Origin of the sequence: Streptomyces sp. 2P-4 (genome assembly GCF_030167965.1) — a bacterium.
Taxonomy (GTDB): domain Bacteria; phylum Actinomycetota; class Actinomycetes; order Streptomycetales; family Streptomycetaceae; genus Streptomyces; species Streptomyces globosus_A.
In genome coordinates this window covers 6,249,631-6,306,727 of record NZ_CP095011.1, presented here as the reverse complement: position 1 = coordinate 6,306,727, position 57,097 = coordinate 6,249,631, and the positions used below count along the sequence as shown (strand labels likewise).

Below are 57,097 nucleotides of genomic sequence, written 5' to 3'. Positions count from 1 at the left end.
CGTCCAGGCGGCCCGCCCAGAAGTCGCTGGACGGCCGGTTGGGCCAGCTGGTCAGGTTGTCTCCGCCCGCGTGCCAGTAGCCGGCGAAGTTCTCGTGGGTGGTGACGTTCAGGGTGCCCCGCTGGACGCCGTCGACGTAGAGGGCCATCCCGCCGGGCCCCTGGGTGGCGACGGCGTGGTGCCACTTGTCGTCGTTGTAGGAGCCGGCGGTGGTGACGGTGCGGGTGGCGCCGGTGTAGACGCCGAAGACGAGGCGCCCGTCGTTGGTCATGTACAGGTGCTTGTCGTACTGGCTGCTGCGGCGGTCCTGGTTGCTGCCGAAGCCGAAGAGCTTGCCGCCGCGGGTGGTGTTCGTACGGAACCAGGTCTCGATGCTGTAGGCGGCGCCGACCGTCTGCCGGCGGTCCCCGTACACCTTGGTCGCGGCGCCGTCGAAGCCGATGGCGGTGCTCGCGCCGGTCACGGCTGCCGGGGTCTGGCGCAGGGCCGGTCCGGCGAGGTGCACGCCGTTCTGGTTGCCGCCGGCGGACGAGTCGGCGGCGTACGGCAGGACCGCGTCGTCGTAGCGCCAGTACAGCTGCGCGCCGTCGGCGCGGACCCGTTCCGCGTAGGCGTCGGCCGAGTGCGGGACGGTCACGGACGCCGTCGCCGACAGGGCGCTGGTGTTGCCGGCCGCGTCGGTCGCCGTCACCCGGTAGGAGTACGTCTGGCCGGGCGTGACGGCGGTGTCGGTCCAGGACGCCTGGGGACGCCTGAAGAAGAGGGAGTCGGCGGCCACCGTGGCGACGGGGGTCGCCGAGCCGTTGCGGTACACCCGGTACGTCAGCCTGCTGTCGTCCAGGTCGAGGCTGGTGCGCCAGCGGACCTGCACCTCGCCGGGCCGGAAGCTCGCCGCGCTCGCGACGGGTGTCGTGGGGGCGCCGGTGTCGCCCGTCGACGCGAAGCGGGTCAGGCTCTGCTGGGCGGCCCCGTTGACGGTGGTGAACTCGCCGCCGACCCACAGGTAGCGCACTCCGGCCTTGGCGCCGACCGCCATCACGCGCGGCCCGATGCCCTCGCCGATGCCGTCGTTGGTGTCGGGCGACCAGCCCAGCTTCCCGGTTCCGGTGGTGGGCTGGGCGAGGAGGTGGTGGCGGGCCCCGTCGGGGAACTCGCCGACGCTGGAGCAGTCGTGGGCGTGCGAGGCGCTGTAGAGGACGCCCTGGTCCGGGAGGACGGCCTGGGTGGCGCCGAGGCAGGTGTCGCGCCAGCGCTGGCCGAAGCCGGCGAGGTCGAGGGCGATGCGGCCGTCGAAGACGCCGCCGCCGGTGCCCTCGTTGGCGGTGTAGAAGCCGCTCTCGTCGGTCGCGATGTCCTTGACGACGGAGTTGGTGTGGATGAAGTTCGGATAGGCCTTCGTGACGGCGCCGCTCGCGGCGTCCACGACGGCCAGGGCGTGTGAGGCGGTGCCGCCCACGGTGAAGAAGTCGCCGCCGAGAAGGACGCTCTTCCCGTCCGGGGTGAGTTCGACGGCCCGGCCGGGCTCGTCGGCGTCGGCCCGGAAGGGGCGCAGCGCCCCGTCGGCGGCGGCGACGGCGGCGAAGCGCTGGCGCGGCTGGCCGGAGACGGTGAGGAAGTCGCCGCCCGCGTAGACGGTGTCGCCGCTGACGGCGAGCGCGCGGACGGTCGCCGCGAAGGCGGGGCGGAAGGACTGCTTCACCGTGCAGGTCGCGACGTCGATCGCGGCGAGGCTGGAGACGGGGGTGCCGTTGACGGCGCCGAAGTAGCCGCCCGCGTACAGGGTGGCCTTGTCGGGTGAGAGGGCGAGGGCCCGCACGGTGGCGGTGCCGCTGCCGACGGTGAAGGACAGCTTGCAGGAGCTCGGGGCGCCGGTCGCGGCGTCGAGCGCGGTGAAGTTCACGGCGGGCTGCTCGGTGCCGGCGCCGCCCGAGGGCGGGCGTACGGCGGAGAAGGTGCCGCCGGCGAAGACGGTGCCGCCGGCCTCGGCGAGGGCCCAGACGATGCCGTTGGGCTGCCAGGTCGGAAGGGCGTCGGCGGTGAAGGCCACGGGCGGGGTGACGGCCCCCGCCTGTGGGAGGACGCCGAGGCCGACGCAGGCGCCGGTCCCGGCCACGGACAGGGCGAGCGCGGCGGCCGCCCCTCTGGTTCTGCGACGCATGAACCCCCCAGGTGGTTGGTGGAGTGGTGCGCTGGTGGCCGGAAACGGACGTGTGGGGCGCCCGCGGCCTGCGTACGGGCACCCTAGGGGGAATCCGGCGCCCGTTCATCGGACTTGGCATATCGGAGGGGAAATCGGTGCGGCCGTGCGGGGGCGGTCAGGCCGTCGGCAGCGGCCGGCACAGGAGCGCCGCGGGGCCGGAGCGGGCGGCGAAGCGGGTGGTGAAGGCGATGCCGGCAGCGTACTCGCCGGGCCCGCACTGGCCCTTGTGGTGGCCGTACGCCCACTCCCCGCCGCCGGCGCCCGCGGGCCGGGCGTCTCCCCGGTCGAACCACACCGTGCGGCCCGGCCCCGCGGCGGGGAGCGCCGTGCGGGCCGGAGCGCAGAGGGCGGCCGAAACCCGGCTGCCGCGCAGGCTGTATCCGATCAGGAAGCGGTCGGCGGGGCACTGGAGCTTGGTGTACCCGGTGGCCCAGTCGCCGCCCGGCGGGACGTGCGCCTCGTTCCGGACGACGGTGTGCGCGCCGGCTGCGGCACGCAGGTCGGAGGTGCTGCACAGGCCGCGCCCGCCGGTGTGCGAGAGGCCGGCCAGGCGGGATCCGTCGGGGCAGGCGGCCTTGCGGGCGCCGCTGTCCCAGTCGCCTCCGGCGCGGGTGAGCAGGGAGGCGCTGTGGTCGCGGTGGTCGGTGGTCAGCTGGTGCCAGGACGGGACGGGGGCGACGGGTCCGGTGCGCCCCGCGGTGGCGGCGAGACCGGCCCAGGGCTGCGTACGCCAGTCCCCGGCGTCCGGTACGCCCGAGCGGCGGCCCGCGGAGTCGTACCGGAGCAGCGCCCAGCTGTCGCCGCCCGGTGTGCCGTCGGCGGCGGTGCTCCAGCCGACGAGCGGCCAGTACGCGAAGTCGGCGTCGGCGGCGGACAGCAGGCCGGCGAGGTTGCGGAACCAGGCCTTCGGGCGGGCGGCGGCCTCGTCGGCGCCGATGCCGAACTCGCTGATCCAGACGGGCGCGGTGAAGTGCGCCCCGGACTCGGCGGCCACGAACAGGGCCTGGTCGTGGACGACCTGCGCGAGCTCGTCCCGGCCGAGGTCCTGGTAGCGGGGGTCGCTGGTCTCGCCGATGCCGGTCGCGCCGCTGTGCCGGGGGCCCGTGTAGCCGTAGAAGTGGGCGGAGTAGACGAGCTTGCCGGAGCGGACGAGGGTGTGGGAGAGAGTGCGGGCCGGGGTGAGGGCCGGGCGGCCGTGCGGGAACCCGTCGACGGGGATGCCGGTCCAGTTGATGCCCTCGACCACGATCAGCAGGTCGGGGTTGCCCTCGGTGAGGATCCGGTCGGCGGCCTCCTGTGCGGCGGCGTGCCAGTCGCGGTCGTCGCCGAGGCCCCAGTTCGGGTCGTGGAAGGTGTCGCGGCGGACCTCGTTGTAGAGGTCGGCGCCGACCACGCGCGGGTTGCCGCGGTAGCGGCGGGCCACGGCCACCCAGTCGTCGGCCCACCGGGCGGTGGTCTGGCCGCTGTTCCAGCGCTCGTTGCCGTCGAGCCCGCAGCACCAGCGGGTGGTGACGGTGTGGTTGTTGAGGATGACGGCGAACCCGGCGCCGGTGAGGGCGGCGACGACGGCGTCGAACACCTGGAGCGGTGTCCTGCCGCGCAGGGCCGGGTTGGCGGCGACCGCCGCGTCCGGAACGGGGGCGGAGGTGCGCAGCATCTCGTTGGAGAACGGCAGCCGGATGCTGTTGAGGCCCAGGGCGCGGAAGTCGGCCAGGAGGGCTGGCATCGGGACGCGGTCCAGGCCGAGGGGGATCCCGTGCGAGTTCTGGCCGGCGTGGTGGGCGGCGGGGTCGGTGCGGTCGCCGGAGCCGTTCCAGGAACCCTGCGCGCCGTCCCAGTTGCCGGAGCGGAGCCGGAAGCGGTCGCCGTCGGCGTCGACGATCCAGCGGCCGCGGGTGGACAGGGGCGGGGTCCACTCCTCGGCGGCCGCGGTCAGCGCGCCGGAGGCGGCTCCCGCCGCGGGCGGCGCGGCCTGCGCCGGGAGGGCCGACACCGGCAGCGCTGCCGCCGCCAGGAGGAGGGCGAGGAGGGGGCGGACGAGGCTCTGCACGGGCGGCTCCTGCCGGTCGGGCGCCCGTGTCCGGGCGGCTGCCGCGGCCAAGTTACCGGCCGGTCAGCACGGGTGGAAGCCGCGTGCGCGGGCCGACTTGCCGGGCCGACCGGGCGAAACGGCCTCCGGCGGCGGGCTCCTGCCTCTACCGTGCCCTCAGCGGAAGCCAGAGGGGACCGGAGGGTGGGGCGGATGGACGAGGAAGAGGACCTGCGGCTGGCGAGGATGACGCCGGAGATATCGCGCCGCACCCTCGTCATGCTGCGCGGCCTCGCGGGTCTGGAGCCGGCGGAGCGCGTGCCCGAGGACGCGATGGCGGTGGCCGACGAGATCCTCGCCGAGCACGGCACGGACGGGCTGCGCGTGCTGGTGATGACGCTGGCCGCCTGGGCGACGGCCCAGATCGAGAACGTGGCCGAGCTGAGCCGGCGCAGCCACGAGGCGGTGCTCGACGCGATGGAGCTGGCCTGCCTGGAGGCCGGCGCGGAGGACTGACGGCGGGCGCTGCGTCGCATCCCGGATTCGGGGGGTCGTCGGCGACACTGGGGTTAGCGGGGGACCCTGATCGGAGGCCGTCGTGAGCACACCATCCCCTGTCCGGATCGCCGCAGTCCTCTCCGCCGAGCACCGCGGCCGGCTGATGTCCCACGCTCTGGAGGTCAACTTCCCCGAAGGCGCCCGGATCTTCGAGGAGGGATCGCCGTCGGAGTCGTTCTGGATCGTGCGCTCCGGCACGGTCACCCTCCAGACCCCGGTGCCCGGGGGGCGGCGGCCGACGCCGATCGAGAACCTCGGGCCCGGGGAGCTCGTGGGCTGGTCCTGGCTGTTCCCGCCGTACGTGTGGCAGCTGAGCGCGGAGGCGATGACCCCGGTGCGCGCGTACGAGTTCGACGCGACCGCCGTACGGATGGCGATGGACGCCGACCCGGCCTTCGGGTCCGCGGTCGGGCACTGGGTGGGGCGGGTCCTCGCGCTGCGCCTGCAGCAGACCCGCACACGGCTGCTGGACATGTACGCGCCGCGCGCCGCGTCGGCCGTCCAGTAGCCTCCGCGGCCCTGCGCCGGCCGCCGGGAGCGGCCGGGCACCGCGTGCGGGAAGCGTTTCAGCGCGTGTGTTCGGCCGAATCCCCGGCGCGCTCCCCCACAGGTCAGTGTGCCCGAGGCCGCTGCGGAGTGCATACACTCGCTCACGAACGGTGACGAAAAATCACGGTGCGAACGGGCGTTCACGGCTTGTGTCGGCAAGACTCCTGTCCGCTATCCGAAGCAACCCACCCAAGGGAGTTCGCAATGCGGTCCATCGCACGGAGTCTCGGCCTCGGTTCCGCCGCCATGGCGCTCACCGCGTTCACCGCGCTGGCCTGGCCCGGAGCGGCCGACGCCGCGCCGACCGGTACACAGAGCATGTACGCGCCGTCCGCCCTGGTCCTGTCCGTGATCGCCGGGGAGGACCCCGCGTACGGGACGGTCCAGCGCGCGGTGACCCTGAGCTGCGCCCCCAGGGCGCACGGCACGCACCCCTCCCCCGCACGGGCCTGCGCCGACATGCGCCGGCACGCCGCGGACCTCGACAGGATCGCCGAGCCCGGCCCGGGAGTCGACTGCACCCGCGAGTGGAACCCGCTGACGGTCACCGCGGAGGGCGTGTGGCAGGGCCGCAAGTTCAGCTACACCCACACCTACGCCAACCCCTGCGGCCTCTACCACACCAGCAGCACGCTGTTCGCGTTCTGACGGCGGCCCTGCACCGGCGGGGGCCGGGCGGCGCCGTGCGACCGCCGTCCGGCCCGCGCCTGCCGGTCAACCGAGTTCGAGGCTCGTCACCCCGTACAGGCCGGCCATGTCGATCCGCGGGGCCGGCCCCGTGTACATGCGGGCGGCCTCGAAGACGGGCTCCATGCCCAGTCCGGCGAGCAGGGCGGTGGCCGCGGCGTTGGCGTCCGGCACGTCCACGGCGACGACTCCGTCCGGGGTCTGCTCGGCCAGGCCGTGCAGCAGGGCGGCCGCGATGTCCGGGCCCGCCGCGTAGAGCGGGCCGATCCGGGCCGCGCCGCTGCACGGCCGGACCACTCCGAGCCCTTCGACGCGGCCGCCGCGGACCGCGGCGAGGGCGGTGCGGCCGGGCAGTCCGGTCCAGGCGGCGAGGAAGCCGTCGCGGGCCTCGGGGAAGAACCGCCGGTCGTAGCCGGCGAGCTGCTCGAACGGCAGCGAGGCGGCGTCCACCAGCTCGAAGCCGGCAGTGGCGCCGCCGGCTGCGGGGCCGCCGCCGTCCGGCCGCGGACGGCCTTCGTGGCGGACGTTGTTCCAGGCAGGCAGGAAGCCGGACCTGCGGTAGTTGCCCTGCTGCTCGACGACGCCGTCGAGGCCCACGAGCCGCCCGTCGAGCCGCTTCATCCCGGCCTGCCACAGCTGGAGGCCGTAGCCGCGGCCGCGGAACTCCGGGCGGACGATGTAGAAGCCGATGAACCCGAAACCGGTGCCGTAGCGCACGGCCGAGATGCAGGCCACCGGCTCGCCGTCGAGCCGGCCCACGAGGAAGCCCGCCGGATCGGCGACCGCGAACGCGTACCGGTCGGTGTCGCCCGGGTTCCAGCCCTCGGCGTCGGCCCAGGTGCGGATGAGCTCCATGTCGGCGCCGCTCGCGCCGGTGATCTCGAATCCCGTCATGTGCCGTGTTGTAGCAGAAGGCGCGGAACGCCCGCAGGCGTCCCGGAGATCCCCAGACGCCCGGCGGCCGGCAGGGGCCGTCAGCCCGCGCAGACGACGTCGTCCAGCTTGATCGGCCGCGAGTCCAGCCGCACGTACGCCGTGAACGTGTCCGTCCCGCCCTCGGCCCAGTACGTGGTGACGGTGGCCCAGCCGATGCCGGCGCCCGGGGCCACGGTGACCGGGCCGATGCCGACGCCCCGGGGCGCGGTGCGGGCGCACAGCAGGACGTCCAGGTCCGCGCTGTGCGCCTGTCTGTCCTTCAGGTGCTGGGACACGCGCAGCTCCCGGTCCCGGTCGGAGGGGCCGCGCTCACCGTAGAAGTCGATGAGGAAGGCGCCGATGGCCGTGGGGCTGTGGCCCGCGGCGGCCGCCGGGCCGGGATCCGCGGGGGCGGACGCGGAGGCCGGGGCGGCCGCGGGGAGCACGAGCAGGGCGGAGAGCGCGGCGCCGAGGCCGTACGGCTTGAGCTTCATGCGGGATGTGTAACCGGCGGCCCGGGCCCCGGGCGGGGGCCGGCCCCCGATCTCACTCCGGTGGGGGGCGGGATTCACCGCAGAACCGATACTGCCGGCGAAATCCGGTCGCGGGCGGCCCTGCGCCGTCCGTAGGGTCGCCCGCATGGGAAAGCCGCTCGTCGCAGTGTTCACCGGGGCCGGAGTCTCCACGGACTCCGGGATCCCCGACTACCGGGGGCCGCAGGGGCTGTGGCGCCGCGATCCCGGGGCCGAGAAGCTCGTCACGTACGAGCACTACATGGCCGATCCGGAGGTCCGCCGCCGGTCCTGGCGGATGCGCGCCGAGGTCGGGGCGCTGAACGCCCGGCCGAACGCCGCCCACCTGGCCGTGGCCGGGCTGGAGCGCAGCGGCATCCCGGTCCGGGTGATCACGCAGAACGTGGACGGGCTGCACCAGCTGGCCGGCATGCCGCCGCGGAAGGTCCTGGAGCTGCACGGCACCGCCCGGGCCGTGGTGTGCACGGCCTGCGCCGCCCGGACCCCGATGGACGAGGCGCTGGCCCGGCTCGCCGCGGGCGAGGCGGACCCCGCCTGCACGGCCTGCGGCGGAATCCTGAAGCCGGCGACGGTGATGTTCGGCGAGCGGCTGGATCCGGAGGTGCTGGCGCAGGCCGTGGCCGTCGCGAAGAACTGCACGGTGTTCTTCGCGGTCGGCTCGACGCTCCAGGTGCAGCCGGCCGCCTCGCTGGCCGGGATGGCCGCCGAGGCGGGCGCGCGGCTGGTGATCGTGAACGCGGAGGAGACCCCGTACGACGCGCTCGCGGACGAGGTGGTCCGGGAGCCGATCGGGACGGCCCTGCCGGCGCTCCTCGGGGCGCTCGCCGCCTGACCGGCGCCCCCGCCGGGCAGGCGGCGGACCTCCCCCGCCGGGCGGTCAGGCGGCGTCCGCGGCCCTGCGCAGCTCCGCCGCGTCCAGCCGCTTCATCGTGAGCATGGCGGCGGTGGCGCGGGCCGCCCGGCCCGGGTCCGCGTCGGTGACCAGGTCGATCACTCCGGGCGGGATGACCTGCCAGGACACCCCGAACCGGTCCTTGACCCAGCCGCAGGCGGACTCCTCGCCGCCGTCGCCCACGAGGGTGTCGTAGTAGCGGTCCGCCTCCGCCTGGTCGTCGCAGTGGATCTGGAAGGAGATCGCCTCGGAGAAGCGGAACTCCGGGCCGCCGTTGAGGCCGACGAACTTCTGCCCGTTGACCTCGAACTCGACGGTCAGCACCTCGCCGGCCCGGTCGGGCACGGCGTCGGTGTAGTGGGCCGTCCTGCCGATCCGCCCGTCCTTGAAGACGGACACGTAGTACGCGGCGGCGGCCTCGGCCTCCCCGTCGAACCACAGGCACGTGGTGAAGCCCTTGCTCATGACTGCCTCCAGGAGGGTGCGCGGGGGCGCCTGGCCGGGCGCCGCCCCGTGTCCCTTGTAGACCGGCCCCGGGCCCCGGATTCATCGGTGGCCCGGGGCCGGGTGCGCCGGGTGCCCGGAGTGCACCCGTTCGGACTACGCCTCGCCCGCGGCGCCCTTCGCCAGCATCCGGTCGACGACGCGCTCGGCGGCGCGGCCGTCGTCCAGGTCGCAGAACTCGGCGCGGAACGCGGCGCGCGCGTCCTTGTACTGCTCGCCGAGGGCGTCGGCGTTGCGGATGGCCTCGACGAGGGCGGCCGAGTCGTCCAGGAGCGGGCCGGGGGCCTTCTCCGCCAGGTCGAAGTTGAAGCCGCGCAGTGTGGACCGGTAGTGCTCCAGGTCGTAGGTGAAGAGCAGGATCGGCCGGTCGGTCAGCGCGAAGTCGAACAGGGCCGAGGAGTAGTCCGAGACCAGCACGTCGGCGACGAGCAGCAGGTCCGTCGGGTCGGGCCAGCGGGAGACGTCGACGACGAAGCCGTCGCGGGCCCGGTCGCGGACCTGCTCGGTGACGTGGTGGTGGCCGCGGACGAGCAGGACGTGGTCCTCGCCAAGCTCGCGGCGCGCCGCGTCGAGGTCGATCTGCAGGTCGAGCTTGTAGCCGCCGGACCAGTCCTCGCGGTTCTCCCGCCAGGTCGGCATGTACAGGACGACCTTCTTGCCCTCGGGCAGGCCGAGCCGGCGCCGGACCTCGGCGATCCGCTCGGCGTCGGGGCGGACGAGCGCGTCGGTGCGGGGGGCGCCGGACTCGATGACCTCGCCCTCGTAGCCGAGCGCCCGCTTGAGGATCGGGGTGGCGTACGAGCTCGGGGAGGCGAGCAGGGTCCACTGGGCGCTGTCGTGCTCCAGGCCCTCCAGGATGTCGGGGCTCGTGTAGTAGTCGTGGATGAAGTCGTGGCCGATCTCCTTGATCGGCGTGCCGTGCCAGGTCTGGACGACGACCTGGCCCGGGCGGCGCCGGAAGCGGCGCGGCACGCTGTCGTTCACGACGTAGTAGCGGGCGCGGGCGAGGGCGTCCCAGGCCTCGACGCTGTCGTGCTGGACGGCGCGGGCGGTCGGCGGGACCTCGGTGCGGCCGTCCCGGACCAGCCAGACGTGGTCGAGCTTCTCGCCGCGCCGCAGGAGCTCCTCGTGGATGGCGCGGGGCGAGTCGCCGCCGCCGTGGCCCTGGAAGGCGTCGTAGACGACGACGTCCTTCAGCGGCAGGGCGCGGCGCGCCGGGTAGGTCTCGAAGCGCAGGACGCGCTGGGCGTACCGGGAGCGGTCGTGCGGGCTCAGCATCGGGTCGGCGACGAGCACCATGCGGTCGTGGAAGCGGGCCTCGACGCGCATCCGGCGGCCCTCGGCGGAGAGGGCGACGGGGCCGGCGTGCAGCGCGGTCGGCGCGAACTGGACCGGGGCGCCGCGGTCGACGCCGAGCAGGCCGGCGGTGGTGCCGCCCTGGGAGACGGGGCGCAGGGTGGGCCACCAGCGGCCGCTGGGCAGGGGGGTGCGGCCCGCGTACGGCTCGGGGAGGAGGGGCGCGAAGGCCGTCTCGAAGCGGTCGCCGTCCCGGGTGACGGGGTAGCTGAACTCGACGCCGCGGGCGTCGTGGAAGACGAGCTCGTACGGCTCGTCGGTCGGGGCGGTGAAGCGGCCGGCCAGGGTGATGGTGCCGTCCTGGGCGGAGACGGAGTCGACGAGCGGCGGCGAGGGCTGCACCGAGAGGGTGAGGTGGCCGGTGTTGCCGCGCTTGGCGTAGACGGACCGGCCGGTGTCCCCGCCGGGCAGCGGCAGGACGAGTCCGGCGAAGCCGGCGCGCTCGTCGTGCGCGAGGCGGTGTTCGCGGCCGTCTGCTCCGGTGACGGAGAGGCTCCACGGCTCGGGGGCCCACTCGCCGGGGCCGGTCTCGGCGTCCGGTACGGCGGCCAGGTCGGCGAGCGGCACGCGGGCGGTGAACGGGGTGCGGCCGCCGCGCGGGGTGCCGGTCTCGACGGGGAAGGTGGCGGTGGTGCCGGTGGAGACGTGCACCGCGCGCAGGGCGGCGCCGCTGATGCCCGCGGCGAGCTCGCCGGCCACTTCGAGGGCGTCGTCGCCGCTGGGGCGGACGTCGAGGGCGCGGGCGCGGACGACCTCGACCTGGATGGTCAGGGCGCCCTGGGCGTTGGGGAGGATCCGGACGTCGGGGGCCACCCAGTGGGAGGGCGGGTTCTGGCCGGTGTCGGACTCGCCGCCCTTGAGGCGGGCGCGGTGGAGGCCGCCGGGGCCGGTGACGGCGATGGAGGTCGTCCATATGCCGTCGCGCCACTTGCCGCCGGACTGGAAGACGCTCGGGTCGACGACGGCGGCGAAGCCGGCCCAGTCGGCGTGGCGCAGCGCGAGGTGCGGGGCGTTGACGGTGGCCATCGGGGAGGCGACGGTGCGGGCGCCCACGACGGTGCGGCGGCGCTTGCCGCCCTCGCGGAAGACGAGCGCCTTGCGGGAGGCGAGGCGGTTCTCGGCGCCGAGGTGGCCGGGGATCGCGTAGCCGCGCAGGAGCAGCTTGCCGTCCTTCCAGACGGCCTGCTCCAGGCGGCTGACGACGCGGCGCTCGCGGGTGCCGAGCGTGAGGAGCCTGGCGGGGACCGGCGGGCGGCCCTGCAGGAAGGGGTAGTCGGCCTGCGGGCGGGCGAGGCCCTTGACGGGCACGCTGTAGTCGTAGTCGCGCTGGTGGTGGCAGAGGGCGATGAAGTCCTCCACGCGGCCCTCGGCGGCCAGGTACGCCTTGAGGCGGTCGGCGACGGTGAGGTTCGGCCACGGTTCGGGGCCGATCTCCTTGATGAGGCCGCCGACGTGCTCGACGAACGCGGCGCGGAACTCGGGGCCGCCCTCGCCGACGTACTTGTAGATGAGCGGGAGTTCCTCGCTCAGCACGTTGTGGTCGTAGTCGCGCAGGTAGCGGGTGTACTTCGCGCCCTGCTTGGCCTTGAGGGCCTCGCGGACCAGGCGGACGGAGGTGACACGGTCGATGACGGAGACCGGGTCGGTGGAGCGCTGGGTGATGGAGCGCTCGCCGGTCTCGCGGACCCGCCAGTGGTAGACGCAGTCGCTCAGGATGTCGACGCTGGCGGCGAAGTAGTGCGCGGGGATGCTGACCGGCGCGTCCTCGTACAGGATGCCCTCGGGGTACTGGAAGCCGTGCTCGTCCCAGAAGCTGCGGCGGTAGACCTTGTTCCAGGCGGTGCGGTCGGTGACGAGCGCGGGGAACTTGGAGATGTGGGTCTTCAGCTGCGTCCTGGCGAAGGCCGCCCGGTGGCCCCAGGACTGCTGCATGCCGACGGAGCGGAAGCGCTTGACGTTGCCGCCGGCGAAGTCGGAGCCGGTCTCGTCGAGGGCGGCGATGAGCCGCTCGTACGCGTAGTCCGGCATGGTGTCGTCGCTGTCGACGAAGGCCAGGTACTCGGTTCCCTCGGTGAGGTGCCGGGCGCCGACGTTGCGGGCGGCGCCGAGGCCGGCGTTCTCCTGCATGACCACCCGGAACCGCTTGTCCCGCGCGGCGAAGGCCTTGGCGATGGCGGCGCTGTTGTCCGTGGAACCGTCGTCGACCAGGATGCACTCGAAGTCGGCGAACGTCTGGGCGGCGATGGACTCCAGGCACTCGTCGAGGTAGAGCTCGACGTTGTAGACGGGGACGACGATGCTCAGGCGCGGGGGCATGGGGTGCGGGTTCTCCAGCGTGGGGAAAGCTCTTGGGATGATCAGTAGGTGAGAGCATCCTACTCGGTTACAGGATGATAAAGTCCCCCCATCCTGGACATATCCCATGGTCCGCCGGGACGGACGGCAAAGAATTCCGCCGCCCGTCACCTCGGCGTCGGTGTCCGGCCGAACCCCCGCTCAGATTTCGAGCTCGGCCTCGATCTTCTTCAGCTGGTGCCGGGCCATGGCCAGGTTGGCGCGGCCGCGGTCCAGCGCGAGGTACAGGAAGAAGCCCGAGGAGCCGCGGCCCTTCATCAGCCGGATCAGGTGGTACTGGCCGCCGAGGGTGATGAGGATGTCCTCGATCTCGTCCTTGAGGCCGAGCATCTCCATCGTGCGGACCTTCGCCCGGACCACGTCGGTGTTGCCGGCCGCGGCGACGCCCAGGTCGAGTTCCTTGCCGCCGCCGACGGTGCCGAGCGCCATGCCGCTGCCGTAGTCGACGAGTGCGGCGCCGATCGCGCCGTCGATCACGGTGGTCGCTTCCTTGAGCGCGGTTTCGACGTTCACGGTGTGTTCCTCTTTCTTCGGGTGGTGGGGTGCTGCATGCGGGTCAGCCGGCCGGCCCCGGCCGCGCCGGCGGGAGCGCGGGCGGCAGCGGGGGCCGGGGCGGGGCGGTTGCCGCGACCCGGCGGGCCAGGGTGTGGTCGAGCAGCTCCGCTATGCGGAGGCTGGATCGGCGGGCTTCGAGGTGCAGCCGGCCCACGTTGACGCGGGGTTCCGCGATCAGGGTGAGGACGGCGGCGTCGCCGGCCGCGTAGGTGGCCACGTAGCCGTGCTCGCCGCGGACGAGCAGTTCGCGGAAGCCGCCCTGCCCGGTGCTGTCGCTGAGCCGCTGGGCCACCCCGAGGGCGGCCGCGGTCAGGGCCGCGACGGCCTCGACCTCGGTGGCGGCGCTGTCCTGCGCGAGGACCAGCCCGTCGGAGCTGCCGGCCAGGGCACCGCTGAGCTGCGGGACCCGGGCTCGGAGCCGGCGGAGCTCGGCGAGTATCTCGGCTTCGGCCTCGGCGGGCACCATCGCCGTGCTCATGTCGGCTCTTCTCCTTTCGGGCTGCCCCCGCTCGGAGCGGTCGGCGCGCTCGGGGCGGTCGGCGCGCTCGGAGCGCAGAGCCGGTCGCAGCGGGAGCCTCACAGGCTTGCCTCCAGTGCGTCGCGTAACCGGCGGAGCAGCGCCACGTCCGGGGATTGGGTGTCGGTCATCCATTCGGGCAGGGTGGTCGCGGCGCGCACAGCCCGAACCGGCGCGAGCGGGGTCTCCACCAGGCCGGCCGCGGCCAGCCGCCGCACGTCGAGGAGGGTGTGGAAGGCCGGCCGGCCCAGCACCCAGGCGAGGTCCGCCGGGGTCCGCAGGCCGTCCGCATGCGCGAGCAGGGCGCGCTGGCGGGCCGTGACGGTCTGGCCGGGGGCGGCGGAGCGGGGCACCACGGGGGAGGTGTCGAGCTGCGGGTAGGGCCACACCGCGTCGAGCAGCTCCCGCCGGCGCCGGGTCTCGCGCTCGACGGCCGCGGCCGGGACGGAGCGGACGGAGCCGATCCAGTGGGTGGCGCCGCGGCGGAACCGCGAGGGGCCGCTCCCCGGGGAGAGGGCGAAGAAGGCGGCGTCGAAGATGGCGGCGAGGTGGCATATCTCCAGTTCGCCGCCGGCGAGGCCGCCGCTGTCCACGAGGAAGCGGGCGACCTGGCGGCGGGCGCCGGCCCGGTCGACGGCCTCGCGCCAGCGTTCGGGGGCGAGGCTCCCGCCGGTGGTGAGGAGGACGTCGAGGCCGGGGGTGGCGGGGCTCTCCGCGTGGACGATGCGGCCGTCCTCCAGGAAGAGGGTGCCGCGGTCGCGGAGCAGGGCGCCGGTGGCACGCTCGGCGGCGAGGCGGGTGAGCAGCGGGGACACGGCGGCGGTGGCGAGGCCGGTCATCTGAGCACCAGCCCCTCCGCGAGGGCCCTGAGTCTGTGCCGGGCGAGGGCCAGGTTGCCCTCGGTGCGGTCCAGCCACAGGTGGAGGAAGACGCTGCTGTCGAAGCTGGTCTCGACGAAGCGGAGCACGTGGTAGCCGCTGCGGGTGGTCACGATCACGTCCTCCACGGGCTGGGCCCGGTCGGCCGCGGCACCCGGCGCCGCATCGGGGCCCGCCTGCGCGAACGACTCGTACTCGGCGGCCGCCCGGGCCAGCTCCGCCGTCTCGGCCGCGGTGGTCTCGTGGTCCCCGACCGGCGAGTCCCCGGCGGTCCCCAGGGCCAGCCCGCTGCTCCAGTCCACCAGCGCGGCGCCGCGTGCACCGGGCAGCGCCATGGCTTCGAGCAGGCATTCGTCGATCCCGGGCAACGCGGGCTCCCCTCCCGGCCAGATGTGCGAAGTGCACGGTCCTTCGGCGCGACAGGAGGGAACCTACTCAAGTTCCGCAGCGTGCAACGGCCTTCCGGCATTTTCCGCGGGAACATGCGCGGAACCGCGCGACACCTTGGCTGGAACCCGACAACTTTTGACCGTGATTGCTGATCACGGCGCGGCGGGTGTCCGACGGCCGCCCCTTGCGGACCCGCCGGCACAGGGGCCGCCCCGGCCCTGTCCACCGGTCCGGCTTCCGTGCCACCCTGCCCCTCATGGAGCCGATCATCATCGACGAGATACGGGAGGACCTCTCCCGCCGCATCGCCGTGGCGGCGGACCGGCTCGCCGAGCGGACGCTGACCGACGACCCCGCGTACGCCGCCCTCCTCGGCCGCACCGAGCTGCGCGACCGGATCCACCACAGCCTCGCGCAGTCCGTCGACGGGCTGGTGCGCAGCTCGCGCGGACTGCCGGTCGAGCTCGCCGACGCCCGGGCGACGGGGACGCTGCGCGCCGAACAGGGCCTGCCGCTCGCCTCCCTGCTGCGCACGTACCGACGCGGCGGCCGGCTGCTCTGGCACACCCTCACCGAGGCGGTCACGGCGCACGACCCGGGCGCGCTGCCGCGGCTGCTGCCGCTCGCGTCCGTCCTGTGGGACGTCCTGGACCAGATGACGGACGCGGTGGCGGAGGCGTACCGGCGTACGGAGGCGGCGCGCTGCGACCGCGACCGGGAGCGCCGCGCGGCCCTGCTGGAGACGCTGCTGGACGGCGGGGGCGCCGCCGACGGCCCGGCCGTCTCCGAGGCGGCGGCGCAGCTCGGGCTCCCCGAGCGGGGCCGGTTCGCGGTCGTCGCCGTCGGCCCCGGGGCCGCCGGCGGCGTACCGGCCGAGGCGCCGGCCGCGGCCGGGCCGCGGGTGCTGTGGCGGGTCCGCTCCGACGGCGGGACCGGTCTGGTGGACCTCGGCCGGCACCCGCTGGAGGCGGTCCGGGAGCTGCTGGCCCCGCTGGGGGTGCGGGCGGGCGTCAGCCCGGTGGTGGAGGTGCCCGGCGACCTGCCGCGGGCGCGCTGGCTGGCCGCGCTCGCCCTGCGCACCGTCCCCGCCCCGGCGGGCACCGGCGCGGCGCTGCTCGACGAGCGGCTGCCGATGGCGCTGGTGGCCGCGCAGGCCGAACTGGCGGACCGGCTGCGGCAGGTGGTGCTCGGCCCGGTGCTGGCGCTGCCCGCGGAGGACTGCCGGGTGCTGCTGGGCACGCTGGGCACCTGGCTGACCTGCCAGGGCTCGACGACGCTGGCCGCGCAGCGCCTGTACTGCCACCGCAACACCGTCTCCAACCGGCTGCGCCGCCTGGAGCAGCTGACGGGCCGCTCGCTGTCCGACCCGGCGCACGTGGTCGAACTGTCCCTGGCCCACACGGCGTACCTCCAGCACCCCGCCTCGGCCGCGCTCCGGCGCCCCCGCCCGCGCAGGGCGCCGTAGCAGCCGGCCGGGGCCTCGGACGGGGCGCGTTCACGGCTCGCTGCCGGGCTGGGCCAGCTCCGCGGCGCGGTGGGCCAGCCAGAGGTCGTGGCGGGCGCTCGGCGAGCGCAGCAGGGAGCGCTGGAGGACGGTCTCGGTGCGGGCGAGCCGTTTGCGCGTGCCCGGGACGGAGATGCCGAGCGCGGCCGCGGTCGGGGCCAGGCGGGCGTCGTGGCGCAGCCAGGCCAGGACCGTCCCGTACGCGCCGGGCGGGGCGTCGGGGCCGGTCAGCGGGGCGAGGTGGGCGCGGGCCCAGGCGGCCACGTCGGGGTGGCGCAGCACGGCGTCGAGGCCCGCGCCGAGGTCCGCGGGCGGCGTCCCGGGGCCGGCGGGCGCGGCGAGGGGGCTGTCGGGGGTGAGCCGCAGTGCCAGCGAGAGGGCGGCCTGGTCGGCGAGACGGGAGAGGTCGGCGCCGGTCAGCGACTCGATCAGGCGCAGCCGCGTCGCCAGGGTGTTGCGGTGGACCTTCAGCAGCCGCGTGGCGTGCGGTCCGAAGTCCAGCCAGGCCCGGGCCGTGGCCCGCAGCTCCTGCGCTCCGGGGTCCTGCGGGCGGCGCGGCCGGTGCGTGTGCAGCGGCGTGAGCAGGGCCGCCGCCCAGCCGGATCCGGCCGCGTGGGCGGCCAGTTCGGGTTCCGGGCCGGGGCCGAAGCGGGCGTGCCGCCCGGGGCGGGAGCGGGCGACGGCCAGGGCGTGGAACGCCTGTGTGTACGCGGCGGGGGCCTCGCGCAGCGGCAGTTCCCCGCTCGCGCCGACGGCGCACCCGGGGACGGCGGCGGCAACGGCCGCGGCGAGGGCGGCGTGCCCGTCCGGTCCGTGCCCGCCCTCGGCGGGCACCAGCACGATCAGGTGGCCCTCGTAGACCGGGCAGCGCACCACCCACGCGCTGCCGCCGGTCAGCTCCCCGCAGAGCCGGGCGACGGCGGTCCGCTCGCCGGGCCGGCAGGCGACGACGTGCATCCGCATCGGCTCGGGAAGCGAGGGGGACAGCGCCTCGGCGACCTGGTGGGCCGTGGAGAGCCGGCCGTTCATCAGCAGGTGGAGGACCGCCTCGCGGGCCCGGGACTCGGCGAGTTCGGCCCGCTGGTCGCGCCGCTCCGCGTCTTCGGCGCGCAGGACGAGGGCCAGCGGCACGGCGGCGTCCGCCAGGAGCGCCGGCGCGGCCGGGTCGTGCGGCGGGCGGATTACGGCGGCGAGCGCGCGGCCCTGCCCCAGCGCGAACAGCAGCGCGGTGGATCCGCCGCCGTCGAGGACGGCCGACCGCAGGCCGCGGTCGGCGAGTTCGGCGGCTCCCCGAAGGGCGGGTTCGGGGGTGGCGGGGTCCGCGGCGCCGTGCGGGCCGGGGCCCGCGGCGGTGGCGACCACGCCGACCCAGCCGCCCAGCCGGGCGGCGAGCCAGCGCAGGACGGCGGCCGAACCGCCGGAGTGCGCGAGGCGGTGCATCTTCAGCACGTCGTCGGAGCGGCTCTGCGGGGGTGCCGGGGTGCCGGACGGGCGCACCGGCGGGGTCGGTGCGGGCGGGTTCGGGATGGCAGGCTCCGTTCGGTGCGGGGGGCGCCGCCGCATTCAACCACCGCTGTCCCGCTGTGCGCTGTGACACCGCTCTCGCCTGCTCGCTGTGCGGTGTTGAACCGGCAGCGCGGCCGCCGCGCGGCTACGCTGGGCGCGGGCGTCGGTCCCGGGTACCACGGGGGGTTCCCGGGGCCTTCCCGCTCACCTGCGCGCCGCGGCGCTGCGGATGGCCTCCCGGATGCGCGGATGGGTGCCGCAGCGGCAGATGTCGGCGATCGCGTCGATGTCCTCGTCGGTGGGCTCGGCGGTGCGCCGCAGCAGCGCGGCGGCCGCCATGATCCGGCCGGGCCGGCAGAACCCGCACTGCGACACGTCCTGTTCGAGCCAGGCCTCCTGCACGGGGTGCAGCCGGTCGCCGTCGGCGAGCCCCCCGATGGTGGTCACCGTCCTGCCCGCGCACTGCGAGACGGGCACGACGCAGGGCCGGATGTCCCGGCCGTCGGAGTGGCTCGTACAGGCCTTGCAGACGTCGACGCCGCAGCCGTACTCGGGGCCGGTGACGCCGAGCATGTCGCGCAGCACCCACAGCAGGGGCAGGTCGTCGGGCGCGTCGGCGGTGGGGCTCTCGCTCGGCGGAAGCCCCCTGTCGATGTGCAGGCCGGCCCGCAGGGTGGTGGAGATCGCGTCGGTGAGGCCTCCGGCCATCTGGGCCTCCAGGCCGCGCGGGTTGACGGGCAGGCCGACGTCCACGGCGATGACGGCCCGGGTGACGCGGACGCGCTCGGGGTCGCGGTGTCGATCTCGACGAGGCAGGCGGTGCGTGAGCGGTACTCCTCGTGGAAGGCGATGCCCTGCGCGCAGCCCGCGGGGCGGTCAGCGCGAGCAGGGCCGCGGTGGGCGCGCCGGGCAGGATGAACAGGTCGACGAGGTCGGCCGGGGCGGGCGGGGACGGGACGGCGGCGTGCGCGGTGTGCGGGGCGAGGGCCTCCGCGGCGGCGTGCGTGGCGAGGGCGAGCGTCGGCGCGGCGACGAGGCGGGTCAGGAAGGAGCGGCGGCTGCGCCCGGCTGCCGGGTGGGCCTCGGTCATGTCGCTGTGCCCCGCTTTCCGGGGCCCGGCGCCGGTCCCGCTCCGCCGCTGCCGGACCCTACCGACGGGTAGCGCAGCGGAGGCCGGGCGGGCGCGGATGCGGAACGCCGGCAAGGGCCCCGGGGCCGCCGGTCGTACGCGCCCGGGCGGGGGTCCTTCGTTCGGGGGTCCCCCGTGGCGGCGCACTCCGGCGCCTTGTGCGAAGCGAACGCCCCTGCGGGGTGAGCCGCGTCGGCCGTGCCTTCGAGCGGGAGTGACCGTGGCGCTTTTTTCCCGCCATGGGCGGACGATGGAAGCAGGAGACCCGTCCCTGCCGAGCGTATGGAGGAGGTGTGCAGCGGTGACGAAGTTCATGGACGTCCACCACGGCATGAAGGGCATCACGGCGGAGCAGCTGTCCGCCGCCCACCGGGCCGACCTGGCGATCGAGGCCGAGGAGAAGGTGCACTTCGAGCGGGCCTGGGCCGACCCCGAGTCCGGGACCGTGTACTGCCTGTCGGAGGCGCCGTCCGCGGAGGCGGTCCAGCGGATCCACGAGCGCACGGGCCACCCCGCCAACGAGATCCATCCCGTGCCGATCACGGTGTGACGGACGGGCCCGGCGGCCGGGTCGGCCGGAGTGGTGACCGGAATCGTTCGCACACCCCGGCCGGCCGCCGGGAAGCCTCAGGCATATGCCAGAAGCAAGCCCGGGACGGATGTTGCCAATCGCCTTACAGCCCCTTCACGCCTGTGCCAGAGTCGTAGAGGCCCTTCTGTTTCAGACCTGGCCGCGCCGCGCCTGTATCGGAGTGCACATGCCGTCCCATCTGTTCGCGGACCGTCCCGCGCAGCCGCCCGAGCCGGCATCGGTGGACGCCCTGATCTCGCAGGCGAGGCGGCTGCGCGGCAGCCTCGACGCGGTGCGCCGCGACACCGCCGCCGGGGACGGCGCACAGGGCCGCTGGCAGCGGGCACTGTGCGACCTTGCCGTGCACCAGCTCGACGACCTGCACGACCAGCTGGGCCAGCTCAAGAAGGGCCTGCCCCCGCCCGCGGCCTCCGACGGCCGGGCGCAGACGCAGCCCGGCCCGGACGGCGGCGACGTCCGCGACAGCGCCGACAGCGCCGACGGCGCCGACGGCCGGCACACCCGCATCGGCAGCGCCGAGTGGAACCTCCTCACCGACGAGGCCAGCTGGTCGGAGGGGCTCTTCCGGATCTTCGGGCGCTCCCCCGCGGCCGGCCCCCTTCCCCTCGACGAGCTCGGCTCCACCCTGTTCTCCGAGGACCAGCCCCTGCTCACCGCGATGCTCACCGCCTGCCTCGTCGACGGCACGCCGCTCGACGGGGAGTTCCGCATCGTCCGGCCCGACGGCCGGGTCCGCACGCTGCACATGCGGGGGGAGCCCGTCCTCGACGGCGACGGCTGCACCGCCTCCATGTGGGCCGTCTTCCGGGACGTCAGCGAGCTGCGCCGGAGCCGGCGCGCGGTGCACGAGTCCCGCGAGTCCCTGCGGCACCGCCGGGAGATCGCCCGGACCGAGCACCGGCTCGCCGTGGAACTCCAGGAGGCCGTCCTGCCCCCGTGGCGCACCTCCCTGCGACTGCCGCACGACAGCGCCGGCGCCCTCGACGTGGCCTCCCACCACCTCCCGTCCGCGGCGGGCGCACCGATCGGCGGCGACTGGTACGACGCCCTGCACCTGCCCGACGGGCACACCCTGTTGACGGTCGGCGACCTCACCGGGCACGGCGTCACCGCCACTTCGGGCATGGCGATGATGCTCGGCGCCCTCCGCGGCATGGGCATGGCCGGCATCGAGCCGGGCCCCCTGATGGGCTGGCTCAACCGGTTGCTCGAAGCCTCCGTGCAGCCCGCGCTCGGCTCGGCCGTCTGCTGCCGGTACGACCCGGGGAGCCGCGTCCTGTCCTGGGCGCAGGCCGGCCACCCCGCCCCGCTGCTGGTCCGCGCCGGCACCGGCCGCACCCTCGCCCCGCCCGAGGGCGTACTGCTGGGCGCCACGACCGGAGCCGCGTACGGGCAGGCCGAGGAGCGGCTCGAAGCCGGCGACGTGCTCGTCCTGCACACGGACGGGCTGCTGCCGTACGACGCCGGGCTCGGCCGGGCGGACGGCACCGAGCGGCTCCTGGCTCTCGCACCGCGGCTCTCCGCGGCCTCATCCGCGCAGGACTGCCTGCGTACGGTCGTCGAGGAGTTCGGCGGGGACGGGCGCGAAGGCGGCGCCTGCGTCCTGGTCGCCCGGATCGGTACCTGACGGCCGCCGGAGCCGAGCCCTCTGCCGCGCCGGACCGGTCGGAGGCCGCGCCCCTGGCGCGGCCTTTCCGTCGTGGCGCCGCCGGAAGGTCCGGCGCGCGCACCGGCACCCCTAGACCGTCTGCTGCACCGGGCTGTTGGGCAGGGCCAGCTTGATCTCGTCCCGCAGGTCCTCGATGCGCGAGTACCCCGCGTACTGGCCGGTGAGCCGGTACATCTCCCGCAGCCGGTCCCACGTCCGGTGCGAGGAGGTCTCGTTCATGGAGACGAGGGCGAGGCGGGCGTACCGGTCCGCCTGCTCGGGGTCGTCCGCGATGAAGCAGGCCGAGGCCATGGAGATGTAGTCGAAGATCTGCGAGCGCTGGTGGCCGCCGGCCCGCAGCCGCAGCGCCTCGCGGGCGTGCCGCTGGGCGATCGGCGCGGCGGACGGCTCGTGGTCGGCGAGCGTCCGGTAGGCCAGGGCCTGCATGCCGTGCAGGTCCGCCTCGTCGAAGTGCTGCATCCAGGAGGGCGGCGGCACGTCGGCCTTGTCGGACACGAACAGGTCCTCGGCCTCGCCGAGGGTCCGCCGCATGGCCTGCCCCTTGCCCATCGCGGCCTGCGCCCACGCCTCGATGGTGTGCAGCATCGCCCGGGTGCGCGGCAGCGTCTCCTCGCCGGAACCGGACTTGGCCAGCTTCATCAGGTCCAGCGCCTCGCCGGGCCGGCCCAGGTGCACCATCTGGCGGGCCGCCCGCGACAGCGCCTCGCCCGCCCGCGGCCGGTCGCCCCCCTCGCGGGCGGCGTGCGCAGCGATCACGAAGTACTTCTGGGCGGTGGGTTCGAGGCCCACGTCGTGCGACATCCAGCCTGCCAGCACCGCCAGGTTGGCCGCCACCCCCCACAGGCGCCGCTGGAGGTGGTCGGGGTGGCGGTACGCCAGCATGCCGCCGACCTCGTTCAACTGGCCGACGACGGCCTTGCGTTGCAGGCCGCCGCCTCTGGCGGCGTCCCAGGCGCGGAAGACCTCCACGGAGCGCTCCAGCGCCTCGATCTCCTCCGCTCCGATGGGCGCGGCCTCGTACCGGTCGAAGCCGGCCGGGTCGGCCTGGAATGATTCGCCGAAGCGCTGGGCCTGGCCGCCCGCACCCGGGTCGGTGTGCAGCCAGTCGTACATGGCGTTGGTGAGGACGGAGCCGGCGGTGAGCGCCACTCCTGCACCCATCAGACCGCGACGGTTGAGCATGAGGTCCATTCCCGTGAATTCGGTGAGGACCGCGGCTGTGCGTTCGGGCGCCCAGGGCATGCCTTCGGGGTTGTCCTGCACCCCGTCCGGCTGCCGCCCGGAGGTGCGCCGCTGCCGTACGAACCCGAGGTCCTCGATGGTCACGACACGACCGAGCCGCTCGGTGAACAGGGCTGCCAGGACGGTGGGCACCGGTTCGCGGGGGGTCTCCCCCATGTCGATCCACCGCCGTACCCGCGAGGTGTCGGTGGCCAGCTGGTGGTGGCCCATCGCGGCCGCCTGCCGGTTGACCATCCTCGCCAGCTCACCCTTCGACCAGCCGGCCAGGCCGAACAGGTCGCTCAGTCGGGTGTTTGGTCCTTTGCTCACGTCAAGCCCCCAGGTTCTCGGCTGGTTTGACAGTAGCCCGCCGACAGATGCCCAGCGACTATTCGCCAGGCTTCGCCAGGGGCAGCCAGATGGTCCGCCACCCGCGCCAGGGTGTCAGGTAGGAATGCGCCTCCCCGACCCGGTCGCCGGGCGGAACTCCCCAGGGCGAAACCCGGGGCCGGCGGGGCGGCGTACAGATCTCGTCGGCGCACGAAGGGAACCGCAACGCCATGTATGCAGCAACGTCCTCCGTGTCCGCCCCGGTCCGGCCCCACCGCACGCTCCAGGCGGGCGGGGGCTCCTATCTCGATGCCGCCCGCCCCGCGGTGCCGCTTCCCGGCGCCGTCCGGGCCCGGCGGATGCCGGGGGCCGTCACGCAGCCGCTCAGCGGGAGAATCGACCTGTCGGGGCCGCAGGGGGCGCAGTTGCGCACCGCACTGGCCTCGGTGCAGCGGATCTGCCCGGAGTTTGCTCCGGTGCAGGTGCTGCGGCGCAGCGGCCGGTCGGTGCTGCTGGTGGGGACGACCGGCCGGATGACCGCCGTGGCGAAGGTTTTACTGGACCACTCGCCGGAATGGCACGAGCGGTACCGGCACGAAATCGCGGCGTACCGGACGTTCGTCCGACACCGCCCGCCGGTCCGGGTGCCGCGGCTGATCGCCGCGGACCCCGAGAACGGGACGCTGGTGGTGGAGCGGATGGCGGGCCGGGTCGCGGCACTCCAGCGGCATCCGGTGGAGGCCCCTCCGCGACCCGACCTGCGGGCGGCGCTGGGAGCGGTCTGCCGGGTCAACCAGTGGCGGCCGCCGGCGGATCTCTTCGGGGACCCGCTGAACTACGGGCAGCGGATCGCGCGGTACCACGAGTTGGGGCTGCTGACGGACCGGGACCTGGGAGACCTGCAGAAGCTGCTGTGCGGGCTGAAGCTGGCCGGTGTGCAGCGGCAGTTCAACCACGGAGACGCCCTGCTGTCGAACCTGCTGCTGTCGCCGGCGGGGCCGGTGCTGCTGGACTGGGAGCATGCGGGCTGGTATCTGCCGGGCTACGACCTGGCGACGCTGTGGACGGTGCTGGGTGACGCGCCGGCCGCGCGCAGCCAGATCAGCCGGCTCGCCCAGGCGGCCGGACCGGCGGCGCGGGACGCGTTCCTGGTCAACCTGATGCTGGTGCTGACCCGGGAGATCCGGATGTGCGAGACGGCGGTGCAGCGGTCGATGGCCGCTTCCGCCCCGAACCAGCCCCTGCCGGCGGGCGCCCTGTCCTCGGGCGAGGAGCAGCGGCTGCTGCTGCGCCGCCTGCACGACGACTGCGGCATGGCCCGCAGGGCGGTCCGCGCGGCCGTCGGGACCCGCTGAGAGGCGGCGAACGACACCGTCACGAAAATCCCGTGGCGCACACAACCGGTGTGCGCTCCACGGGATTTCGTGCGTCCGGGCCGGCATGCGGACGGATGACTTGACATCGCGGGGTCCCGGGCACAGGTTTCTGACACTGCATCAGACACCTGCCGCCTCTTCCCGCCGGAGCCTGCCATGACCGCGAGCACCGCCCCCGATCCGCGCCCCGCACCCCCTCCCTCGCGCCGCGCGCTCCTCGCCGGGGCGGGAGCGGGCGCGCTCGCCGCCGGCCTTCCGGCATCCGTGGCACGCGCCGACGCCGGACCCGGGTTCGGCGAGTACGACGTCGTCGTGGTCGGGTCCGGGGCCGCCGGGATGACGGCCGCGCTGACCGCGGCCAAGCGCGGGCTCAGCGTACTGCTGGTCGAGAAGGCGCCGGCCTTCGGCGGGTCGACGGCGCGCTCCGGGGCGGGGATCTGGCTGCCGAACAACTCGGTGATCCTGCGCGCCGGCGTACCCGACACCCCGCAGAAGGCGGCCGCGTACCTGGCGGCGGTCGTGGGTCCGTCCGTGCCGGCGGACCGCCAGGCGGCATTCCTGGCGAACGGGCCGCGGATGCTGGACTTCGTCATGGCGAACAGCCCCCTCCGCTTCCGCTACATGGACGGGTACAGCGACTACTACCCGGACCTGCCCGGCGGGCTGGCGAACGGCCGCTCCATCGAGCCCGACCAGCTCGACGGCCGCGTCCTCGGCGCCGAACTGGCCCGGCTGAACCCGCCGTACATGCCCGTCCCCGCGGGGATGGTCGTCTTCGGCCAGGACTACCGGTGGCTGACCCTGGCCGCCGTCAACGCGCGGGGGGCCGCCGTCGCCGCCGCGTGCCTGGCGCGCGGCACGCGGGCCGCGCTGCGCGGGGAGAAGCCGCTCACGATGGGCCAGGCACTGGCGGCCGGGCTGCGGGCGGGGCTGGCGCAGGCCGGGGTACCGGTGTGGCTGGAGTGCCCGTTGACGGACCTGGTGACGGAGGGCGGGGCGGTCACCGGCGTCGTCGTGGAGAAGGGCGGCGTCCGCGGCACCGTGCGGGCCCGCCGGGGCGTCGTCCTCGGCTCGGGAGGGTTCGAGCACGATGCGGCGATGCGCGCGCAGTACCAGCAGCAGCCGACCGGCACGCAGTGGTCGGTGGGCGCCCGGGAGAACACCGGGGACGGGATCCGCGCCGGGCAGCGGGCCGGGGCGGCGCTGGACCTGATGGACGACGCCTGGTGGGGGCCGACGGTGCCGCTGCCCGGGGAGCCGTACTTCTGCCTGGCGGAGCGCACCCTGCCGGGCGGGCTGCTCGTGAACGCGGCGGGGGCGCGGTTCGTCAACGAGGCGGCCCCCTACAGCGACGTGGTGCACGTGATGTACGAGAAGGACCGGGGTGCGCCGGGCTCCCACATCCCGGCCTGGCTGGTGGTGGACCAGCACTACCGCAACAAGTACCTGTTCAAGGACGTGCTGCCCGCGCTGCCCCTTCCGGACGCGTGGTACGCGGCGGGGGCGGTGCACACGGCGTGGACGTGGGACGGCCTCGCGGAGCGGATCGGCGTGCCGGCTGCGGCGCTGCGGGCGACGCTGAGCCGGTTCAACGCCCAGGCGTGGAGCGGGACCGACGCCGACTTCGGCCGCGGGCGGACGGCGTACGACCACTACTACACGGACCCCGGGGTGTACCCGAACTCCTGCCTTGCCCCGGTCCTGCTGCCGCCCTTCCACGCGTTCCGGATCGTGCCGGGCGACCTGGGGACGAAGGGCGGCATCGTGACGGACGCGCGGGCGCGGGCGCTGCGGCCGGACGGCTCGGTCATCCGGGGCCTGTGGGCCGCGGGCAATGCGAGCGCGGCGGTGATGGGCCGCAGCTACGCGGGGGCCGGGTCGACGATCGGCCCCGCGATGGCGTTCGGCTACGCCGCGGCGAACGACATCGCGGACGGGTGACCGGGCCGGGCGGTCAGCCCTGCTGGAAGAGCTCGGCGGGCAGCGGCTTGAGCAGGGTGTACAGGTCGTCGCTGATGGGCCGGTCCCAGCTGGCGATCGTCACGAGGACGTTGTCGCTGCGGTCGAACTGCACGCAGCTGATCCGGGACTCCGAGAGCTTGATCTTGCGGACGATGAGGAGGTTGTCGCCCTGCATGACGGGGCAGTCCTCGATGCCGGTGACCTCGACCTCCTCGTCGTTCTCCAGGGCGTCGAGGAGCTGTGCCACCTCGAAGGGGATCTGGCCGTCGGCGAGGTCGCGGGCCGGGGAGCCCTCGGGGAGGTTCCCGATGATCATTGCGGGGCCGCGTCCGCCGAACAGGTCGTAGCGGAGAAAGACGCCCTGGCAGCTGCCGTCGGGCGCGGGGAGCAGCCCGGCCCCGAGATTGCCCGGCCAGTCCCCCGGGTCCATGGCCAGGACGTCGAAGTCCGGGCCGGCGGGTGTGGCGGCGCGGTTGCGGCGGAGGAAGGACATGCGGCCATGGTACGTGGCCGGGGGCGCTTTCCGGATCCGGGGGCGCCGCGCCCGTTCGCCGTTCGCGGGCGCCGTGCGCCGTGCGGTGCCGGCCCTCCGGCGCGGGGACCGGCGGGGGGCTGCCGGGGCGTTCGCCGCCGCGTGCCGGGCCGCGCCGGGCCTGGAGGCGACGCGGCGTGTCGCGCGGGCCACGTCGCGTCACGCGCGCCCCGCGATGTCCCGTACCGGGCCCGCCTGTGCTCAGGAGGCCGGGAGCCCGGAGCCGACCAGCCACATGGAGAAGAACTGCGCGCCGCCCCCGTAGGCGTGGCCGAGCGCCCGGCGGGCTCCCGGGACCTGGTGCGCGCCGGCCTGGCCGCGGACCTGGAGGGCCGCCTCCGCGAAGCGGATCATGCCCGAGGCGCCGATCGGATTGGAGGAGAGGACGCCGCCGGAGGGGTTCACGGGCAGGTCCCCGTCGAGCCCGGTCGCGCCGGACTCGGTGAGCTTCCAGCCTTCGCCCGCGGCGGCGAAGCCGAGGTTCTCCAGCCACATCGGCTCGTACCAGGAGAACGGCACGTACAGCTCGGCGACGTCGATCTCGCGGCGCGGGTCGGTGATGCCGGCCTGCCGGTAGACGTCGGCCGCGCAGTCCTTCCCGGCCTGCGGCGAGACGAAGTCCTTGCCGGCGAAGAGCGTCGGCTCGCTGCGCATGGCCCCGCCGTGCACCCAGGCGGGCGGGCGGGGGGCGCGGGCGGCGCCGGCCCGGTCGGTGAGGAGCATCGCGCAGGCCCCGTCGGAGGAGGGGCAGGTCTCGGAGTAGCGGACGGGGTCCCACAGCATCGGCGAGGCCTGGACCTGCTCCAGGGTGATGCCGTGCTCGTGGAGGTGCGCGTACGGGTTCTTCAGGGCGTTGCGGCGGTCCTTGTACGCGACGAGCGAGCCGACGGCGGCGGGTGCTCCGGTGCGCCGCATGTACGCGCGCACGTGCGGGGCGAAGAACCCGCCGGCTCCGGCGAGCAGCGGCTGCTGGAAGGGGACGGGGAGCGACAGCCCCCACATGGCGTTGGACTCGGACTGCTTCTCGAAGGCGAGCGCGAGCACGGTGCGGTGCACGCGGGCCGCGACGAGGTCGGCGGCGACGAGCGCGGTCGAGCCGCCGACGGAGCCCGCGGTGTGGACGCGCAGCATCGGCTTGCCGACGGCGCCGAGGGCGTCGGCGAGGTAGAGCTCGGGCATCATGACGCCCTCGAAGAAGTCGGGGGCCTTGCCGATGACGACGGCGTCGACGTCCTGCCAGGCCAGCTCGGCGTCGGCGAGGGCGCGGGCGGCGGCCTCCCGGACGAGGCCGGCGAGGGAGACGTCCTGGCGGGCGGCCGCGTGCTTGGTCTGGCCGATGCCGATGACGGCCACGGGCTCCTTGCTCATGCTCGGTCCCCTTCCAGGACGGCGACCAGGTTCTGCTGGAGGCAGGGGCCGGAGGTGGCGTGGGCGACGGCCCGGTCGGAGGCGCCGCGGTGGATGCGGGCGGCGGCCTCTCCGATGCGGATCAGGCCGGCGGCCATCACGGGGTTCGCGGCGAGCGCCCCGCCGGAGGGGTTGACGGCGGTGGACCGGCCGAGGCGCAGCGCCTTGCGCAGGACGACCTCCTGGGAGGTGAACGGGGCGTGCAGCTCGGCGGTGTCGACGGGCGCGGTGAAGAGGCCGGCGCGCTGGGCGGCGAGGCGGGTGGACGGGGAGTCGGTGAGGTCGCGCACGCCCAGGCTGTGGGCCTCGATGCGGTGGTCGATGCCGGTGATCCAGGCGGGCCGCCCGCACAGGCGGCGTGCGGTGTCGCCGGCGGCGAGGACCACCGCGGCGGCGCCGTCGCCGACGGGCGGGCAGTCGCCGGTGCGCAGCGGCCGGACCTGATGGCCGCCGTGCGGGACGGCGCCGGCGAGCTGGGCGTGCGGGTTGGCCGCGGCGTCGGCGCGGCTGCGGGCGGCGATCGCGGCGAGCGCCTCCTCGTCGGTGTCCCCGGCGTCGATGAGGGCCCGGGCCTGGAGGGCGGCGAGGGCGACCGAGTCGGGCCACAGGGGGGCGAGGTAGTAGGGGTCGAGCTGCCGGGTGAGGACGTCGCGCAGGGAGCCGGGCGAGGACTTGCCGTACGCGTAGACGAGCGCGGTGTCGGCCTGCCCGGTGCGCAGCTTGACCCAGGCCTCGTACAGGGCCCAGGCGCCGTCCGTCTCGACGTGGGATTCGGAGATCGGGGGCCAGGCGCCGACGCCGTCGAGGGTCATGGTGAAGGAGAAGGGGCGGCCTGCGAGGTAGTCGCTCGACCCGGAGCAGGTGAAGCCGATGTCGCGGGCGCGCAGGCCGGTCCGCTCGCGGACCTCGTCGAGGACGGGCAGGAGCATTTCGAGCTCGCTGAGGTCGTCGGTGCGGCGCCGGTGGTCGCTCTGGGCGAACGCCACGACGGCGATGTCGCGCTCGTGGCGGGGCATCAGACGAGCTCCTTGTAGCTGTCGTAGGCGGCGTCGGGTTCGCCGGTGGGGCGGTAGTGGTCGGGGTGGCGGCCGTCGGCGGTCCACACGGGTTCGACGCGCAGGCCCATGCGGACCTGGTCGTAGGGGATGCCGCCGATCCGGCCGTGGAGGGGGAGGTCGGCGCCGTCGAGGGCGATGTGGGCGTAGACGTAGGGCACTTCGATGTCGAGGTTGCGGGCCTTGATGTTGACGATGCAGAAGGTGGTGACGGTGCCGGCCGGGCCGACCACGACGCGGTCGGTGGTGGCGACGCCGCAGGTGGGGCAGGCGCCGCGCGGGGGGACGTACACCTTCCGGCAGGAGGGGCAGCGCTCGCCGACGGTGCGCCGCCCGCGGAGGGCGGCGAGGTGGGCGCCCTGGGCGCGGCCGGGGGTGTGGGTGTAGTCGAGGCGTGCCTCGGTGACGATGCGGGTGACCGGGTCGGGGAAGCGGCCGTCGTGCGGGGCCGCGGCGGGCGGGTGGAGGGGCGGGGCTTCGGGTCCCTCGGGGCCCACGGGTTCGAAGCAGGCGATGTCGGTGATGGCGCCGGTGCGTTCCGCAGCCCAGCGGATGCGGACGCGCATGCCGGTGCGGACGGCGTCGGGGCCGGGGGCGTCGAGGGCGTGCAGGAGGGCGGTGTCGGCGCCGTCGAGGCGGACGAGGACCCAGGCGAAGGGCGTGGCGAGGGGCTGGCGGGGGCGGGGGCGGTCGTTCCAGGCCCAGGTGGTGACGGTGCCGGCGGGGGCGACCTCCACGAGGTCGCGGAGTTCCTCGGCCGTGGCGGGGTCGTATTCGGCGGGCGGGACGAGGACGGTGCCGCCGGAGGTCCTGGCGCCGAGGACGACGCGTTCGCGGAGCCCGGTCAGGAAGGCGCTCTGGACGGGGCCGAGGGAGCGGGTGAAGGGGAACTCGACGACGAGGGGCGCGCGGAGCGCCTCGGGCGGGGGCGCGGCTGTCATGGGTCTCTCCGGATTCTCCGGGGGCGTGCGGGCCCGGCGGGAGGGAGGAGGAGCGCGGGAGGGCGGGGGCGGAGGGGGATCACGCGCGGCGGTAGACCGGGGGGCGCTTCTCGGCGAAGGCGCGGGCGCCCTCCTTGGCGTCGGCGGTGTCGAAGACCGGCTGTCCGCGGTCGAGTTCGGCGGCGAGGCCCTCGGCCTCGGTGAGGCCGGCGGTCTCGTACACGGACGCCTTGACGGCCTCGACGGCGAGGGGGCCGCAGGCGTTGATCAGCTCGGCGGTCTCCAGGGCGGCCTCCAGCGCGGTCCCGTCCGGGACGACGCGGCCGACGAGGCCGATCCGTGCGGCCTCCTCGGCGGAGTAGGGGCGGCCGGTCAGCAGCATCTCCAGGGCGTGGGTGCGCGGGATCTGGCGGGGCAGGCGGACGGTCGAGCCGCCGATCGGGAAGAGGCCGCGCCTGACCTCGAACAGTCCGAAGACGGCTCCTTCGGCGGCCACGCGGATGTCGGTGCCCTGGAGGATCTCGGTGCCGCCTGCGACGCAGTACCCCTCGACGGCGGCGATGACCGGCTTGCGGGGCCGGTGGTGGCGGAGCATCGCCTTCCAGTGCAGGTCGGGGTCGGCTTTGAGGCGGTCGCGGTAGGCCTCGCCGCCCATGCCGCGCCCGGCAAGCGCCTTGAGGTCCATGCCGGCGCAGAAGTCGCCGCCCGCGCCGGTCAGGACGACGGAGCGGACGGCGTCGTCGGCGTCCGCTTCGAGCCAGCCGTCGTAGAGGCCGACCAGCAGGGGCAGCGAGAGCGCGTTCTTCGCCTCGGGCCTGTTCATGGTGAGTACCAGCGTGGCTCCGTGGCGCTGCACGGTCAGGTGTTCCGTCCCACCCATGGCCGTTCTCCCGTCTCCGGTGACCTGGAACAGGTTGCAGGAGGGCCCGGAGCAGTTCAAGAGTTTCCTGACACTCAGTCAGTTTTCTTGGGCGGCTCCCTTCCCAGTTGGGTTGCGCGGCGCTGTAATGGCCGCCCGGCGGCCCCGCGGGCCGCTCGTCGCGCGGGCCGATCCCGGGGTGAGGGAGGAACGGTGGAGTACAACCTTGCCGACCTGTTCGAATCGGTTGTCGACGCGGTTCCGGACCGCGAGGCCCTGCTGTACGTGGACCACCCGGGGACCGGCGCCGAACGCCGCCTGACGTACGCGGAGCTGGACGCGGCGGCGAACCGCGTCGCCCACCACCTGCTGGACAGCGGCCTGAGGCCCGGCGAGCACGTCGGCCTGCACCTGTACAACGGGGTCGAGTACCTCCAGACCGTGCTGGCCTGCCTCAAGGCGCGCCTGGTGCCGGTGAACGTCAACTACCGGTACGTCGAGGAGGAGCTGGTCCACCTCTACGGCGATGCCGACCTGGCCGCGCTCGTCTTCGACGGCGAGTTCACCGGGCGGGTCGCGGCGGCGCTGCCGCACACGCCCCGGCTCCGGCACCTGCTGCGCGTCGGCGCCGCCCCCGAGGGGGCGCCCGAGCCGGCGCTCGCGCCGGTGGCGTACGGGGACGCCGAGGCGGCGGGGTCGCCGGCGCGCGGGTTCGCGCCGCGCTCCCCCGACGACCTGTTCATCATCTACACGGGCGGCACGACGGGGCTGCCCAAGGGCGTGATGTGGCGGGCGGAGGACCTGTTCTTCGCGGGGCTGTTCGGCGGCGAGCCGTCGGGCGAGCCGGTGAAGCGGCCCGAGGAGCTGGCCGAGCGGGCGGCGGCGCGCGGCGCCGGGCTCACCTTCTTCCCGGCGCCGCCGCTGATGCACGGCACGTCCACGCTGACCTCGTTCATCGCGTTCAACTACGGGCAGCGGGTGGTCCTGCACCGCAAGTACATGCCCGAGGAGGTGCTGCGGACGATCGCGAAGGAGCGGGTGTCGAGCGTGTCGCTGGTCGGCGACGCGATGCTGCGGCCGCTCGTGGACGCACTGGAGGGGCCGCTGCGGGGGACGGACCTGTCCGGCCTGTTCAGCGTCTCCTCGTCCGGGGCGGTCATGTCGGACTCGGTGGCCGCGGCCTTCCGGAGGCTCGCCCCGCACGTACTGCTGCTGAACAACTTCGGATCGTCCGAGTCCGGTTCCAACGGGCGTGCGGCGGACGACGCCGGGCCCGGACGCGGCTTCCGGCTGGTGGTCAACGCGCGCACGCAGGTGGTGGACCCGGTGACCCGCGAGCCGGTGCCGGCCGGGGTGCCGGGACGGCTCGCGCAGCGCGGGCACGTCCCGCTCGGCTACTACAACGACCCGGCGAAGACGGCAGAGACGTTCTTCCTGAAGGACGGCGAGCGGTGGGTGCTGCTCGGCGACGTGGCGACGGTGGAAGCGGACGGCGTGGTGACGGTGCTCGGGCGGGGCTCGCAGTGCATCAACACCGGCGGCGAGAAGGTGTATCCGGAGGAGGTCGAGCAGGCGCTGAAGGCCCACCCGGCGGTGTACGACGCACTGGTCGCCGGGGTGCCCGACCCCCGGTGGGGCAGCCGGGTCGCAGCGGTGGTGCAGCTGCGCGAGGGCGCGCCGGAGCCGACGCTGGAGGAGATCCAGGCGCACTGCCGGACCAGGCTGGCGGGGTACAAGATCCCGCGGCGGCTGGTCGTCGCGCCGCAGGTGCAGCGGTCGCCGAGCGGCAAGGCGGACTACCGGTGGGCGAAGGCCGTGGCGGCCGGGGCGGAGGGCGGGGGCGAGGGCGGGGGGTGACGGCCTTCCGCTGCGCCGCCGCAGGGGGCTGAGGCCCGCCCGTGGGGTGCGATCACTCGTTCGAGTCATTGCCTTCGACCGCCGGAGTCGGGCAATCTACCGAATGATCGGTCGGTTCCACGGCTCACGACGGGGTGAGGGCAGATGACGATGCACGAGGACCTGCGGGACGCGGGCGAGCGGCTCGGCGCGGCGGAGCTGGCCGCGCTCCAGCTGGACCGGCTGCGCGCCACGCTGCGCCGGGCGTACGAGCGGGTGCCGTTCTACCGGCAGGCCTTCGACAAGGCGGGCGTGCACCCGGATGACTGCCGCTCCCTGGCGGACCTGGCGCGCTTTCCGTTCACGGCCAAGGCGGACCTGCGCGACCAGTACCCGTTCGGGATGTTCGCGGTGCCGCGCACCGAGGTGCGCCGCATCCACGCCTCCAGCGGCACGACGGGCCGCCCGACGGTGGTCGGGTACACCGAGCGTGACCTCTCCACCTGGGCGGATGTCGTGGCCCGTTCGATACGCGCGGCCGGCGGCCGCCCGGGACAGGTCGTGCACGTGGCGTACGGGTACGGCCTGTTCACCGGCGGGCTCGGTGCGCACTACGGCGCGGAGCGGCTGGGCTGCACCGTCGTGCCGGCGTCCGGCGGGATGACGGACCGCCAGGTGCGCCTGATCCAGGACTTCCGGCCGGAGGTCATCATGGTGACCCCCTCCTACATGCTGACGCTGCTCGACGAGATGGAGCGGCAGGGCATCGACCCGCGGTCGACTTCGCTGCGGACGGGCATCTTCGGGGCGGAGCCGTGGACGGAGGCGATGCGGCGGGAGATCGAGGACCGGCTGGGCATCGATGCCGTGGACATCTACGGCCTGTCCGAGGTGATCGGCCCGGGCGTGGCGCAGGAGTTCGCGGAATCCAAGGACGGCCTGCACGTGTGGGAGGACCACTTCTACCCGGAGGTGGTGGACCCGCTGACGGGTGAGCCGCTGCCGGAGGGGGAGCCGGGCGAGCTGGTGTTCACGTCGCTGACGAAGGAGGCCATGCCGGTCATCCGCTACCGCACGCGCGACCTGACCCGGCTGCTGCCGGGCACGGCACGGCCTGCCTTCCGGCGTATGGAACGGGTGACCGGCCGCAGCGACGACATGCTCATCCTGCGCGGGGTGAACCTGTACCCGACACAGATCGAGGAGATCCTGCTGCGGATACCGGGCCTGGCCCCGCACTTCCAGCTGCGGCTGACGCGGGAAGGCCGGCTGGACGTCCTGACGGTGCGGGTGGAGGCGCGGCGGGAGGCGGATGCCCGCCTCCGGGAGGAATCGGCGGCCGCCGTCGTCCGGGCGGTCAAGGAGGGCATCGGGGTGACAGTGGAGGTGGAGGTCGTCGACCCGGAGACGCTGGAGCGGTCGGTGGGGAAGATCAGACGGGTGTCGGACCTGCGCGGCGACCGGTGACGGCCCGGTCCGGCGGGGCCCGGGCAGGAGCACCCGTTCGGCCCTACTTCGGCCGGGCGTCCGGGAGCCCCCGGGCCCGTCCGGGTAGTCCATGAGGCGTGACCCACGCGCTCCGACGGCTCCACGACCGGCTCATGGCCTCCCACGTCGGGCTGGCCTGGAGCCGGGGCCGGGAGATGGAGCTGATGCACCGGGCCATGGGCTTCGCCGCCCTGGGGTTCCTGACCCTGGTGCCGCTGCTGGTCGTCGTGGCGGCGGCAGCCCCGGGCTCCGGCTCCGGATTCGGGCGCTGGCTCGGGCAGGCCCTCGGGGTGAGCGTGTCCTCGCGGACCCGTGTGGAGATGCTGTTCGGTGCGGCCGACCTGGCGCTGGAGCGGACGACCGCGTTCGGTCTCGCGGCCCTCGCGGTGTTCGGGCTCACCTTCGGCTGGGCCGTGCAGCGGGGCTACGAGAAGGTGTGGGACCTGCCGACGGCCCGCTGGCACACCATGTGGCGGCACGTCGTGTGGCTGGCCCTGCTGGTCTGCTACCTCGCCCTGCTCGTCGGAATGCCCACCGCACAGGGCGCCGCCGCCGCCCTCACCGCGGCGGGTGACCTGGCCGGAACCTGCCTGTTCTTCTGGGGTTCCCAGCGGCTGCTGCTGGGCGGTCGGGTCCGCTGGCGGGCCCTGCTGCCCGGAGCGGTGGCAACCAGCCTCGGGCTGCTCGGGCTGCGGATCTTCTCCCAGCTGGTGTTCTCCCCGCTGATCGCCTCCAACGCCGTCACCTACGGGCCGTTCGGCACTCTGCTGGTCGTCCAGTCATGGCTCGTCGGCGTCGGGTTCGTCGTCTTCGGGGGCGGCCTGGTGGGCCGGCTGGCCCACGAGCACCTGACCCGCCGCCGCCTCGGCCACACGGACTGGCCGATCGACTGACCGCCGACCGCACGCCCCTCGCCGCGGCCGCGCCCCCGGCGGAGGCGGGCGCGGGAGGAGGTCAGCGGTTGCCGGAGGGCGCGTACCGGTCGCGGAGTTCGCGCTTGAGGACCTTGCCGCCGGCGTTGCGGGGCAGGGCCTGCGCGAACAGGATCCGCCGGGGCGCCTTGAAGTGGGCCAGCCGCTCGCGCGCCCACGCCAGCAGCTCCGCCTCCGTCACGTCTCCGCGCGGCACGACGACGGCGGTGACCGCCTCGATCCACCGCGGGTCCGGCAGCCCCACGACCGCCGCCTCCGCCACAGCGGGGTGGGCGTAGAGGACGTCCTCGACCTGCCGGGAGGCGACGAGCACACCTCCCGAGTTGATGACGTCCTTGACCCGGTCGACGACGGTGAAGTACCCCTCCGCGTCACGGACGGCCAGGTCACCGGAGCGGAACCAGCCGTCCCGGAAGGCCTGCCGGGTGGCCTCGGGGTCGTTCCAGTACCCCCGGCAGAGCTGCGGGGAGCGGTAGACGACCTCGCCGGCCGTGCCGTCGGGGACGTCGGCGCCGTGCTCGTCGACGACCTTGGCCCGGACGTGCTTGACCGGCCTGCCGCAGGATGCCATGCGCCCGTCGTGCTCGTCCGGTGCGAGGACCGTGGCCAGCGGCCCGATCTCGCTCTGCCCGAAGCAGTTGTAGAAGCCGAGGCCGGGCAGGCGGGCCCGCAGCCGCTCCAGGACGGGCACCGGCATGATCGAGGCGCCGTAATAGGCCTTGCGCAGGGCGCTCAGGTCGCGCCGCTCGAACTCCGGGTGGTTCGCGAAGCCGATCCACACCGTCGGCGGCGCGAAGAAACTGTCCGCGCGCCCGGCCTCGACCAGTGCGAAGACCTCCTCGGGCTCGGGGGCGTCCAGGATCGTGTTGCGGGCGCCCACCGCCAGGGAGGGCAGCAGGAAGACGTGCATCTGCGCCGAGTGGTACAGCGGCAGCGAGTGCACCGGCAGGTCCGCCGGGTCCAGGTCCAGCGCCTCGATCGCGCTCTCGTACGCGTGGGCGAGCGCCCGGTGCGTCATCACCGCGCCCTTGGGCAGGGCGGTGGTGCCGGAGGTGTACAGCAGTTGCACGACGGCGTCCGGGGCGGCTGCCGCCTCGAAGGGCTGCGGGTGGGACAGCGCGTCGAGGAAGGAGCCGGGGGCGTCCCTCAGCGGTCGTACGGCGCATCCGCCGGGGATCCGGCCGGCCAGGTCCGGGTCGGCGATGACGAGGGAGGCGGTGCAGTTGTCGAGGATGTGCGCCAGGTCCGCGCCGGTGAGGTTGTGGTTGACCGGGACGTGCACGAGGCCGGCCCGGGCGCAGGAGAGGAAGGCGATCAGGTAGGCGTCGCAGTTGTGGGCGAAGGCCGCGACCCGGTCGCCGGGCGCGAGCCCGTAGTGGCCGCGCAGGACGGCGGCGCCGGTGGTGGCGGCCGCGTCGAGCCCGGCGTAGGTCCAGGTCCGGTCGCGGTAGCGGACCGCCTCGCGGTCGGGGAATCGGCGGGCGGCAGCGCGTACCAGCCCGTCGACCGTGTGGTCGCGCACCGGCGGCGTCGCGCTGTGCGGGTCCGCGCCGTGTTCCTCCTGTGCAGCGGTCATGGCAGCGATCGTGACACATCGTCAGCGGTCGTGCACGGGTGCGGTGCGCGGTCAGGGGCTGACGGCGAGGAAGAGGTAGGCGGCGAGGAGGACCAGGTGGACGCCGCCCTGGAGGAGTGTCGCCCGGCCGGGCACGATGGTGAGGGCGCCGACGACGACCGTCAGGGCGAGCAGGACCATGTGGACCGCGCCGAGGCCAAGGAGCAGCGGCCCCGACAGCCACAGCGAGGCCAGCGCGATCGCCGGGATGGTCAGGCCGATGCTGGCGAGGGCGGAACCGTACGCGAGGTTGAGGCTGGTCTGGACGCGGTCGCGGCGGGCCGCCCGCACGGCGGCGAGCGTCTCGGGAAGCAGGACCAGCAGGGCGATGACGACGCCGACGACGGCCTGCGGCATCCCGGCCTTGGCGACGCCGGCCTCGATGGCGGGCGAGACGGCCTTGGCGTCGCCGACGACCGCCACCAGCGCGACGACGAGCAGGGCGAGGCTGAACAGGGCGGCGGGTGCGGTGGGCGGTGCGGCATGGCCCCCGTCGCCCCCGGTGCCGCCGCCGTCGTGCTCGGCGGTGACGGGGAGGAAGTAGTCGCGGTGGCGGACGGTCTGGACGGCGATGAACAGCCCGTACAGGGCGAGGGAGGCGACGGCGGCGAAGGTGAGCTGCGCGGCCGAGAACTCCGGGCCGGGCTTGCTGGTGGTGAAGGTGGGCAGGACGAGGCTGAGGGTGGCGAGGGTCGCGACCGTGGCGAGGGCGGCGCCCGATCCCTCCGCGTTGAAGACGGCGACGCGGTTGCGGAGCGCGCCGACGAGCAGGGACAGGCCGACGATGCCGTTGCAGGTGATCATGACGGCTGCGAAGACGGTGTCCCGGGCGAGGGAGGCGGACTTCTCGCCGCCGTCGGCCATCAGGGTGACGACGAGGGCCACTTCGATGACCGTGACGGCGACGGCGAGGACGAGGGACCCGAACGGTTCGCCCACCCGGTGGGCGACGACCTCCGCGTGGTGCACGGCCGCGAGCACCGCCCCCGCCAGGCACAGCGCGACGAGGACGACCGCGACGCCGGGCAGGTCCCGCCCCCAGCTGAACGCCAGGGCGATGATCGCGGCGACGGGCACCAGAACGGTCCAGTCGAGGACGGGAAACTTGCGGGCTGCCGAACTCATGCCACAAAACTGCCATGTCCGGATGTCCTGCAACGAAAGGCGCGAACATGTCGAAGGAAGGGAAACATCCTGATTCCCGGGACCGCGAGGCGCGGCCTGCGAGCGCCCGCCTCGGTCGGACCGCACACGCCGAGGCGTGCGCCCTCCCGGCGTTCGGCGGGCTGGTCACAGCGGGCGGTCGCGGTCCTGCCAGTACGGGGCGCGGAGGCGGCGTTTGTACAGTTTGCCGTTGGGGTCGCGGGGCATCTCCGCGGTGAAGTCGACGGTCCTGGGGCGTTTGAAGGCCGCCAGCCGGCCGGCGCAGTGGGCGAGGATGTCGGCGGCGAGCGCCTCCCCCGGCTCGTGTCCGTCGGCGGGCTCGACGACCGCCTTGACCTCTTCGCCCCAGTCGGCGTGCGGGATGCCGAAGGCGGCGGCGTCGGCGACGGCCGGGTGGGACAGCAGGACGGACTCGATCTCCGCGGGGTAGATGTTGACCCCGCCCGAGATGATCATGTCGATCTTGCGGTCGCGGAGGAACAGGAAGCCGTCCTCGTCGAGGACGCCGAGGTCCCCGACGGTGAAGAAGTCGCCGATGCGGCTCCCCCGGGTCTTCGCCTCGTCCCCGTGGTAGCTGAACCCGCCGGTGCTCATCTTCATGTAGACGGTGCCGACCCGCCCCGGCGGCAGCCGGTTGCCGTCGTCGTCGAAGACGGCGAGCTCGCTGATGGGCCAGGCCCTGCCGACCGTGCCCGGCTTCTTCAGCCAGTCCTCGGCCGTGGCGAACGCGCCGCCGCCCTCGCTGGCCGCGTAGTACTCCTCCACGCAGGGGCCCCACCAGTCGATCATGGCCCGTTTGACGTGGTCGGGGCAGGGCGCGGCGCCGTGGACGGCATGCCGCATGGAGCTCACGTCGTACGCCGAGCGGACCTCCTCCGGAAGGGCGAGGAGGCGGTGGAACTGGGTGGGGACCATGTGGGTGTGGGTGCAGCGGCGGGCCTGGATCAGGCGGAGCATCTCCTGCGGCGTCCACTTGTCCATCAGCACCAGCGGGTGCCCGAGGTGCAGGGAGGCGCCGGCGAACTGGAGGACGGCCGTGTGGTAGAGCGGCGAGCAGACGAGGTGGACGTTGCCGTCGAAGGGGCGGATCCCGAAGATGCCGAGGAAGCCTCCGAGGTACGTCTCCTCCGGGGCCCGGCCGGGCAGGGGGCGGCGGATGCCGCGGGGGCGGCCGGTGGTGCCGGAGGTGTAGTTCATGACCCAGCCGAGGGTGCGGTCGGCGGGGGGTGCCGAGGGGTGGCCGTCGAGGAGTTCGGCGTACGGGCGGAAGCCGGGCACCGCCCCGACGGCGTAGCGGTGGCTCGCGGGGAGGCCGGCCTCGTCGGCGGCGGCCGCGGCGGCGGCCGCGAAGCGCTCGTGGGCGAGGAGGACCTTGGCGCCGGAGTCGGCGGTGATCCAGGCGATCTCGGGCCCGACGAGGTGGTGGTTGACGGGGACGAGGTAGAAGCCGGCCTGGGAGGCGGCGAGGTAGGCGGTGAGGAACTCGGGGCCGTTCGGCAGGACGGCGGCGAAGGCGTCGCCGCGGGCGAGGCCGGCGGCGCGCAGGCCGTGGACGAGCCGGTTGGCGTCCGCGTGGAGCCGGCCGGCGGTCCACTCCTCGCCGCCGGGGGCGACCAGGACGGTCCGCGCGGGGTCGGCCGCGGCCTGCGCCCAGAAGCCGTTCGGGAGCGGGGGCCGGGCCTCGGGCTGGGCCTGGGACTGGGCCTGGGGCTGGGGCTGGAGTCGGGGCCGGGGCCCGGACCGGGGCCGGGTCCGCGGCCGCTCGCCGCCGGTGTCGCTCGGGCTGCTCACGCTGCACACACCTCTTTCGACGGTTGTCAGGCTCGGCCGGCGATCCGGTTGATGCGGTCGACGGCCTTCTCGAAGCCGCGGGTGAGGTCGTCGACGACGGCCTGGACGCTGCGCTCGCTGGTCATCCGGCCGACGATCTGCCCGACGGGGGTGCCGAGCAGCGGCTGGACCTCGTACTTCTGGATGCGGGAGAGGGCCTCGGCGACGAGCAGGCCCTGCAGGGGCATGGGCAGGGCGCCGGGACCGTCCGGGTCGTCCCAGGCGTCGGTCCAGGCGGTGCGCAGCTGGCGGGCCGGCTTGCCGGTGAGGGCGCGGGAGCGGACGGTGTCGCCGGAGCCGGCGGCGAGGAGCCTGCGGGTGAGGGCGCGGGAGTGCAGGTCGGCTTCGGTGGTGGTCAGCCAGAGGGAGCCGAGCCAGACGCCCTGGGCGCCGAGGGCGAGGCCGGCGGCGATCTGCTCGCCGCTGCCGATGCCGCCGGCGGCGAGGACGGGCAGCGGGGCCACGGCTTCGGCGATCTCGGGGACGAGGACCATGGTGGCGATCTCGCCGGTGTGGCCGCCGGCCTCGTACCCCTGGGCGACGACGATGTCGATGCCGGCGTCGGCATGCCGGCGGGCGTGCTTGGCGCTGCCGGCGAGCGCTGCGGTGAGGACGCCGCGGGCGCGGGCGCGGGCGATGACGTCGGCCGGCGGGGAACCGAGGGCGTTCGCCAGGAGTTTGACGGGGTAGTCGAAGGCGACGTCGAGCTGGCTGCGGGCGACCTGCTCCATCCAGCCGGTGATCCGCCAGCCGGAGGCCTCGCCCTCGGGCAGTTCGGGGACGTGGTGCCTGGCGAGGGTGTCGCGGACGAAGGCGCGGTGCCGGGCCGGGATCATCGCCTCGATCTCGGCCTCGCCGATGCCGTCGACGGCCTTGGCGGCGGGCATGACGACGTCGAGGCCGTAGGGCCGGCCGCCCGTGTGGGCGTCCAGCCAGTCGAGGTCGCGCCGCAGGTCGTCGGGGGAGGTGTAGCGCACCGCGCCGAGCACGCCGAATCCGCCGGCGCGGGTGAGGGCCGCCGCGACGGCGGGGAAGGGCGTGAAGCCGAAGAGGGCGTACGAGACTCCCAGCTGTTTGCTCAGCTCCGTCTGCATGGTCGGCAGCATGCCGCAGCGCGGCGGCCTGCGGAAGACATTTTCTGATGCTGCGTCAGATTCTTTGCGGGGGTGCGCGTGCGGCCCCCGCGCCCCGTGCGGGCAGATACTTCGAGAGGCCGAGGGGCCGGACGGGAGGCCAGGCGATGGAGGCACACACGGGGGCCGGGAGCGGCACGGCACCGCACGGCTCGGGAGGGGAGCGCGGGGGCACAGCGCCGCCGGGACCGGGCGCCGGGGGCGGGCCCGCCCTGAGCCGGCGGCGGCTCGGCGGCCGGCTGCTCGCCCTCGGCGGCGTCCTGCTCCTGCACGGCGCGCTGCCCGGGGCCGCGGGGGCCGCGGGCAGCCCGGCGGAGCGGCGCGCCCTCCAGGGGCTGCGGCTGCGCTACGGCCCGGCCCGCCGGGCCGGCCTCGTCGAGCGGCACCTGGAAGACGCGGCGCAGGAGGCGGCTCGGTTCCTCGGCCCCTCCCCCGAGCACCCGTACTACGCCGGCGCCGTCGTCCTCGCGGGCCGGGGCCGGACCGTCGCCCTGCACCGGGCGATGGGCCACGCCGTCCGGTACGCCGACTACGACGGCCGGACCGACACCGCCCGCGAGCTGCCGCCGCAGGAGCGGATCCCGATGGCGGAGGACACCGTCTTCGACCTGGCCTCCCTCACCAAGCTGTTCACCTCGCTGCTCGCCGCGCAGCAGATGGAGCGCGGCCGGCTGGAGCTGGAGGCGCCCGTCCACCGCTACCTGCCCGAGTTCACCGGCGGCGGCAAGGAGCTGATCACCGTCCGGCAGCTGCTCACGCACACCTCGGGGCTGCGCTCCTGGGCGCCGCTCTACCAGGAGCCCACCCGGGAGGGGCAGTTGAGGCTGCTGTGGTCCGTTCGTCCGCAGGAGCCGCCGGGCAGCGTGTACCGCTACTCCGACCTGAACCTCCTCACCCTCCAGCTGCTCATCGAGCGGGTCACCGGCCGCCCCCTCGACGTCCTCCTCCACGAGGAGATCACCGGCCCGCTCGGCATGCACCGCACCCGCTTCAACCCGCCGCGCTCCTGGCGCCGCTCCACGGCCGCGACCGAGGTGCAGCGGCCCCCGTGGTCCGGCCTGGACCGCGGCCTGGTCTGGGGCGAGGTGCACGACGAGAACGCCCACGCCCTCGGCGGCACCGCCGGCCACGCCGGAGTCTTCGGCACCGCCTGGGACCTGGCCGTCCTCGCCCGCACCCTCCTGGACGGCGGTGCGTACGCCGGCCGGCGCATCCTGCGCCCGGCCTCCGTCGAACTGCTCTTCACCGACTTCAACACCGCCTTCCCGGGCGACGACCACGGCCTCGGCTTCGAGCTGTACCAGCACTGGTACATGGGTGCGATGGCCACGCCGCACTCCGCCGGGCACACCGGTTTCACCGGCACCTCCCTGGTCCTGGACCCGTCCACGGACTCGTTCCTGGTCCTGCTCGGCAATTCGGTGCACCCGGTCCGGACGTGGCGGGCGGGCAGCGCACCGCGCGTCGCGGTCGGCAACCGCTTCGCCCGCGCCGTCCCCGTCCGCACCCGGCACGGCGGCCCCGCCTGGTACTCGGGGATGGAACCCGGCGCCTCCGGCACGCTGGCCCTGCCCCCGCTGACGCCGGCGACGGGCTCGGCTCGGCTGCGCTGCGCCGTGTGGTGGGACACCGTGCCGGGGGAGGGCTTCCTGCACGTGGAGGCGTCCGCGGACGGCCGGGCGTGGGAGCCGCTGCCGTTCAGCACGGTCCGCGCGACGGGCGGGACCGCCGAGGAGTGGCCGCAGGGCCGCGTCGACGGCTGGTCGGGCCGCATCTGGCACCGCCTCGAGGCCCCGCTCGGCGCCGCGTGGGCGGGGCGGCCGGTCCGGCTCCGCTTCCGCCACGAGGCGACCGGCCGCTACGTCGGCCGCGGGGTGTACGTGGACGTCGTACGGGTGTCGGAGCCGGCCCGGCTGCTGTTCGCGGAGGACCGCCCGGCCGACGCGGCCGGCATCGAGGCAGCCGGCTGGAGCCGCTCCGCCGACTGACCCGGCCCGCCCGCCGCCGCCCGCCCGCCGGCCGGGCCCTCAGGCGGGCGGCCCGTCAGGCGGGCGGGCCGTCAGGCGGGCGGGCCCGGCGGGAACGGGATGTCGGCGAGGAGCGGGAGGACCTGCTCCTCCTCGTAGTCGAGGTGGGCCGTCAGCTCCCGGCTCAGCCGCGCCAGTTCGGTACGGAAGCGGTCGGGGTCGGCCGTCGCGGCGTCCGCGAGCAGCAGGCCGAGCTCCTGCTGGATCCGGGCGACGGTGCGGTGTTCGGCGGCGAGCCGTGCGAAGGCGTCCTCCAGGTGGGGGTGGGCGGCGGCGAGCGCGGGGAAGACGTGCGCGTCCTCGCCCTGGTGGTGGAATTCGAGGGCCTGGCAGAAGGCCAGGCAGTGCTGGCGGATCTGCAGGCCCAGGCCGGGCGCGGCAGGCGGTGCCGCGGCTTCGCGGGCGGCCTGCGCGCGGGCGGCGAAGAGCGCCTCCGTCTCGGCGCGGACGTGCCGCAGCTGTCCCCGCAGCCACACGTGCACCTCCAGGAGCTTGTCGGCGAGGGTGCGGACCTCCGCCGGCCCCTCCCCCGGTGCCGGATCGGAGCGCTGGAGCACCACGACCGGCAGGGTGCGCGAGGTGCGGTCCTGGTAGTCGGCGTAGCCGGGCTCGGCGGCCGCGGCGTACGCGAACAGCCGGTCGCGGTGTGCGCCTTCGGCGGGGACGGCGACGGCCTCGTACTCCTCGGTGGCGGTCTCCACGCGGACGAGGGGGTGGGCGAGCAGGTTGTGGTACCAGGCGGGGTGGCGGTCACTGCCGAGGTGGGAGCCGACGACGAGCAGGCCCTCCTCGTGCGGGATGCGGCCCAGCGGGGTGGTGTGCTGCCTGCCGGTCCTGGCGCCGGTCGTGGTGAGCAGCAGCAGGTCGCTGCCCTCGAAGGGGCCGCCGACCTTTCCGCCGTTGGCCCGGAACTCTTCGATGACCCACTGGTTGAAGTCGGTTGCGGACATGGGGAGTCGGTTCTCCTGGATCGTGGGCGCGCGCGGGGGCGCGGTACGGAGGCGGCGGGACCCCTCGCAGGGCCCGGCCGCGGCCCGTCGGCCCCCGCACACCGGAAGGCGGGTGTGCGGGGGCGGACGGGGCGGGGATGGCGGGGGCGCGGGCAGGGTGCCGGGCCGGGCGGCCGGGCGCGGGATGCGGGCGCCGGGTGCTCAGAGGCCGGCTGCCGGCGCCGCGGAGGGCGCGGGGGTACGGTCGCGCGCCGGGGTGCCTGCCGTGTGCACGGCGCGGCGGGGCCGGTACGGGCGGCCTGCGGTGGGAGGACTCATGCGGTGTCCTGGGGAAACGGGTGGTCGCCCGATCGCCGGCCGGCCCACTGCTCTATGGCCGGCGCCACGCGCCACGGACGACATTAGAACGATCATCCGCCCGGGTTGTCAACGTCCGGAGCCGCCGGGAGCGCCCGCGGGAGCAGGGCCTCAGGCCAGCGCCGCGTCGAGCATCCGGCGCGACGCGTCGGCCAGTTCGGCCGGGTCGGGCTCCGGCCGGGAGCGGGCGAGGGCGCCCGCGAGCCGGTCGTAGAGGAGTCCGTCCATCCAGGCGACCAGGAGTTCCGCGGCCTCCCGGGGCCGGGGCGCGCCGAGCGCCGCGAGGACCTCTGCGGCCTTCGCGCGCGGCACCTCGCCGGCGCGGTGGAAGTCGGTCTCCAGCTCGGGGTTGCGGGCCGCCTCCAGGCTCAGTTCGAAGCGGGCGAGCTGCCGCGCGCGCCCCTCGGTCAGCCATCGGTGGAGGGCGGCGGCCATGGCTGCGGCGACCGCCTCCCGGTCAGGGACCCCGCCGCGGCCGTCCGCCCCGCCTGCGGTCAGGGAGGTCCGGTCGATGTCCTCGACGTCGAGTTCGGCGAGGCGCTGGTAGCAGGCGCCGATCAGGGCGGTCCGGGTGCGGAGGTAGTACGAGGTGCTGCCCGCGGGGAGGCCTGCGGCGGCGTCGACGGCACGGTGGGTCAGTCCGCGCAGGCCGGCTGCGGCGACGAGGCCGATCGCGGTGTCCGCGATGAGGGTGCGGCGGTCGGGCCGGGCGGTGCTGCGGTCTGCGGGGCTGGACATGCCGCCACTCTACAGCTGTAGAGTGAAGACTGTGCCTCTACGGATGTAGAGGGCATGCCCAGTGGATCGCACCGTCGAGGAATCGGGAGGGACGCCATGTCCCAGCGTCATGCGGTCGTGGTGGGTGCGGGCATCGGCGGCCTCACGGCAGCCGTGGCCCTGCACCGCCGCGGCTGGCGGGTCACCGTCTGCGAGCGGGCCCCGGAGCCCCAGGCGGCCGGCGCCGGGATCGTCCTCGCGCCGAACGCCCTGCACGCCTTCGAGGCGATCGGCTTCGACGCCCGCACCGCCGCGGGACGCGCGGTACCGGCCGCGCTGGGGCTGCGCCGCCGCGACGGCCGCTGGCTCAGCCGCGCCGGCACCGCCGCCATCGCGGCCCGCTACGGGTTCCCGCCGCTCGCCGTCTTCCGCCCGTCCCTGGCCGCCGGCCTGACCGCCGCCCTCCCCGCGGGCACCGTCCGCCACGGGGCAGCCGTCGACTCCGTCGAGGACCCGGACGGCTCGCCCGTCGTCCACACCTCCGAGGGCGAGCTCTCCGCCGACGTCGTCCTCGCCGCCGACGGCATCCACAGCCCCACCCGCCGCCGCTTCTTCCCCGACCACCCCGGCCTGCGGTACAGCGGGGAGACCGCCTGGCGCACCGTGCTCCCCGCCTCCGGCGCGGACCTGCCGGAGGCTGCCGAGACCTGGGGCCGCGGCGAGCGCTTCGGCATCGTCCCGCTCGCCGACGGCCGCGTCTACGCCTACGCCACCGCCGTCGTCCCGGAGGGGTACCGTCCGGCCGACGTCCGCGCCGAGCTGCCGCGCCGCTACGGCACCTGGCACGACCCGATACCGGCCCTCCTGGAGCGGATCGACCCCGCGGCCGTGCTCCGGCACGACCTGTACGACCTGGCCGCCCCCCTGCCCCGCCACCACCGCGGCCGCCTGGCCTGGCTCGGCGACGCCGCCCACGCCATGACGCCCAACCTCGGGCAGGGCGGCTGCCAGGCCGTCGAGGACGCCGTGGTCGTCGCGCACCTGCTGGACGGCGCCCGCACCCCGGCGGACGTGTCCGCCGCGCTGGCCGCCTACAGCACCGCCCGGTGCGCCCGCACGGACGCCATCCGGGTGCGCGCCCGCCGGGCGGGCCGCATGGCCGCCCTCCGGAACCCGCTGGCCGCGGCAGTCCGCGACCTCGCCGTACGGGCCGCCCCGGCCGGACCGGCGCTGCGGGCGATGGACGGCCTGCTCGGCGGGTTCGTGCTGCCGCCCCGCCCCCGCCCGGTCCCCGCCGAGGCATAACCGGAAGGCCCCCGCCGTTGACACCCCCGGGCAGCCACCGCCCGGCAGCGAGGAACCGACCGCGAAGGCAGGCAGCGACATGACGACCACCGGCATCGACTGGGACCACCCGAAGGACCCGCGCCCCGGCTGGCAGCTCGACCACGTCCGGCAGTACGTCGAGTCGGGCGGCACCGAGGGGCACCACTGGCGGGGGACGCAGACGCTGCTGCTGACCACGGTCGGCCGGATCTCGGGCAGCGCGGTGCGGACCCCGCTCATCTACGGCGAGGCCGATGGCAGCTACCTCGTCGTCGCCTCCCGCGGCGGATCCGCCGAACACCCCCTGTGGTACCGGAACCTGACGGCCCACCCGGAGGTCCGCATCCAGGTCGGGCCGGAGGTGATGCAGGGGACCGCCCGCACGGCGACATCCGAGGAGCGGGCCGCGTACTGGCCCGTCATGGTCGGGCACTGGCCGGCGTACGAGGACTACCAGGCCCGGACGGAGCGCGAGATCCCGGTCGTCGTGATCGAACCCGCGGGGCGGAAGCCCGCCGCCGGCGCCTGACCGGAGGCGGGCCGCCGGCGCGCGGCCAGGCCCTAGCGGCCCAGGACCGCCATGGCCGCGTTGTGGCCAGGCACCCCGCTGACGCCGCCGCCGCGCACGGCACCCGCCCCGCACAGCAGCACGTTGGCGTACGGGGTCTCCACGCCCCACCGGCCCGCCGCGCCGACGTCCCCCTCCCCGCCGGGTTCCCGGTACGGCCAGGACAGGTCCCGGTGGAAGATGTGCCCGCCGGGCAGGCGCAGGTCGCGCTCCAGGTCGAGCGGAGTCTTGGCCTCGATGCAGGGGCGGCCGTCCGCGTCGAAGGCGAGGCAGTCGGTAACCGGTTCGGCGAGGTGCTCGTCCAACTGGGCGAGAGTGGCGGTCAGAAGCACCTCCCGGGTCCCCTGGTTGTCCCTCTCGAAGAGGCGCGCCGGGGTGTGCAGGCCGAACAGGGTGAGCGTCTGGCAGCCCTGCTCGACGAGCTCCGGGCCGAGGATCGACGGGTCGGTCAGCGAGTGGCAGTACACCTCCGACGGCGGGACCGAGGGGAGCTCTCCGGAGGCGGCCTCGGCGTGCGCCCGCTCCAGGTTCGCGTACCCCTCGGCGACGTGGAAGGTCCCGGCGAACGCCTGCCTCGGGTCCGCGGAGGCGTCCCGCAGCCGGGGCAGCCGCCGCAGCAGCATGTTGACCTTCAGCTGGGCGCCTTCGGCGGCGGGCTCCGGGGCCTCCTCGCCGAGCAGTTCGGCCAGGGCCCGCGGGGAGGCGTTCACGAGGACGGTGCGGCCGGCGACCCGGCCTTCGCCGGTCGCGGTGCGGAAGACGACCTCGGCGGGGCCGCGGCCGTCGGTGTCGATGCGGAGCACCTCGTGCCCCGTCGCGATCTGTGCGCCCGCCGCCCGCGCGGCGCCGGCCAGGGCGTCGGTGAGCGCGCCCATGCCGCCGACGGGGACGTCCCAGTCACCGGTGCCGCCGCCGATCACGTGGTAGAGGAAGCAGCGGTTCTGGGCCAGCGAGGCGTCGTGCGCGCCGGCGAAGGTGCCGATCAGGGCGTCGGTGAGGACGACGCCCCGGACCAGGTCGTCCTCGAAGCGGTCCTCCACCGCCTGTCCGAGGGGCTCCTCGAACAGCATCCGCCAGGCCGCCTCGTCCCCGATGCGCTCCTTCAGCCCGGCCCGCGTCGGCAGCGGCTCGGTCAGCGTCGGGAAGACGCGCTCCGCGACCCGCCCGGTCGTCGCGTAGAACTCCCGCCAGGCCTCATACGCGCGGTCCGAGCCGGTCAGGCGCCGGAAGGACTCCCGGGTGCGGCCCGTGTCGCCGCCCACGAACAGCCCGTCGGGGCGGCCGCCGCGCGCCTCGGCCCTGTACGGCGTGTACGAGGACACGGACCGCTTGCGGACGGCGAAGTCCAGCCCCAGATCACGGACGATCTTCCCGGGGAGGAGGGAGACGAGGTAGGAGTACCGGGACAGCCGGGCGTCCACCCCCGCGAAGGGGCGGGTGGAGATCGCGGCGCCGCCCGTGCCTCCGAGGCGTTCGAGGAGCAGCACGGAGCGGCCCGCGCGGGCCAGATAGGCGGCGGCGACGAGGCCGTTGTGCCCGCCGCCCACGATCACGTCGTCGTACACGTCCCGGTATGGCTGCCGGGAGGAGCCCTGCCCGTTGGTCGCGCCCAAGGTCGTCATGGCTCTTGGTAACACACCTGCGCGAGCCGCTCCAGGCAGTGCGCTTCGTCGGCATGGGCCGCGACGGTGTCGGGGTGGGCGTCGCCCAGGGAGCGCTCGCGGATGCCCGCGAGGTCCCGGTAGAGGGGCAGCGCCTCCTCCCAGCGGTCCAGTCGGCTGAGCCCGACGGCCAGTTCGCGGCGGCTGACCAGGGTGTCGGGGTGCTCGGGCCCGAGGGCGTCCGCCCGCGCGGCGGCGACCTGCCGGGCCTCGGCGACCGCCTCCTCCCAGCGGCCGAGCCGGCCGAGGTTGACGCCGAGGACGTGCCGGGCGCGCAGCGTCTCCGGGTGGGCGGCCCCGTACGCGCGGGTGCGGTCGCGGATCAGGCCCCGGAACAGGTCCAGGGCCTGGGCGGCGCGGCCGGTGCGGCCGAGGGCGATCCCGGTCTCGTAGCGGGCCGCGAGGGTGTCGGGATGGTCGCGGCCCAGTACCCGCTCGCGTGCCGCGGCGACCTCCCGGAACGCGTCGAGGGCGTCCTCCCAGCGGTCGAGGCGGCCCAGTGCGTACGCCGCCTCGTACCGGCTCAGCAGCGTGTCCGGATGCTCCGGTCCCAGGACGGCCGCCCGGTCGGCTGCAGCCGCGGCGGCGGTGCGGTGCGCCTCGGCGTGGCGGCCCAGCGCGCCGAGGGCGCAGGCGAGGTTGTGTCGGCAGCGCAGCGTGTCGCGGTGGAGCGGGCCGGCGCTGCGCTCCCGCGCGACGAGCACCGCCCGGTACAGGTCGTGCGCCTCCTGGTGGCGGCCGAGCCGGCCCAGCTCGTACGCGGCCTCCTGGCGGGCGGCGAGTGTGTCGGGGTGGTCGGCGCCGAGGGCGCGGGTACGCCCGTGGGCGACGGCCTCGTACGCGGCGAGGGCCTCCGCGGGTCGGCCGGCACGGCTGAGGGCGAAGGCACGGGCGTGGGCGGCGGCGAGCGCGGCGGCGCCCTGCGGCCCGGCCGTGCTCCCGTCCGCGCCGTGCGGGCCGGTGCCGTAGGTGCCGTCCGGGGCGGCGGCGGGCCGGGGGATGCCGTACGGCGCCGTCAGCCGGGGGTCCTCCGAGGCGGCGGGCCGCAGGATGGCCGCGCCGGCCGCGGCCCCGACGGCGGCGGACAGGCCGCCGCCGAGGGGGCGCGCGGCCGTCCAGGCTCCGGTGAGCACGGCCCATTCCCCGCTCGCCGGCCGGGCGTCGATGCCCGCCTTGCGGCCGGCGGTCATGCCGCGGGCCCACCGGGGCAGGGGGGCCGGGCCGCCGGTCGCCGGGCCGGGCCCGAGCCGGGCCTCGACGAGCCGCCGGTGCACGTCGCGGGCGTCGCCGGGGCGGTCGTCGGGGCACTTGGCGAGGAGGTCCAGGACCGCCCGCTCGAAGTACCCGGGCAGCTCGGGCCGGTGCTCGCGCAGCGGCACCGGCGCGTTGTCGCGGTGCCCGACCAGCACCGACCAGGAGTCGCCCAGGTCGAACGGCGGGGCGCCGGTGGCGATCTCGTACAGGACGCAGCCGAGGGAGTACAGGTCGCTGCGGTGGTCGACCTCGCCGCCGGCGATCTGCTCCGGCGACATGTAGTGCGGGGTGCCCATCGCCATGCCGCCGCCGGTGAGCTTCGCCGTGAAGCCGATGTCGTGCGCGAGGCGGGCGATCCCGAAGTCGCAGATCTTCACCGTCCCGTCGGTGAGCCGCATGATGTTGGCCGGTTTCAGGTCCCGGTGGACGACGCCCTGGTCGTGCGTGTAGCCGAGGGCCGCGGACAACTGCTCGGCGATGTCCACGACCACGTCCACGGGCAGCGGCCGCGGCTGGTTCTCCTCCATCAGCTGGCTGAGGTTGCGGCCGTCGAGGAGCTCCATGACCAGGTACAGGGGGCCGCCCGCTGCGCTGTCGTCGCCGAAGTCGTGGACGACGGTGACCCCGCGGTGCTGGAGCGAGGCGGCGACGCGGGCCTCGCGGCGGAAGCGCTCGCGCAGCACCTGGGTGAAGTGGTTGTCCTGCTGCCCGCCGAGCGGTTTGAGGCATTTGACGGCGACGTGCCGGCCGAGGGACTCGTCACGGGCCCGCCACACCTCGCCCATGCCGCCGCGCCCGATCAGATCGAGCGACCGGTACCGGCCCTGGATCAGTCTGGACTCCGCCATGTCTTGAAGCCGCCCCCGTTGTCGTGCTGCGTCCTGCGCCCTCCCCGGCCGGTCCAGTATGGACGCTGGTGTACGCAGTGTGTACGCCGAGGGACGGCTCCCGGGGCCCATGCGGCGCATCGCTTTCAAGATGTGACCTGGAGGCAGCCGCCAGCGCAGACCTGCGGGAATGCTGCGCAGCAGGGTACCGGTGGGGCGCAGGCGCCCGGTCACCGTGCGCGGGGCGGGCGCGGGCCCGCCGGACAGCCGGTGCGCGTACGCCGGGAGCGGTCCGCAGGCCGGTGCGGCGACAGGCCGGCACAGCAGGTTTCGGCCAGGCGCCGGCAGCGGGGGAACGGGCGGGGCGCGCAGGAAGTCGTCGCCGGCCCGGCGGTGCGGGCCTGGAGGCGGAGGGCGCGGAATCCGGCGCCCCTCCGGCCGCGCGTCGGACGGCCCGAGGGGCGGAAAGAGCCCGCCCGCTTCTCGCGGAACCCGATTGTGCGGTGCGCGGCACGGGGTCCGCTTCTCCGCATCCTCGCAATGGGCTCTTCCCGCACTCTCATGGAAGCACTCCGCGGCGCGCTCCGCCAGCGTCCGCGGGCCGCAGGGGGGTTGCGGGCCGCCGCGGGGGGTCAGGCCTCCGCGGTGCCGAGCGGCTGCGTGAAGCGCAGGACGTTGCCGGCGGGGTCGCGGAAGGCGCAGTCGCGGACGCCGTAGTGCTGGTCCGTCGGCTCCTGGACGACCGCGCCGCCCGCCGCGCGGATCCGCTCGAAGGCGGCGTCGCAGTCCTGCGTCGCGAAGATGACCCCGCGCAGGAGGCCCTTCGCCATCAGGTCGGCGACGGCCTGCCGGTCGGCCGGGGAGGCGTTCGGGTCGGCGAGGGGCGGCTCCAGGACGATGGCGACGTCCGGCTGCGCGGGCGACCCGACGGTCACCCAGCGCATGTCCCCGTAGCCGACGTCGCCGCGCACCTCGAGGCCGAGGACGTCGCGGTAGAAGGGGACCGCCTTGTCATGGTCGTCGACGGCGATGAAGCACTGGGAAAGGGTGATGTCCATGCGGCCCACGCTACGGCGGGGAGGCGGAGCCCGCCGGGCGGCCGCACCCGGGGCGCAACGTTTCGGCGGGCGGCGCCGCACGGGCCGTCCGAAGCTGGTTGGATCGGACCGGGCGACACGCGAAGGAGCCGCAAGGGCGGCTCCGCCCCACGGACGGAGCAGTGAGAATGGCCAGGAAGTCGGACACAGGGTCGCCTGGGCCGCACACCGCGGACAGCCACGGCCTCATCCGCGTCCACGGCGCGCGCGAGAACAACCTCAAGGACGTCAGCATCGAGATTCCGAAGCGCCGGCTGACGGTGTTCACCGGCGTCTCGGGATCGGGCAAGAGCTCCCTGGTCTTCGACACCATCGCCGCGGAGTCGCAGCGGCTGATCAACGAGACGTACAGCGCGTTCCTGCAGGGCTTCATGCCGAACCTGGCCCGGCCGGACGTCGACGTCCTGGACGGGCTGACGACCGCGATCTCCGTGGACCAGCAGCGGATGGGCGGCGACCCGCGCTCCACGGTCGGCACGGCCACCGACGCGAACGCGATGCTGCGCATCCTCTTCAGCCGCCTGGGCGAGCCGCACATCGGCCCGCCTGCCGCGTACTCCTTCAACGTGGCGTCGGTGTCGGCGAGCGGCGGGTTCACGGTCGACCGCGGCGCCGACAAGACCCGTACCGAGAAGGTGTCCTTCAGCCGCACGGGCGGCATGTGCACGCACTGCGAGGGCCGCGGCCGGGTCTCCGACATCGACCTGGCCCAGCTGTACGACGACTCCAAGTCGCTCTCCGAGGACCCGTTCACCATCCCCACCTACACGGGCGGCGGCTGGGTGGTGCGGGTCATCGCCGAGTCGGGGTTCTTCGACCCGGAGAAGCCGATCCGCGCGTACACGAAGAAGGAGCGGCACGACCTCCTGTACCGCGAGCCGACGAAGGTGAAGGTCAACGGGATCAACCTCACCTACGAGGGGCTGATCCCGAAGCTGCAGAAGACGTTCCTGTCGAAGGACCGGGAGTCGATGCAGCCGCACATCCGGGCGTTCGTCGACCGGGCGGTCACCTTCGCCGACTGCCCCGACTGCGGGGGCACGCGGCTCAGCGAACAGGCCCGCTCCTCGCGGATCGGGAAGGTCAACATCGCCGACGCCTGCGCGATGGAGATCCGCGACCTGGCCGAGTGGGTCCGCGGGCTGGACGAGCCGTCGGTCGCCCCGCTGCTCGGCAAGCTCCTGCACACCCTCGACTCGTTCGTGGAGATCGGCCTCGGCTACCTCTCGCTCGACCGGGCCGCGGGGACCCTGTCGGGCGGCGAGGCACAGCGCACCAAGATGATCCGGCACCTCGGATCGTCCCTCACGGACGTCACGTACGTCTTCGACGAGCCGACGACCGGCCTGCACCCGCACGACATCGAGCGCATGAACGGCCTGCTGCTGCGGCTGCGCGACAAGGGCAACACGGTGCTGGTGGTGGAGCACAAGCCGGAGGCCATCGCCGTCGCGGACCACGTCGTGGACCTCGGGCCGGGCGCGGGCACGGCGGGCGGCACCGTCTGCTTCGAGGGCACCGTCGAGGGCCTGCGCAGGAGCGGCACCGTCACCGGCCGCCACCTCGACGACCGGGCCGCGCTCAAGGAGACCGTGCGCAAGCCGACCGGTGCGCTGGAGATCCGCGGGGCGTCCGCCAACAACCTGAAGGACGTGGACGTCGACATCCCGCTCGGGGTGCTCTGCGTGGTCACCGGGGTCGCGGGGTCGGGCAAGAGCTCGCTGATCCACGGCTCCATCCCGGCCCCGGAGGGCGTCGTCTCGGTGGACCAGGCCCCGATCCGCGGCTCGCGCCGCAGCAACCCGGCGACGTACACGGGGCTGCTCGACCCGATCCGGAAGGCGTTCGCGAAGGCCAACGGCGTCAAGCCCGCCCTGTTCAGCGCCAATTCGGAGGGCGCCTGCCCGACCTGCAACGGCGCCGGCGTCATCTACACCGATCTGGCGATCATGCAGAGCGTCGCCACGACCTGCGAGGACTGCGAGGGCAGGCGGTTCGACGCCTCGGTGCTGGAGTACCGGTTCGGCGGCCGCGACATCAGCGAGGTGCTCGCGATGTCGGTGACGGAGGCCGAGGAGTTCTTCGGGGCCGGCGAGGCGCGCACGCCGGCCGCGCACAGGATCCTGGAACGGCTCGTCGACGTCGGGCTCGGCTACGTCAGCCTGGGCCAGCCGCTCACCACGCTGTCCGGCGGCGAGCGGCAGCGCCTCAAGCTGGCCACGCACATGGGGGAGAAGGGCGGTGTGTACGTCCTCGACGAGCCGACGACCGGCCTGCACCTCGCGGACGTGGAGCAGCTCCTCGGCCTCCTCGACCGGCTCGTCGACTCCGGGAAGTCGGTGATCGTCATCGAGCACCACCAGGCCGTCATGGCACACGCCGACTGGCTCATCGACCTCGGCCCCGGCGCCGGCCACGACGGCGGCAGGATCGTCTTCGAGGGCACGCCCGCCGACCTGGTCGCCGCCCGCTCCACCCTCACCGGCGAGCACCTGGCCGAGTACGTGGGCGCCTGACGCGCTCCTGGCCGCCCGTCCCCGGGGGCGGGCGGCCGGACCGCCGGCCGGCCTGCTCAGCGGCGGACGCGGGGCATGCCCAGGCCGGTCCACGCGATGATCTCGCGCTGGATCTCGTTGTTGCCGCCGCCGAAGGTGAAGACGACGGCGCTGCGGTAGCCGCGTTCCAGCTCTCCGTGCAGGACCGCGCCCGCCGAGCCGCCCTTCAGCGGGCCGGCCGCGGCGAGCACCTCCATCAGCCAGGCGTACGCGTCCCGGCGCGCCTCCGACCCGTACACCTTGACGGCGGAGGCGTCCTGCGGGGTGAGGGTGCCGTCCTGGACGGCGCTGACCATCTGCCAGTTCATCAGCTTCATGGCGTCCAGCCGGACGTGGGTGCGGGCGAGCCTGGTCCGCACCCAGGGCAGGTCGATGACGCGGCGGCCGTCGGCGAGCTTCGTGCCGGCCGCCCACCGCTGGACGTCGTGCAGGGCCCGGACGGCCATGGTGCCGTGGGCGGCCAGGGTGACGCGCTCGTGGTTGAGCTGGTTGGTGATCAGCCGCCAGCCCTCGTTCTCCCGGCCGACGCGGCGGCTCGCGGGGACGCGTACGTCCTCGTAGTGGCCGGCGGTGGTGTCGTGCGAGGCGAGGGTGTTGATGAGGGTGCAGGAGTAGCCGGGGTCGGAGGTCGGCACCAGCAGCAGGGTGATGCCCTTGTGCGGCGGGGCCGCGGGGTCGGTGCGCACCGCGAGCCAGACCCAGTCGGCGGTGTCGCCGTTGGTGGTCCATGTCTTCTGCCCGTTGACGACGTAGGTGCCGGTCTCCTCGTCCCCCTCGCGGACCGCCCGGCAGCTGAGGGCGGCCAGGTCGGTGCCGGCGTCGGGCTCGCTGTAGCCGATGGCGAAGTCGATCTCCCCGGAGAGGATCCGGGGCAGGAAGTAGGCCTTCTGCTCGTCGGTGCCGAACCGCATGAGGGTCGGCCCGACGGTGTTGAGCGCCATGAGCGGCAGCGGGACGACGGCCTGCGCGGCCTCGTCGAAGAAGATGAACTGCTCCACCGCCGACAGGCCGCGCCCGCCGTACTCGACGGGCCAGCCGACCCCGAGCCAGCCGTCGGCGCCCAGGCGCCGGATCGTCTCCCGGTAGAAGCGCTTCTGGGCGGCCGGGTCCGTGTGGCGGGCGCGTACGTCCTGCGGCACCAGCTCGGCGAAGTAGGCGCGCAGCTCCGCGCGCAACTGCTGCTGCGCGGGCGTGTATTCGAGGTGCACGGGCCCTCCGGGGGTGTGGTGGCGCGGGCGCGGCCGCGTTCGGGGGCTTGCGAGTGGGGGGCAGGGTAGAACGCGTTCCACCAATCCGGAAGGGCGGCCGTGCGGACACCCCGCCCGCACGGCCCGGCACCTCGGCCCCCGGCACCGCGGCGCCGGGGCGCGCTCAGGGCGCCAGTGCCCCAGGAGGGCCACGGCCGTCGCCGCCATCGCCGCCCGGGCGGCCGTCAGGTACGGGCGCGGGTCCGCCGGCGTGAGGTGCGCGCGGATGGCGTCGGTCATGGCCACGTTCAGCGCCGTACCGATGTTGACCTTCCGGATGCCGCCCGCGACCGCGGCGGCCAGCTCCGCGTCCGGCAGCCCCGAGGAGCCGTGCAGCACCAGCGGCACGTCCACGGCCTTCGCCAGCCTCGCCAGCAGCGCGTGGTCCAGCGACGCGGTGCGGCTCGTCATCGCGTGGCTCGTGCCGACCGCCACGGCCAGGGCGTCCACCCCCGAGTCGGCCACGAACCGCCGGGCCTCCTCCGGATCCGTACGCGCCCCGGGCGCGTGGGGGTCGAGAGGGGCGGCGCCGCCCTTCCCGCCGACCTCGCCCAGCTCCGCCTCGATCCACAGCCCGTTGGCGTGCGCCCATTCGGCCGCCGCGCGCGTCGCCTCCAGGTTCTCCGCGTACGGCAGCCGGGCCGCGTCGAACATCACCGACCCGAAGCCGGCGTCCGCCGCCTGCCGCAGCAGTTCGGCGCTCTGCACGTGGTCGAGGTGCAGCCCCACCGGCACCCCGGCCTCCTCCGCACAGGCGGCGGCGGCCCGCGAGATCGGCAGCAGCGCCCCGCCGCGGAACTTCACCGCGTTCTCGCTGAGCTGGAGGATCACCGGCAGCCCCGCCTGCTCCGCGCCCGCGACGACGGCCTCGGCGTGCTCCAGGGTGATGATGTTGAACGCCGCGACGGCCCGGCCCCCGGCCGCCGCCTCCGCGACCAGCGCACCCGCGGGGACGAGGCTCATCGGACGGCCTCCTCGCCCGCCGCGAGGATCACCGAGCGCGTCAGGTTCCGCGGCCGGTCCGGATCCAGCCCCCGGTCGGCGGCCACCGCCACCGCGAGCCGGTGGACGCGCACCAGCTCGGCGAGCGGGTCCAGCCGGCCCTCCACCCAGCGGCCGCCCGCGGCCTCCACCTGTGCGGACAGCCCGTCCGGCGCCCCGCCGAGCGACCAGGTGACCGTCCCGGGGCCGGTGATGCTGATCGGGCCGTGCCGGTACTCCATCGCCGGGTACGACTCCGCCCACGACAGCGACGCCTCGCGCATCTTCAGCGCCGCCTCGTGCGCCAGCCCCACGCCCCAGCCGCGGCCGAGGAACGTGAACTGGCGGTGCAGGGCGATCCGGTCGGGCAGCGCCTCGGCGAGCGCCGTCCGGGCGTCCGCGACAGCGGCGGCGGTGTGCCTGCCGACGTGGGCGCGCAGCAGGGTCAGCGCGGTCGTCGCGAACCGGGTCTGGACGACGGACCGCTCGTCCGCGAAGTCCAGGACGACGAGGTCGCCTGCGAGCGCCATC

45 protein-coding genes and 1 pseudogene (2 of these 46 running past the window's edge) are annotated in these 57,097 nt (G+C 75.0%); 16 read left to right on the top strand and 30 right to left on the bottom strand.

The genetic code is table 11. From position 1 onward, the window contains the following. Positions 1–2,158 carry the 5' portion of a LamG-like jellyroll fold domain-containing protein gene (locus MUK52_RS28105; RefSeq protein ID WP_284581119.1) on the bottom strand. 578 nt of this gene lie to the left of the window's left edge, so only the first 2,158 of its 2,736 coding nucleotides appear in the window; it begins with the start codon at positions 2,156–2,158; the stop codon falls past the left edge of the window. Positions 2,159–2,315: 157 nt separating this feature from the next. Then, positions 2,316–4,250, bottom strand: a complete 1,935-nt coding sequence (locus MUK52_RS28100) for a glycoside hydrolase family 5 protein (protein WP_502963604.1) — start codon at positions 4,248–4,250, stop codon at positions 2,316–2,318. A 192-nt stretch (positions 4,251–4,442) separates the two neighbouring features. Between MUK52_RS28100 and MUK52_RS28095 the strand changes: the two genes are divergently transcribed. The 3 genes from MUK52_RS28095 (at position 4,443) to MUK52_RS28085 (ending at position 5,984) form a co-directional block, all read left to right on the top strand. Continuing rightward, a complete protein-coding gene (locus tag MUK52_RS28095) occupies positions 4,443–4,745 on the top strand; it encodes a hypothetical protein (RefSeq protein WP_114056346.1) in 303 nt (100 codons plus the stop codon). Positions 4,746–4,827: 82 nt separating this feature from the next. Next, complete coding sequence (locus MUK52_RS28090) at positions 4,828–5,295, top strand: Crp/Fnr family transcriptional regulator (RefSeq protein ID WP_174250421.1); 468 nt, start codon at positions 4,828–4,830, stop codon at positions 5,293–5,295. 245 nt (positions 5,296–5,540) lie between these two features. Further along, a complete protein-coding gene (locus MUK52_RS28085; RefSeq protein WP_174250422.1) occupies positions 5,541–5,984 on the top strand; it encodes an SSI family serine proteinase inhibitor in 444 nt (147 codons plus the stop codon). A gap of 66 nt (positions 5,985–6,050) precedes the next feature. Here the strand turns inward: MUK52_RS28085 and MUK52_RS28080 are convergent, their stop codons facing one another. Both MUK52_RS28080 and MUK52_RS28075 read right to left on the bottom strand, forming a co-directional pair. Beyond that, positions 6,051–6,917, bottom strand: coding sequence for a GNAT family N-acetyltransferase (locus MUK52_RS28080; RefSeq protein ID WP_114056347.1), 867 nt, complete (start codon positions 6,915–6,917; stop codon positions 6,051–6,053). A gap of 80 nt (positions 6,918–6,997) precedes the next feature. Next, on the bottom strand, positions 6,998–7,432 hold the full coding sequence (locus MUK52_RS28075; RefSeq protein ID WP_114056348.1) for a hypothetical protein: 435 nt from the start codon (positions 7,430–7,432) through the stop codon (positions 6,998–7,000). Positions 7,433–7,577: 145 nt separating this feature from the next. Here MUK52_RS28075 and MUK52_RS28070 point away from each other — a divergent pair, with 145 nt between their 5' ends. Continuing rightward, the gene (locus MUK52_RS28070; RefSeq protein WP_114056349.1) at positions 7,578–8,303 is read left to right on the top strand and encodes an SIR2 family NAD-dependent protein deacylase; all 726 of its coding nucleotides are present in this window, start codon (positions 7,578–7,580) and stop codon (positions 8,301–8,303) included. 45 nt (positions 8,304–8,348) lie between these two features. Here the strand turns inward: MUK52_RS28070 and MUK52_RS28065 are convergent, their stop codons facing one another. The 6 genes from MUK52_RS28065 to MUK52_RS28040 all read right to left on the bottom strand — a co-directional run bounded on the left by MUK52_RS28065 (position 8,349) and on the right by MUK52_RS28040 (position 14,896). Beyond that, positions 8,349–8,828 carry a VOC family protein gene (locus MUK52_RS28065; protein ID WP_284581111.1) on the bottom strand — a complete coding sequence of 160 codons (480 nt, stop codon included), beginning with the start codon at positions 8,826–8,828 and terminating at the stop codon, positions 8,349–8,351. A 135-nt stretch (positions 8,829–8,963) separates the two neighbouring features. After that, entirely contained in the window at positions 8,964–12,539 is a 3,576-nt protein-coding gene (locus tag MUK52_RS28060; RefSeq protein WP_284581109.1) for a bifunctional glycosyltransferase/CDP-glycerol:glycerophosphate glycerophosphotransferase, read from the bottom strand. A 180-nt stretch (positions 12,540–12,719) separates the two neighbouring features. Further along, on the bottom strand, positions 12,720–13,091 hold the full coding sequence (locus tag MUK52_RS28055; protein WP_114056352.1) for a hypothetical protein: 372 nt from the start codon (positions 13,089–13,091) through the stop codon (positions 12,720–12,722). 43 nt (positions 13,092–13,134) lie between these two features. Next, complete coding sequence (locus MUK52_RS28050; protein WP_114058764.1) at positions 13,135–13,599, bottom strand: roadblock/LC7 domain-containing protein; 465 nt, start codon at positions 13,597–13,599, stop codon at positions 13,135–13,137. Between the two features lie 110 nt (positions 13,600–13,709). Beyond that, positions 13,710–14,489 carry a transcriptional regulator gene (locus MUK52_RS28045; RefSeq protein ID WP_284581107.1) on the bottom strand — a complete coding sequence of 260 codons (780 nt, stop codon included), beginning with the start codon at positions 14,487–14,489 and terminating at the stop codon, positions 13,710–13,712. Continuing rightward, entirely contained in the window at positions 14,486–14,896 is a 411-nt protein-coding gene (locus MUK52_RS28040) for a hypothetical protein (protein ID WP_114056354.1), read from the bottom strand. Before MUK52_RS28040 ends, MUK52_RS28045 begins: the two co-directional genes overlap by 4 nt. A 278-nt stretch (positions 14,897–15,174) precedes the next feature. Here MUK52_RS28040 and MUK52_RS28035 point away from each other — a divergent pair, with 278 nt between their 5' ends. Continuing rightward, positions 15,175–16,383, top strand: a complete 1,209-nt coding sequence (locus MUK52_RS28035; RefSeq protein ID WP_284581104.1) for a PucR family transcriptional regulator — start codon at positions 15,175–15,177, stop codon at positions 16,381–16,383. Positions 16,384–16,413: 30 nt separating this feature from the next. On the opposite strand, the gene MUK52_RS28030 is transcribed toward MUK52_RS28035, so the two are convergent. Both MUK52_RS28030 and MUK52_RS28025 read right to left on the bottom strand, forming a co-directional pair. Continuing rightward, complete coding sequence (locus MUK52_RS28030; RefSeq protein WP_350206153.1) at positions 16,414–17,919, bottom strand: helix-turn-helix domain-containing protein; 1,506 nt, start codon at positions 17,917–17,919, stop codon at positions 16,414–16,416. 213 nt (positions 17,920–18,132) lie between these two features. Next, a complete protein-coding gene (locus MUK52_RS28025; protein WP_246042613.1) occupies positions 18,133–18,681 on the bottom strand; it encodes a (2Fe-2S)-binding protein in 549 nt (182 codons plus the stop codon). 677 nt (positions 18,682–19,358) lie between these two features. On the opposite strand from MUK52_RS28025, the gene MUK52_RS28020 reads away from it, so the two are divergent. Both MUK52_RS28020 and MUK52_RS28015 read left to right on the top strand, forming a co-directional pair. After that, positions 19,359–19,607: an SCO4226 family nickel-binding protein gene (locus MUK52_RS28020; protein WP_114056356.1), complete on the top strand. Its 249-nt coding sequence runs from the start codon at positions 19,359–19,361 to the stop codon at positions 19,605–19,607. Between the two features lie 208 nt (positions 19,608–19,815). Next, positions 19,816–21,276, top strand: a complete 1,461-nt coding sequence (locus MUK52_RS28015) for a PP2C family protein-serine/threonine phosphatase (RefSeq protein WP_284581101.1) — start codon at positions 19,816–19,818, stop codon at positions 21,274–21,276. Positions 21,277–21,387: 111 nt separating this feature from the next. Here MUK52_RS28015 and MUK52_RS28010 read toward each other — a convergent pair whose 3' ends face one another. Then, positions 21,388–22,869 (bottom strand): DNA-binding protein NsdB, encoded by a 1,482-nt coding sequence (locus tag MUK52_RS28010; RefSeq protein ID WP_114056358.1) that lies wholly within the window; start codon positions 22,867–22,869, stop codon positions 21,388–21,390. A gap of 230 nt (positions 22,870–23,099) precedes the next feature. Here MUK52_RS28010 and MUK52_RS28005 point away from each other — a divergent pair, with 230 nt between their 5' ends. Beyond that, positions 23,100–24,224, top strand: coding sequence for an aminoglycoside phosphotransferase family protein (locus MUK52_RS28005; RefSeq protein ID WP_114056359.1), 1,125 nt, complete (start codon positions 23,100–23,102; stop codon positions 24,222–24,224). Between the two features lie 177 nt (positions 24,225–24,401). Further along, entirely contained in the window at positions 24,402–26,186 is a 1,785-nt protein-coding gene (gene kstD / locus MUK52_RS28000; RefSeq protein WP_472913015.1) for a 3-oxosteroid 1-dehydrogenase, read from the top strand. A gap of 13 nt (positions 26,187–26,199) precedes the next feature. On the opposite strand, the gene MUK52_RS27995 is transcribed toward kstD, so the two are convergent. The 5 genes from MUK52_RS27995 to MUK52_RS27975 all read right to left on the bottom strand — a co-directional run bounded on the left by MUK52_RS27995 (position 26,200) and on the right by MUK52_RS27975 (position 31,022). Further along, positions 26,200–26,700, bottom strand: a complete 501-nt coding sequence (locus MUK52_RS27995) for a hypothetical protein (RefSeq protein ID WP_114056361.1) — start codon at positions 26,698–26,700, stop codon at positions 26,200–26,202. Positions 26,701–26,940: 240 nt separating this feature from the next. Then, on the bottom strand, positions 26,941–28,107 hold the full coding sequence (locus MUK52_RS27990) for a thiolase family protein (RefSeq protein ID WP_114056362.1): 1,167 nt from the start codon (positions 28,105–28,107) through the stop codon (positions 26,941–26,943). Then, positions 28,104–29,162, bottom strand: coding sequence for a thiolase family protein (locus tag MUK52_RS27985; RefSeq protein WP_114056363.1), 1,059 nt, complete (start codon positions 29,160–29,162; stop codon positions 28,104–28,106). Before MUK52_RS27985 ends, MUK52_RS27990 begins: the two co-directional genes overlap by 4 nt. Beyond that, positions 29,162–30,142 carry a Zn-ribbon domain-containing OB-fold protein gene (locus MUK52_RS27980; protein WP_114056364.1) on the bottom strand — a complete coding sequence of 327 codons (981 nt, stop codon included), beginning with the start codon at positions 30,140–30,142 and terminating at the stop codon, positions 29,162–29,164. The genes MUK52_RS27985 and MUK52_RS27980 overlap by 1 nt, the downstream gene beginning before the upstream one ends. Positions 30,143–30,221: 79 nt before the next feature. After that, a complete protein-coding gene (locus tag MUK52_RS27975) occupies positions 30,222–31,022 on the bottom strand; it encodes a crotonase/enoyl-CoA hydratase family protein (protein WP_114056365.1) in 801 nt (266 codons plus the stop codon). Positions 31,023–31,214: 192 nt separating this feature from the next. On the opposite strand from MUK52_RS27975, the gene MUK52_RS27970 reads away from it, so the two are divergent. From MUK52_RS27970 to MUK52_RS27960, 3 genes are all read left to right on the top strand, one after another. After that, positions 31,215–32,858 (top strand): acyl-CoA synthetase, encoded by a 1,644-nt coding sequence (locus MUK52_RS27970; protein WP_284581089.1) that lies wholly within the window; start codon positions 31,215–31,217, stop codon positions 32,856–32,858. 144 nt (positions 32,859–33,002) lie between these two features. Further along, on the top strand, positions 33,003–34,304 hold the full coding sequence (gene paaK, locus MUK52_RS27965) for a phenylacetate--CoA ligase PaaK (protein WP_284581087.1): 1,302 nt from the start codon (positions 33,003–33,005) through the stop codon (positions 34,302–34,304). Between the two features lie 134 nt (positions 34,305–34,438). Then, positions 34,439–35,218, top strand: a complete 780-nt coding sequence (locus MUK52_RS27960; RefSeq protein ID WP_114058767.1) for a YhjD/YihY/BrkB family envelope integrity protein — start codon at positions 34,439–34,441, stop codon at positions 35,216–35,218. Between the two features lie 61 nt (positions 35,219–35,279). Here the strand turns inward: MUK52_RS27960 and MUK52_RS27955 are convergent, their stop codons facing one another. The 4 genes from MUK52_RS27955 to MUK52_RS27940 all read right to left on the bottom strand — a co-directional run bounded on the left by MUK52_RS27955 (position 35,280) and on the right by MUK52_RS27940 (position 40,960). Further along, positions 35,280–36,833: a fatty acyl-CoA synthetase gene (locus MUK52_RS27955; protein ID WP_114056368.1), complete on the bottom strand. Its 1,554-nt coding sequence runs from the start codon at positions 36,831–36,833 to the stop codon at positions 35,280–35,282. A gap of 51 nt (positions 36,834–36,884) precedes the next feature. Further along, on the bottom strand, positions 36,885–37,997 hold the full coding sequence (locus MUK52_RS27950; RefSeq protein ID WP_114056369.1) for a calcium:cation antiporter: 1,113 nt from the start codon (positions 37,995–37,997) through the stop codon (positions 36,885–36,887). A 165-nt stretch (positions 37,998–38,162) separates the two neighbouring features. After that, positions 38,163–39,827, bottom strand: a complete 1,665-nt coding sequence (locus tag MUK52_RS27945) for an acyl-CoA synthetase (RefSeq protein ID WP_174250423.1) — start codon at positions 39,825–39,827, stop codon at positions 38,163–38,165. 26 nt (positions 39,828–39,853) lie between these two features. Then, positions 39,854–40,960: a nitronate monooxygenase gene (locus MUK52_RS27940; protein ID WP_114058768.1), complete on the bottom strand. Its 1,107-nt coding sequence runs from the start codon at positions 40,958–40,960 to the stop codon at positions 39,854–39,856. Between the two features lie 146 nt (positions 40,961–41,106). On the opposite strand from MUK52_RS27940, the gene MUK52_RS27935 reads away from it, so the two are divergent. Then, positions 41,107–42,987 (top strand): serine hydrolase domain-containing protein, encoded by a 1,881-nt coding sequence (locus MUK52_RS27935; protein WP_284581083.1) that lies wholly within the window; start codon positions 41,107–41,109, stop codon positions 42,985–42,987. 71 nt (positions 42,988–43,058) lie between these two features. On the opposite strand, the gene MUK52_RS27930 is transcribed toward MUK52_RS27935, so the two are convergent. Beyond that, a complete protein-coding gene (locus tag MUK52_RS27930) occupies positions 43,059–43,976 on the bottom strand; it encodes a nitroreductase/quinone reductase family protein (protein WP_114056372.1) in 918 nt (305 codons plus the stop codon). A gap of 468 nt (positions 43,977–44,444) precedes the next feature. Next, on the bottom strand, positions 44,445–45,071 hold the full coding sequence (locus tag MUK52_RS27925) for a TetR/AcrR family transcriptional regulator (protein WP_114056373.1): 627 nt from the start codon (positions 45,069–45,071) through the stop codon (positions 44,445–44,447). A gap of 96 nt (positions 45,072–45,167) precedes the next feature. Here MUK52_RS27925 and MUK52_RS27920 point away from each other — a divergent pair, with 96 nt between their 5' ends. Beyond that, positions 45,168–46,355, top strand: a complete 1,188-nt coding sequence (locus tag MUK52_RS27920) for an FAD-dependent oxidoreductase (RefSeq protein WP_284581079.1) — start codon at positions 45,168–45,170, stop codon at positions 46,353–46,355. A 79-nt stretch (positions 46,356–46,434) separates the two neighbouring features. Continuing rightward, entirely contained in the window at positions 46,435–46,905 is a 471-nt protein-coding gene (locus tag MUK52_RS27915) for a nitroreductase family deazaflavin-dependent oxidoreductase (protein WP_114056375.1), read from the top strand. A gap of 32 nt (positions 46,906–46,937) precedes the next feature. On the opposite strand, the gene MUK52_RS27910 is transcribed toward MUK52_RS27915, so the two are convergent. From MUK52_RS27910 to MUK52_RS27900, 3 genes are all read right to left on the bottom strand, one after another. Then, the gene (locus tag MUK52_RS27910; RefSeq protein WP_284581077.1) at positions 46,938–48,566 is read right to left on the bottom strand and encodes a phytoene desaturase family protein; all 1,629 of its coding nucleotides are present in this window, start codon (positions 48,564–48,566) and stop codon (positions 46,938–46,940) included. Continuing rightward, on the bottom strand, positions 48,563–50,707 hold the full coding sequence (locus MUK52_RS27905) for a serine/threonine-protein kinase (protein WP_284581075.1): 2,145 nt from the start codon (positions 50,705–50,707) through the stop codon (positions 48,563–48,565). The genes MUK52_RS27910 and MUK52_RS27905 overlap by 4 nt, the downstream gene beginning before the upstream one ends. Before the next feature lie 611 nt (positions 50,708–51,318). Further along, positions 51,319–51,744 carry a VOC family protein gene (locus MUK52_RS27900; RefSeq protein WP_284581072.1) on the bottom strand — a complete coding sequence of 142 codons (426 nt, stop codon included), beginning with the start codon at positions 51,742–51,744 and terminating at the stop codon, positions 51,319–51,321. Positions 51,745–51,911: 167 nt separating this feature from the next. On the opposite strand from MUK52_RS27900, the gene MUK52_RS27895 reads away from it, so the two are divergent. Beyond that, complete coding sequence (locus MUK52_RS27895; protein WP_284581070.1) at positions 51,912–54,299, top strand: ATP-binding cassette domain-containing protein; 2,388 nt, start codon at positions 51,912–51,914, stop codon at positions 54,297–54,299. Positions 54,300–54,355: 56 nt separating this feature from the next. On the opposite strand, the gene MUK52_RS27890 is transcribed toward MUK52_RS27895, so the two are convergent. From MUK52_RS27890 to MUK52_RS27880, 3 genes and pseudogenes are all read right to left on the bottom strand, one after another. Next, entirely contained in the window at positions 54,356–55,546 is a 1,191-nt protein-coding gene (locus MUK52_RS27890) for an acyl-CoA dehydrogenase family protein (RefSeq protein ID WP_114056380.1), read from the bottom strand. Positions 55,547–55,723: 177 nt separating this feature from the next. After that, positions 55,724–56,548: pseudogene (locus MUK52_RS27885) on the bottom strand (class II fructose-bisphosphate aldolase); the annotation flags it as partial. Next, positions 56,545–57,097, bottom strand: the 3' portion of a protein-coding gene (locus MUK52_RS27880) for an SIS domain-containing protein (protein WP_114056382.1). 356 nt of this gene lie beyond the right edge of the window; 553 of the gene's 909 nt are visible here — the last part of the coding sequence; its start codon lies off the right edge, out of view; it ends in the stop codon at positions 56,545–56,547. The gene MUK52_RS27880 and the pseudogene MUK52_RS27885, both read right to left, overlap by 4 nt.

Coding starts and splice junctions, on each gene's coding strand:
- MUK52_RS27910 (WP_284581077.1), bottom strand. CDS start 48,566: ATGACGACCTTGGGCGCGACCAACGGGCAGGGCTCCTCCCGGCAGCCA.
- MUK52_RS27960 (WP_114058767.1), top strand. CDS start 34,439: ATGGCCTCCCACGTCGGGCTGGCCTGGAGCCGGGGCCGGGAGATGGAG.
- MUK52_RS28085 (WP_174250422.1), top strand. CDS start 5,541: ATGCGGTCCATCGCACGGAGTCTCGGCCTCGGTTCCGCCGCCATGGCG.
- MUK52_RS27950 (WP_114056369.1), bottom strand. CDS start 37,997: ATGAGTTCGGCAGCCCGCAAGTTTCCCGTCCTCGACTGGACCGTTCTG.
- MUK52_RS28065 (WP_284581111.1), bottom strand. CDS start 8,828: ATGAGCAAGGGCTTCACCACGTGCCTGTGGTTCGACGGGGAGGCCGAG.
- MUK52_RS28075 (WP_114056348.1), bottom strand. CDS start 7,432: ATGAAGCTCAAGCCGTACGGCCTCGGCGCCGCGCTCTCCGCCCTGCTC.
- MUK52_RS27990 (WP_114056362.1), bottom strand. CDS start 28,107: ATGAGCAAGGAGCCCGTGGCCGTCATCGGCATCGGCCAGACCAAGCAC.
- MUK52_RS28005 (WP_114056359.1), top strand. CDS start 23,100: ATGTATGCAGCAACGTCCTCCGTGTCCGCCCCGGTCCGGCCCCACCGC.
- MUK52_RS28095 (WP_114056346.1), top strand. CDS start 4,443: ATGGACGAGGAAGAGGACCTGCGGCTGGCGAGGATGACGCCGGAGATA.
- MUK52_RS27995 (WP_114056361.1), bottom strand. CDS start 26,700: ATGTCCTTCCTCCGCCGCAACCGCGCCGCCACACCCGCCGGCCCGGAC.
- MUK52_RS27985 (WP_114056363.1), bottom strand. CDS start 29,162: ATGCCCCGCCACGAGCGCGACATCGCCGTCGTGGCGTTCGCCCAGAGC.
- MUK52_RS27940 (WP_114058768.1), bottom strand. CDS start 40,960: ATGCAGACGGAGCTGAGCAAACAGCTGGGAGTCTCGTACGCCCTCTTC.
- MUK52_RS28060 (WP_284581109.1), bottom strand. CDS start 12,539: ATGCCCCCGCGCCTGAGCATCGTCGTCCCCGTCTACAACGTCGAGCTC.
- MUK52_RS27920 (WP_284581079.1), top strand. CDS start 45,168: ATGTCCCAGCGTCATGCGGTCGTGGTGGGTGCGGGCATCGGCGGCCTC.
- MUK52_RS27915 (WP_114056375.1), top strand. CDS start 46,435: ATGACGACCACCGGCATCGACTGGGACCACCCGAAGGACCCGCGCCCC.
- MUK52_RS27900 (WP_284581072.1), bottom strand. CDS start 51,744: ATGGACATCACCCTTTCCCAGTGCTTCATCGCCGTCGACGACCATGAC.
- MUK52_RS28080 (WP_114056347.1), bottom strand. CDS start 6,917: ATGACGGGATTCGAGATCACCGGCGCGAGCGGCGCCGACATGGAGCTC.
- MUK52_RS28015 (WP_284581101.1), top strand. CDS start 19,816: ATGCCGTCCCATCTGTTCGCGGACCGTCCCGCGCAGCCGCCCGAGCCG.
- MUK52_RS27905 (WP_284581075.1), bottom strand. CDS start 50,707: ATGGCGGAGTCCAGACTGATCCAGGGCCGGTACCGGTCGCTCGATCTG.
- MUK52_RS28050 (WP_114058764.1), bottom strand. CDS start 13,599: ATGGTGCCCGCCGAGGCCGAAGCCGAGATACTCGCCGAGCTCCGCCGG.
- MUK52_RS27975 (WP_114056365.1), bottom strand. CDS start 31,022: ATGGGTGGGACGGAACACCTGACCGTGCAGCGCCACGGAGCCACGCTG.
- MUK52_RS28035 (WP_284581104.1), top strand. CDS start 15,175: ATGGAGCCGATCATCATCGACGAGATACGGGAGGACCTCTCCCGCCGC.
- MUK52_RS27955 (WP_114056368.1), bottom strand. CDS start 36,833: ATGACCGCTGCACAGGAGGAACACGGCGCGGACCCGCACAGCGCGACG.
- MUK52_RS27980 (WP_114056364.1), bottom strand. CDS start 30,142: ATGACAGCCGCGCCCCCGCCCGAGGCGCTCCGCGCGCCCCTCGTCGTC.
- MUK52_RS27935 (WP_284581083.1), top strand. CDS start 41,107: ATGGAGGCACACACGGGGGCCGGGAGCGGCACGGCACCGCACGGCTCG.
- MUK52_RS28045 (WP_284581107.1), bottom strand. CDS start 14,489: ATGACCGGCCTCGCCACCGCCGCCGTGTCCCCGCTGCTCACCCGCCTC.
- MUK52_RS28070 (WP_114056349.1), top strand. CDS start 7,578: ATGGGAAAGCCGCTCGTCGCAGTGTTCACCGGGGCCGGAGTCTCCACG.
- MUK52_RS27925 (WP_114056373.1), bottom strand. CDS start 45,071: ATGTCCAGCCCCGCAGACCGCAGCACCGCCCGGCCCGACCGCCGCACC.
- MUK52_RS27930 (WP_114056372.1), bottom strand. CDS start 43,976: ATGTCCGCAACCGACTTCAACCAGTGGGTCATCGAAGAGTTCCGGGCC.
- MUK52_RS27895 (WP_284581070.1), top strand. CDS start 51,912: ATGGCCAGGAAGTCGGACACAGGGTCGCCTGGGCCGCACACCGCGGAC.
- paaK (WP_284581087.1), top strand. CDS start 33,003: ATGACGATGCACGAGGACCTGCGGGACGCGGGCGAGCGGCTCGGCGCG.
- kstD (WP_472913015.1), top strand. CDS start 24,402: ATGACCGCGAGCACCGCCCCCGATCCGCGCCCCGCACCCCCTCCCTCG.